At 43.2% G+C, this 57,671-nt stretch carries 49 protein-coding genes (2 of these 49 cut by a window edge); 37 read left to right on the top strand and 12 right to left on the bottom strand.

Going from position 1 to position 57,671, the window contains the following annotated elements; translation table 11 throughout:
• The 3 genes in view from ABD128_RS04235 to ABD128_RS04225 are tightly spaced (each overlapping or abutting the next) and all read right to left on the bottom strand, a layout consistent with a single transcriptional unit that may run on beyond the window.
• A protein-coding gene (locus ABD128_RS04235) for an ABC transporter permease subunit (protein WP_343987021.1) crosses the window boundary here: on the bottom strand, positions 1 to 397 show its 5' end (the start). It extends 479 nt beyond the left edge of the window; 397 of the gene's 876 nt are visible here — the first part of the coding sequence; it begins with the start codon at positions 395 to 397; its stop codon lies beyond the left edge, outside the window.
• Positions 394 to 1,353 (bottom strand): ABC transporter permease, encoded by a 960-nt coding sequence (locus ABD128_RS04230; protein ID WP_343987019.1) that lies wholly within the window; start codon positions 1,351 to 1,353, stop codon positions 394 to 396. Before ABD128_RS04230 ends, ABD128_RS04235 begins: the two co-directional genes overlap by 4 nt.
• On the bottom strand, positions 1,350 to 3,089 hold the full coding sequence (locus tag ABD128_RS04225) for an ABC transporter substrate-binding protein (RefSeq protein ID WP_343987017.1): 1,740 nt from the start codon (positions 3,087 to 3,089) through the stop codon (positions 1,350 to 1,352). The genes ABD128_RS04230 and ABD128_RS04225 overlap by 4 nt, the downstream gene beginning before the upstream one ends.
• Positions 3,090 to 3,296: 207 nt before the next feature.
• On the opposite strand from ABD128_RS04225, the gene ABD128_RS04220 reads away from it, so the two are divergent.
• From ABD128_RS04220 to ABD128_RS04170, 11 genes are all read left to right on the top strand, one after another.
• Positions 3,297 to 4,496 (top strand): hypothetical protein, encoded by a 1,200-nt coding sequence (locus ABD128_RS04220; RefSeq protein ID WP_343987015.1) that lies wholly within the window; start codon positions 3,297 to 3,299, stop codon positions 4,494 to 4,496.
• A gap of 302 nt (positions 4,497 to 4,798) precedes the next feature.
• Positions 4,799 to 5,575: a DUF3450 domain-containing protein gene (locus tag ABD128_RS04215; protein WP_343987013.1), complete on the top strand. Its 777-nt coding sequence runs from the start codon at positions 4,799 to 4,801 to the stop codon at positions 5,573 to 5,575.
• A complete protein-coding gene (locus ABD128_RS04210) occupies positions 5,572 to 6,918 on the top strand; it encodes a MotA/TolQ/ExbB proton channel family protein (protein WP_343987011.1) in 1,347 nt (448 codons plus the stop codon). The genes ABD128_RS04215 and ABD128_RS04210 overlap by 4 nt, the downstream gene beginning before the upstream one ends.
• A 9-nt stretch (positions 6,919 to 6,927) precedes the next feature.
• A complete protein-coding gene (locus ABD128_RS04205) occupies positions 6,928 to 7,440 on the top strand; it encodes a MotA/TolQ/ExbB proton channel family protein (protein WP_110199043.1) in 513 nt (170 codons plus the stop codon).
• A 17-nt stretch (positions 7,441 to 7,457) separates the two neighbouring features.
• Positions 7,458 to 7,859: an ExbD/TolR family protein gene (locus tag ABD128_RS04200; protein ID WP_343987006.1), complete on the top strand. Its 402-nt coding sequence runs from the start codon at positions 7,458 to 7,460 to the stop codon at positions 7,857 to 7,859.
• Positions 7,860 to 8,492: an energy transducer TonB gene (locus ABD128_RS04195; protein ID WP_343987003.1), complete on the top strand. Its 633-nt coding sequence runs from the start codon at positions 7,860 to 7,862 to the stop codon at positions 8,490 to 8,492.
• A gap of 18 nt (positions 8,493 to 8,510) precedes the next feature.
• A complete protein-coding gene (locus tag ABD128_RS04190; protein ID WP_343987000.1) occupies positions 8,511 to 9,848 on the top strand; it encodes a tetratricopeptide repeat protein in 1,338 nt (445 codons plus the stop codon).
• Between the two features lie 156 nt (positions 9,849 to 10,004).
• Positions 10,005 to 11,429: a YcjX family protein gene (locus tag ABD128_RS04185; RefSeq protein ID WP_343986996.1), complete on the top strand. Its 1,425-nt coding sequence runs from the start codon at positions 10,005 to 10,007 to the stop codon at positions 11,427 to 11,429.
• Complete coding sequence (locus ABD128_RS04180; protein ID WP_343986993.1) at positions 11,426 to 12,523, top strand: YcjF family protein; 1,098 nt, start codon at positions 11,426 to 11,428, stop codon at positions 12,521 to 12,523. The genes ABD128_RS04185 and ABD128_RS04180 overlap by 4 nt, the downstream gene beginning before the upstream one ends.
• A gap of 17 nt (positions 12,524 to 12,540) precedes the next feature.
• Positions 12,541 to 13,341 carry an ABC transporter ATP-binding protein gene (locus tag ABD128_RS04175; RefSeq protein ID WP_343986990.1) on the top strand — a complete coding sequence of 267 codons (801 nt, stop codon included), beginning with the start codon at positions 12,541 to 12,543 and terminating at the stop codon, positions 13,339 to 13,341.
• 1 nt (position 13,342) lies between these two features.
• Positions 13,343 to 14,539 carry an ABC transporter permease gene (locus ABD128_RS04170; protein WP_343986987.1) on the top strand — a complete coding sequence of 399 codons (1,197 nt, stop codon included), beginning with the start codon at positions 13,343 to 13,345 and terminating at the stop codon, positions 14,537 to 14,539.
• 97 nt (positions 14,540 to 14,636) lie between these two features.
• Here ABD128_RS04170 and ABD128_RS04165 read toward each other — a convergent pair whose 3' ends face one another.
• A complete protein-coding gene (locus ABD128_RS04165; protein ID WP_343986984.1) occupies positions 14,637 to 16,178 on the bottom strand; it encodes a lytic transglycosylase in 1,542 nt (513 codons plus the stop codon).
• Between the two features lie 14 nt (positions 16,179 to 16,192).
• Positions 16,193 to 16,963 (bottom strand): hydroxyacylglutathione hydrolase, encoded by a 771-nt coding sequence (gloB, locus tag ABD128_RS04160; protein WP_343986981.1) that lies wholly within the window; start codon positions 16,961 to 16,963, stop codon positions 16,193 to 16,195.
• A gap of 110 nt (positions 16,964 to 17,073) precedes the next feature.
• On the opposite strand from gloB, the gene ABD128_RS04155 reads away from it, so the two are divergent.
• The 12 genes from ABD128_RS04155 (at position 17,074) to ABD128_RS04100 (ending at position 26,904) form a co-directional block, all read left to right on the top strand.
• Complete coding sequence (locus ABD128_RS04155) at positions 17,074 to 17,763, top strand: methyltransferase domain-containing protein (RefSeq protein WP_343986978.1); 690 nt, start codon at positions 17,074 to 17,076, stop codon at positions 17,761 to 17,763.
• 52 nt (positions 17,764 to 17,815) lie between these two features.
• Positions 17,816 to 18,259, top strand: coding sequence for a ribonuclease HI (gene rnhA, locus ABD128_RS04150; RefSeq protein WP_343986974.1), 444 nt, complete (start codon positions 17,816 to 17,818; stop codon positions 18,257 to 18,259).
• A gap of 10 nt (positions 18,260 to 18,269) precedes the next feature.
• Complete coding sequence (dnaQ, locus tag ABD128_RS04145) at positions 18,270 to 18,959, top strand: DNA polymerase III subunit epsilon (protein ID WP_343986971.1); 690 nt, start codon at positions 18,270 to 18,272, stop codon at positions 18,957 to 18,959.
• Between the two features lie 399 nt (positions 18,960 to 19,358).
• Positions 19,359 to 19,847, top strand: coding sequence for a Na+/H+ antiporter subunit E (locus tag ABD128_RS04140; protein WP_343986968.1), 489 nt, complete (start codon positions 19,359 to 19,361; stop codon positions 19,845 to 19,847).
• Positions 19,847 to 20,119, top strand: a complete 273-nt coding sequence (locus ABD128_RS04135) for an MrpF/PhaF family protein (protein WP_343986965.1) — start codon at positions 19,847 to 19,849, stop codon at positions 20,117 to 20,119. The genes ABD128_RS04140 and ABD128_RS04135 overlap by 1 nt, the downstream gene beginning before the upstream one ends.
• Positions 20,116 to 20,499 (top strand): monovalent cation/H(+) antiporter subunit G, encoded by a 384-nt coding sequence (gene mnhG / locus ABD128_RS04130; protein ID WP_343986962.1) that lies wholly within the window; start codon positions 20,116 to 20,118, stop codon positions 20,497 to 20,499. Before ABD128_RS04135 ends, mnhG begins: the two co-directional genes overlap by 4 nt.
• Before the next feature lie 4 nt (positions 20,500 to 20,503).
• Complete coding sequence (locus tag ABD128_RS04125; RefSeq protein WP_343989349.1) at positions 20,504 to 21,493, top strand: DUF4040 domain-containing protein; 990 nt, start codon at positions 20,504 to 20,506, stop codon at positions 21,491 to 21,493.
• Positions 21,490 to 21,858: a cation:proton antiporter subunit C gene (locus ABD128_RS04120; protein WP_343986959.1), complete on the top strand. Its 369-nt coding sequence runs from the start codon at positions 21,490 to 21,492 to the stop codon at positions 21,856 to 21,858. Before ABD128_RS04125 ends, ABD128_RS04120 begins: the two co-directional genes overlap by 4 nt.
• A complete protein-coding gene (locus ABD128_RS04115) occupies positions 21,855 to 23,333 on the top strand; it encodes a monovalent cation/H+ antiporter subunit D family protein (RefSeq protein ID WP_343986956.1) in 1,479 nt (492 codons plus the stop codon). The genes ABD128_RS04120 and ABD128_RS04115 overlap by 4 nt, the downstream gene beginning before the upstream one ends.
• Positions 23,334 to 23,389: 56 nt before the next feature.
• Positions 23,390 to 24,880, top strand: coding sequence for a monovalent cation/H+ antiporter subunit D family protein (locus ABD128_RS04110; RefSeq protein ID WP_343989347.1), 1,491 nt, complete (start codon positions 23,390 to 23,392; stop codon positions 24,878 to 24,880).
• Entirely contained in the window at positions 24,873 to 25,226 is a 354-nt protein-coding gene (locus ABD128_RS04105) for a hypothetical protein (RefSeq protein WP_343986953.1), read from the top strand. Before ABD128_RS04110 ends, ABD128_RS04105 begins: the two co-directional genes overlap by 8 nt.
• Entirely contained in the window at positions 25,213 to 26,904 is a 1,692-nt protein-coding gene (locus tag ABD128_RS04100) for a Na(+)/H(+) antiporter subunit D (RefSeq protein WP_343986950.1), read from the top strand. Before ABD128_RS04105 ends, ABD128_RS04100 begins: the two co-directional genes overlap by 14 nt.
• Positions 26,905 to 26,982: 78 nt before the next feature.
• On the opposite strand, the gene ABD128_RS04095 is transcribed toward ABD128_RS04100, so the two are convergent.
• Positions 26,983 to 29,073: a hypothetical protein gene (locus tag ABD128_RS04095; protein WP_343986947.1), complete on the bottom strand. Its 2,091-nt coding sequence runs from the start codon at positions 29,071 to 29,073 to the stop codon at positions 26,983 to 26,985.
• 231 nt (positions 29,074 to 29,304) lie between these two features.
• Between ABD128_RS04095 and ABD128_RS04090 the strand changes: the two genes are divergently transcribed.
• A complete protein-coding gene (locus ABD128_RS04090; protein ID WP_343986944.1) occupies positions 29,305 to 31,443 on the top strand; it encodes a winged helix-turn-helix domain-containing protein in 2,139 nt (712 codons plus the stop codon).
• Positions 31,444 to 31,470: 27 nt separating this feature from the next.
• Here the strand turns inward: ABD128_RS04090 and ABD128_RS04085 are convergent, their stop codons facing one another.
• Positions 31,471 to 31,677 (bottom strand): hypothetical protein, encoded by a 207-nt coding sequence (locus ABD128_RS04085; RefSeq protein WP_343986941.1) that lies wholly within the window; start codon positions 31,675 to 31,677, stop codon positions 31,471 to 31,473.
• Between the two features lie 449 nt (positions 31,678 to 32,126).
• On the opposite strand from ABD128_RS04085, the gene fadR reads away from it, so the two are divergent.
• From fadR to ABD128_RS04060, 5 genes are all read left to right on the top strand, one after another.
• Positions 32,127 to 32,846 (top strand): fatty acid metabolism transcriptional regulator FadR, encoded by a 720-nt coding sequence (gene fadR / locus ABD128_RS04080; RefSeq protein ID WP_343986938.1) that lies wholly within the window; start codon positions 32,127 to 32,129, stop codon positions 32,844 to 32,846.
• Between the two features lie 171 nt (positions 32,847 to 33,017).
• Entirely contained in the window at positions 33,018 to 35,174 is a 2,157-nt protein-coding gene (locus tag ABD128_RS04075; protein WP_343986936.1) for a hypothetical protein, read from the top strand.
• Positions 35,175 to 35,371: 197 nt separating this feature from the next.
• The gene (sohB, locus tag ABD128_RS04070; RefSeq protein WP_343986933.1) at positions 35,372 to 36,466 is read left to right on the top strand and encodes a protease SohB; all 1,095 of its coding nucleotides are present in this window, start codon (positions 35,372 to 35,374) and stop codon (positions 36,464 to 36,466) included.
• A 16-nt stretch (positions 36,467 to 36,482) separates the two neighbouring features.
• Positions 36,483 to 37,139: a thiopurine S-methyltransferase gene (tmpT, locus tag ABD128_RS04065; RefSeq protein WP_343986931.1), complete on the top strand. Its 657-nt coding sequence runs from the start codon at positions 36,483 to 36,485 to the stop codon at positions 37,137 to 37,139.
• A gap of 6 nt (positions 37,140 to 37,145) precedes the next feature.
• Entirely contained in the window at positions 37,146 to 39,077 is a 1,932-nt protein-coding gene (locus ABD128_RS04060) for a S9 family peptidase (RefSeq protein ID WP_343986928.1), read from the top strand.
• A gap of 84 nt (positions 39,078 to 39,161) precedes the next feature.
• Here the strand turns inward: ABD128_RS04060 and ABD128_RS04055 are convergent, their stop codons facing one another.
• Positions 39,162 to 40,472, bottom strand: coding sequence for a dicarboxylate/amino acid:cation symporter (locus ABD128_RS04055; RefSeq protein WP_343986925.1), 1,311 nt, complete (start codon positions 40,470 to 40,472; stop codon positions 39,162 to 39,164).
• 256 nt (positions 40,473 to 40,728) lie between these two features.
• Here ABD128_RS04055 and ABD128_RS04050 point away from each other — a divergent pair, with 256 nt between their 5' ends.
• Entirely contained in the window at positions 40,729 to 41,151 is a 423-nt protein-coding gene (locus ABD128_RS04050; RefSeq protein ID WP_343986922.1) for a BlaI/MecI/CopY family transcriptional regulator, read from the top strand.
• Entirely contained in the window at positions 41,144 to 43,135 is a 1,992-nt protein-coding gene (locus ABD128_RS04045; RefSeq protein ID WP_343986919.1) for a TonB family protein, read from the top strand. Before ABD128_RS04050 ends, ABD128_RS04045 begins: the two co-directional genes overlap by 8 nt.
• A 59-nt stretch (positions 43,136 to 43,194) precedes the next feature.
• On the opposite strand, the gene astB is transcribed toward ABD128_RS04045, so the two are convergent.
• The 3 genes from astB to astA are packed head-to-tail and all read right to left on the bottom strand — an operon-like array spanning position 43,195 to position 47,087.
• Complete coding sequence (gene astB / locus ABD128_RS04040) at positions 43,195 to 44,556, bottom strand: N-succinylarginine dihydrolase (RefSeq protein ID WP_343986916.1); 1,362 nt, start codon at positions 44,554 to 44,556, stop codon at positions 43,195 to 43,197.
• On the bottom strand, positions 44,556 to 46,022 hold the full coding sequence (gene astD / locus ABD128_RS04035) for a succinylglutamate-semialdehyde dehydrogenase (RefSeq protein ID WP_343986913.1): 1,467 nt from the start codon (positions 46,020 to 46,022) through the stop codon (positions 44,556 to 44,558). The genes astB and astD overlap by 1 nt, the downstream gene beginning before the upstream one ends.
• Positions 46,023 to 46,037: 15 nt before the next feature.
• Positions 46,038 to 47,087 (bottom strand): arginine N-succinyltransferase, encoded by a 1,050-nt coding sequence (gene astA, locus ABD128_RS04030; protein ID WP_343986911.1) that lies wholly within the window; start codon positions 47,085 to 47,087, stop codon positions 46,038 to 46,040.
• A 232-nt stretch (positions 47,088 to 47,319) separates the two neighbouring features.
• On the opposite strand from astA, the gene ABD128_RS04025 reads away from it, so the two are divergent.
• On the top strand, positions 47,320 to 48,528 hold the full coding sequence (locus ABD128_RS04025; protein WP_343986909.1) for an aspartate aminotransferase family protein: 1,209 nt from the start codon (positions 47,320 to 47,322) through the stop codon (positions 48,526 to 48,528).
• 65 nt (positions 48,529 to 48,593) lie between these two features.
• On the opposite strand, the gene ABD128_RS04020 is transcribed toward ABD128_RS04025, so the two are convergent.
• Positions 48,594 to 49,262 (bottom strand): arylesterase, encoded by a 669-nt coding sequence (locus tag ABD128_RS04020; protein WP_343986907.1) that lies wholly within the window; start codon positions 49,260 to 49,262, stop codon positions 48,594 to 48,596.
• 65 nt (positions 49,263 to 49,327) lie between these two features.
• Here ABD128_RS04020 and ABD128_RS04015 point away from each other — a divergent pair, with 65 nt between their 5' ends.
• The 5 genes from ABD128_RS04015 to rlmKL form a co-directional block, all read left to right on the top strand.
• Positions 49,328 to 50,029: an ABC transporter ATP-binding protein gene (locus ABD128_RS04015; protein WP_343986905.1), complete on the top strand. Its 702-nt coding sequence runs from the start codon at positions 49,328 to 49,330 to the stop codon at positions 50,027 to 50,029.
• A 2-nt stretch (positions 50,030 to 50,031) separates the two neighbouring features.
• Complete coding sequence (locus ABD128_RS04010; protein WP_343986902.1) at positions 50,032 to 52,521, top strand: ABC transporter permease; 2,490 nt, start codon at positions 50,032 to 50,034, stop codon at positions 52,519 to 52,521.
• Between the two features lie 237 nt (positions 52,522 to 52,758).
• Entirely contained in the window at positions 52,759 to 55,386 is a 2,628-nt protein-coding gene (gene topA, locus ABD128_RS04005) for a type I DNA topoisomerase (protein ID WP_343986900.1), read from the top strand.
• 169 nt (positions 55,387 to 55,555) lie between these two features.
• Complete coding sequence (locus ABD128_RS04000; protein WP_343986898.1) at positions 55,556 to 56,578, top strand: quinone-dependent dihydroorotate dehydrogenase; 1,023 nt, start codon at positions 55,556 to 55,558, stop codon at positions 56,576 to 56,578.
• 27 nt (positions 56,579 to 56,605) lie between these two features.
• Positions 56,606 to 57,671 carry the 5' end (the start) of a bifunctional 23S rRNA (guanine(2069)-N(7))-methyltransferase RlmK/23S rRNA (guanine(2445)-N(2))-methyltransferase RlmL gene (gene rlmKL, locus ABD128_RS03995; protein ID WP_343986895.1) on the top strand. It continues 1,094 nt past the right edge of the window, so the window shows 1,066 of its 2,160 coding nt (coding positions 1–1,066); it begins with the start codon at positions 56,606 to 56,608; its stop codon lies off the right edge, out of view.

The raw sequence follows: 57,671 nt of genomic DNA, 5'->3' as shown, positions 1-57,671 counted from the left end.
GCAACAAGTCCATGACTCGCATTAACAACGAGCGTAGTGTTTGATTAAGGAAAGCTGCGCCAGCACCAATTAAAATTCCAGATAAAGCAGCTATTATTACTACCGTAAAGGTTAGCTGTAATGATAAACGAGCGCCATGTAATAAACGCGACAGAATATCACGCCCTAGATCGTCTGTGCCGAGGAAAAAGTTAAAGTCTCCGGCTGGATTCCAGATTGGTGGTATTAAAATTTTATTGGTAAATTGTCGGGCTGGATCATAGGGTGAAATCCAAGGGCCAATAATGGCAAGTATGAGTATAAAGATTAATACCACAGCACCAATCATGGCACCTTTGTTTTGCCTAAAAATGGCCCATGCGGCTTTATTATTAGCGGAAACCGGTAGTTTTATCATGACGGCCTCCGTAATCGTGGATTAAGGTAGATGCTCAAAAAGTCGAGCACTAGGTTAAATGCTATTACGATGATGGATAGCGCTAAAACGCCGCCTTGAATACTGGCAAAGTCGCGACGTGAAACAGCTTCTAGCAACCACTTACCAATGCCCGGCCAAGCAAAGATGTATTCGGTTATGATAACCCCAGACATGATAATGCTGATCTGAACACCACTGATGGTAAGAATGGGTTGCAAGGCGTTACGTAGCGCATGGATCCATATAATTCTTTGCTTACTGATACCTTTCGAGCGCGCTGTGCGAATGTATTCAGATTTTAATACCGCTAACAACGAGGAGCGTGTCATTCGGGCAATTATCGCCATAGGAATAGTGCTTAGAGTGACCGCAGGTAAAATTAAGTGATGTAATGCGTTAAGAAAAGCATCAAAACCATATTTGTTGTGGTGCAATAAAGTGTCAATAAGCATAAAGCGCGTGAAGGGCTCTATATCAAACTCAAAACTTATGCGGCCAGCAACAGGAGTCCAACCTAGAGTCAATGAGAATAGCAGCACAAGTAGCATCCCCCACCAAAAGATAGGCATGGAGTAGCCGATTAGTGAGGTCGTCATTAAAGTGTTATCTAGCCAGCCACCACGCCGAGTCGAGGCCAGTATCCCAAGAGCCAGCCCAGTTGTGACAGCAAGAATCATTGCAAAAACTATCAGTTCAATGGTCGCTGGAAAGTGCTGCAGAAAGTCTTTTAGAACACTGCGTTTGTGGATGCTTGACATGCCCCAGTCCCCATTAAAGAGAAACTGTATGTATTCAAAGTACTGAATAAAGGCGCTGTCACTCTGGTATTGATGAATAGGGCTGTCTGACTGTTGACTCAATATAAACGTCAAAACCGTTAAGCCGAGCAGGCTGATGAGCAAAGTGCCTAGTTGCTTAAGGATTGAGGTAATCATTGGTTGGCTACCTCATCGCTTTCTTGTTTTTGAGATCGTGGCTGCTTCTGGTCGGGCAGACCTATGGTGACACCTTCAAAATTAATATTACCAATAGGCGATATGATAAAGCCTTTTACCCGCGGTTGAACTAACACACTGTTGTTAGCATGTGCGATTGTTAACCAAGGCGCCTGTTGTTTGAAAATTTCTTGAGCTTGGTCGTAGTATTCTTTTCGTTCGCTTTGCTTGGAAGATGTTCGCCCTTTTAAAATTAGCTCATCAAAACGATTATCACACCAATTAGCGTAATTATTACCGTTGACCGAAGAGGCGCAACTTAAAAGAGGACTAAAAAAGTTGTTGGGGTCAGCATTGTCCGCATTCCAACCTAGTAGGACGCTGTGGTGCAAGCCTCTGCTGACACGTGATAGAAAAGTACCCCATTCATAGGTCACTATCCGCACATCAACATTGATATCCGCTAAGTCTTGTTGGATTATTTCTGCCATCTTACGTGCATTTGGGTTGTAAGCCCGCTGAATTGGCATGGCCCAGATATCTATCGAAAACCCGTTCTCATACCCAGCCTCTTTCAGCAGCTCTAGAGCGCGTCTTTTACTATGAGGAATTTTCTTAACGTTTTTATTGTAGGCCCATGAAGATGGCGGGATTGGATTTGTCGCTAAGGAGGCTTGTCTATCATAAACCGTTTGTAAAATTGACTCTCGATCAACTGCCATTGCCAATGCTTGTCTTACTTTTACATCGTGAAAGGGTGGTTTTTCAGTATTAAATGCCCAGTAAGCAATATTGAGGCCTGGGGTTTGCACGACTTGCAAATCATTCTTTTGCGCCACTCTTAAGTGAACTGGTAGAGGGTAACTCATAACATCACACTCGCCAGCGCTAAACCGAGCAAAGCGCATGGCGGCATCAGGTGTGATGGCATACACTAAATTTTTGACCCGTCTTTTATCACCAAAGTAATCCTCAAAACGTTTAAAGCGGATATAAGCATCAGGCTCGTAGCGTTCGAAACGAAATGGACCAGTCCCTACTGGTTTGCTATCGATCCACTCAGGGCGACGAAGTCGGTTAAGCTGCTCGGCATACTCTGCTGATAGGATCGATGCAAATGGTGTTGCTAGAATTGAGAGAAACGGACTTTCGGGTCTGGTTAATATAAATTCAACCTTATGGTCATTAACCTTGCGAATGTCTTTTATCAGTTGATCCATACTTTGCGCAGTAAAGTATGGGTATCTCCCGCCGGATATACCATGGTAGGGATGTGAGCTTAAGCGCTGACGATTAAAACTAAACAGAACATCATCGGCATTAAGGGAGCGGCTGGGTGTAAATACTTGACTTGTATGGAATGAGACGTCTTGACGCAAATTAAAGGTATAACGAAGTCCGTCATCACTAATATCCCACGAGCGCGCAAGGGAAGGAACGATTTCAGTTGTTCCTGGCTTATAAGTGACTAGCTGGTTATACAAAATATTTGCGGTAGCATCATAGGAGGTCCCTGACGTTACGAGCTGAGGGTTGAAGCTGTCTGGACTTCCCTCGGAGCAGTACACCAATAGATCTTGCGTTCGATCCTGCTCAGTAAGATCAGAGTCTTCAGGACTGCACGCAACACAGAATAAAGCTGTTAGTGAGATTAATAATTTCGCTTTTGATGCGACATCTCTGTAAACACTGCTATTAGTCATCAGGTCTTTGTTTTCGTTAGATTTCTTAATCATAACAAGCTTATAAGCCAGTGCCTAGCGTTGGTTCGCATTGACTGAGTTTCAGCAATTCGCTTGAACTTGTAACAAGCTGTGAACAGGCGCTAACTTAGCACTGTAAGAAGTTGAAAGGGATAGGGAAAGTGCTATACTAAATTCTGTAATTATAAATATAACTATGCTGGTTTTTTATAGCGATGCCAAAAGAGTCAAAGTAACTAAATGGTAAAGCTTGAGAAGAAAACTCATCGAAATAACTTGAGTGACGTGATGAAGAGTAAATACAAAATTAAAGTTGGGGCTACATTACTGTTAGCGAGTATGGGATGCGTATCCCTTGCTGATGACAGCTTGTATCAAAGTAGCAACGACTGGACTCCTTACACGTTTGATTCGGCAAGCGATGCTCTTGAAATAGCTCCTGGTACTGAAACGCTTTATTCGACCAAACATTCAAATCGAGAATTCAACAATCCTACAGATACCTTATCGTTTGGCATTGAAGACGCGACTGATGGTACTTGGAAGTTCTCATTAGATCTCAATCAACCACAAGAAGATATTTTCGGCACAGAACAATATCGAGTTCACACTGCATATAGCCCAAGTGGAGATAATTCCACCTTCTATATTAATTATGGTAACCGTAGGGTTCCAGTGTCCATTAAAGTTGAAGACCTACTGAGTTATGAACAGCCAGCTTCATCAGCACAAGGAGTGTCCTTTGGGCTTGAGCAAAATTTAAATGATAGCTGGGCTGTCAGCATTAGTTATACTAAGTCTGAGCTTGAGCAAAGGAATCATGAAAACTCATTATTTGGAGTCGACCAAAGCTCAATTACTAACCAAAAATATTGGTTTGACTTAAATCGTGACGGGCTTCCTGAGTCAGTAAGTCTTTTCTCTGAACTGGGAGCAACAGAAGATTATAACAAGGCATTTGAAGGGATAGAGATTCGTTTAAGCAGACAAATAAATGACAAGCTTTCAATAGGCGGTGCCGTTACTAAAGCCGAATCAAAACTAGAATGGCAACCGTTTCAGTTCGAAAGCTTGAGTAACGCAAATGCTGTGTTAGATGAGTCTGGGCTGTCCATCTTTAGTCAGCTAGATTTATCACCACAATGGTCGATGGATGCTCAACTGAGCCACAATTCCTACCAGAAAAACCATGCGCCAATTGTTTCACTGGCCAGTGATAGTGTTGATACGCTGAGCTTCGATAGTACAACTTTAGATATTGGAGTGCAGTACCAAGGACGCTGGGATGATGTTGGACTTGTGATACGGATAGACTTGGTGAATTTATTGGGTGGAAACACAGAACGTCAGAGCGGTTATAACTTGTATGATACTGGCTTGTCGCCTTACACCTTTGAAACACCAAAATATATAAAACTCAGTGGCAGCATTAATTTTTAACTCACATTTCTACGCCTCTATATGCGTTGTTTGTGACTCCGCATACCTCTATAAAAAAAAGTTATCTGAAACTATTTCAAATTGTAAATTAACTGTAATGTTTTGTTGACCCTTACGGCTGATCTCCTTTATAGTTGATTTCTTTCACCAGAGAAATACCAATTGGTTAAAGTTTAGGCTGAAAGAGACTCTTTTAACAGTTCCGACCTTTATTTCCTTGATTTTTAGGCTGGAAACCACTAAGTTTCTTTAGCATCGACTTTTTAATGAAACGATTTCTGAACAGAAATTTGGGTAAGTTTATGAAAAAACAAGTACTTTTTAAGAAAACGGCTGTTGCCATTCTTGCCTCTGCTGTGATGGGCAGCACGATGGCTGCTGGCGAGTTCGATTCTTCGATGAAAACTGAGAAGACAATCGATAAGAAAGCTGCGAGCACGCAAGTAACTGTAGATCGTCTAGCAGAACAAACAACGGATTTGGCTCTAGACTACAGAAATACTTTGCAACAAGTTGACAGTTTGCGTATTTATAACACTCAACTTGAAAGACAGATTGCTAATCAGGAAAAGCAAATTGCTGAAAGTAGCAAAGAAATGGAAACAATTGATGAAACAGAAAAGGGTGTTCTTCCTCTTATGGATGAAATGATTAAAACCCTTGATGAATTCGTTCAATTAGATATCCCATTCAATTTAGAGCAACGCCAAGAGCGTGTTGCGAAACTTGAAGCTTTAATGGATGACGCTAACGTCACGGTTTCTGAGAAGTACCGTAAAATCTTAGAGGCTTATCAAATTGAGATGCAATACGGTAATGCCGTTTCTGCAAGCTCTGGAAACATCGAAAAAGATGGCGAAAACCTTAGTGTAGATTTCTTGCGCGTAGGTCGTTTGTCGTATGTTTACTTAACGGTTGACGGTAAACATGGTGCATATTGGGATAAAACCTCTGATAAATGGGTCGATCTGCCAGAAAGTTATTTAGATTCTGTAGATAGCGCTATTAACATGGCGAAAGGAGTTGCAACTCAAGAACTCTTCAAAGTACCAGTCCCAGCTACGGAGGCAGCACAATGAGAAACCTTTTAGCATTATCATTAGCTGGCGTTTTCGCACTCAGTGTTTCTACTGTATCTAACGCAGCTGAGAGCATGTCACACTCAGACTTACTTAAAAAAGTAAGGGATAAAGCTCGAATCCAAGAGCAAGTTAATAACCAACGTGTTCAAACGTTCCAGAAAGAAAAAAGCCGTCAGGCAAGTCTATTAGCTGATGCTAAGGCTCGTTTAGCTGCTGAAGAAGCACGCAGTGAGCGTTTAAAAGGTCAATTTGATGAAAATGAAAAACAATTGACTCAAATTGCTGAAGACTTACGTATTAAGCAAGGTAACTTAGGTGAGCTGTTCGGCGTTGTACGTCAGGCTGCAAATAGCTTATCGGGTGATATTTCATCCTCTTTAGTAAGCGCACAGTATCCTGGTCGTGACGTTCTGCTTAATAAGTTAATTGAAGCTGAAGGTCTACCAAGAATGGATGACTTACGTGGTTTCTACGTATTAATGCTTCAAGAGTTAACAGAGCAAGGTAAAACTGCAAGCTTTGCTGCTGACGTAGTTAATGAAGAAGGCCGCACAGAGACTCAAACTGTTGAGCGTATTGGTACATTCAACTTGCTAACAGGAAAAGATTATCTAATCTATGAGCAAGGGCAAATTAAAACCCTTCAAGTTCAACCTTCTGCAGAGGTTCGTGATTTAGCCGCAGAATATGAGTCAACTGACTCAGGTTATGCTGGCTTGTTTATCGATCCAACTAAAGGCGGTATCCTTCAATTAGAAAAATTGAAAATGAGCTTGCCAGATCGTCTATGGAAGTTTAAAGGCTTTGCTGGTTCTACAGTAATGGTACTTTTAGCTATCGGTATCTTAATCGCGCTAGAGCGTTTATTCACTCTATACATGGTTACCGGCCCGAAAGTTGCTTCACAAAGAAAGTCTAGCACACCAGGTAACAACCCTCTTGGTCGTGTCATGAAAGTATACCTAGCTAACAAAGATGAAGATGTCGAAAATCTTGAGCTTAAGTTAGACGAAGCCGTTCTTAAAGAAACACCTAAGATTGAGCGTGGTATTAACTTAATCAAAGTAATTGCAGCGCTTGGCCCATTGCTTGGTCTATTAGGTACGGTTGTAGGTATGATTGAGGTATTCCAATCGATTACATTACACGGTACAGGTGACCCTCGATTAATGGCTGACGGTATTTCTCAAGCATTGGTAACAACAGTTTGGGGTCTATTAGCGGCAATTCCATTAACGTTCTTACACGCTGTTGTAGCTGGTAAAAGTAAAAACATTATTCACGTCTTGGAAGAGCAGAGCACAGGTTTGATGGCTCAACATGACGAGAATAACGCGTAGGATTTCCTTATGGAATTAATCTATACGATATTAGAGTTTATCGGTAAAGGCGGATGGGTCCTATGGTGGATAGGACTCGTTCTCTTCTTAATGTGGACCTTCTTGATCGAGCGATACTGGTACATTTATGGCCAGTATCCAAAAGAAGCTCGTTCAATAATCGCACGTTGGAATGCACGAGAAGACCAAACGTCATGGAAAGCAAAACAAATCCGTGATGCTTGGATCTCTGCAGCTCGAGAAGCTTTGAATCAAAGAATGCTTCTAATTAAAACTTTAATCGCAATTTGTCCATTACTAGGGTTACTTGGTACTGTGACAGGTATGATTGATGTATTTGATGGCATGTCAGGTCAAGGCTCGGGTAGTGCACGTCAAATGGCTGGTGGTATTTTTAAAGCCACAATTCCAACTATGGCGGGAATGGTTGCTGCATTATCTGGTATCTTTTTCAGTAGTCGTTTAGAGCAAACGACTTATGTTAAGACACACCAGTTAGCCGATAACCTTTCACACCATTAATTATTGGGTGAAACTACATGGCTATACAAGATAAAAGAAAACAAGAAGATGTAGAAATTGACATGACGCCGATGCTGGACATCGTATTTATCATGTTAATTTTCTTCATCGTGACCACGGTTTTTGTGAAACAATCAGGTGTAGAAGTTGTCAAACCTTTAGCAGAAACAGCTAAAGAGCGTAAAAATGCGTATATTTTTGTCGCTATTGACGAAAAAAACGTCATTACTATTGATAAGACAACAGTACAGCCGTCAGAAGTGAAATCAAAAATCCAATCGATGCGTACTGAAAACCTCGAAGGTGAGGTGGTCATTCAGGCTGATAAAAAAGCAAAAGCTGGGCTTGTTTTACAAGTTTTAGACTTTGCTAAGAGCTCTGGTGCTAAAGTTTCAGTTGCAACAGAAAAGGAACAGTAAATGTTAAGAGTTATTGTAAGCGCACTGTTTGCCTTCGGTATTGTGGTTGGTTTGTTCCTATTGATGAATTTTTTGATTACATCAAATGCAAAGAAAGATGAGGTCGAAAATATAAGAGTGGAAGTGGCGTTTGTTGAAGAAGACAAACAGGTTCAACGTAAAGAACGTAGACCGCCTAAAAAGCCACCACCACCTAAAGAGCCACCACCACCGCAGCAACAAGTGCAGCAAAAACAGCAAAAAGTTGTTACGGCTATCGTAGACATTAAAATTGATAATATTGATGCTTCGATGGATGGTACAGGTATTTATATCGGTGGCCTCGGCTCAGGACAAGATGATTTTTCAGGCATGGGTGATGGTGAAGCCATTCCTGTATACATGCCTCAACCAGAGTATCCTGTACAAGCGAATTTGAAAGGCATTGAAGGTTACGTTTTGTTCACTATGGATATCGGACCTGACGGGTCACCTTCAAATATATCTGTTGAAGACGAAAGTCCACGTGGTGTTTTCAGAAGAAATGCCTTGCGTGCAATCCGTAAATGGAAATTCAAACCAAGAATTGTGAACGGTCAGCCTATCCATCAACGTAACATGCGTTACAGAATGGAGTTCAAGCTTGATCAGTAACATTTAAGTGTGATTATTATGAAAAAATTACCAATTATTTTAGGCGTCACAGGTTTGTTGTTTGTTGGTAGTGCTTCGGCATTACCCCAAACAAAGTATACGTCTTCATGTAAACCTCTGTCCCCGACAGAAGGAAAGTACGAAGAAGCTCAAAATAAAGGCTCAATAACTTCACAGTCTGCTTTTAAGAAAATTACAGCTGCAAATGAAGCGTATGCTGATGGTAAGCACAATGAGTCAATAACAATTCTTAGAGATTTAATTGCTAACTCTGGGGACAAAGTTGCAGTAGGTAGAGCTTATCAGTTGTTAGGTGCGAACTACCAGGCAACTGAAAACTATAAAGCCGCAAGAGATGCTTTCAAGAAAGCTATTGACAGTGGTTATTTAAGTCAGCAGTACGTTGTTGCTATGCGCCGTATTATTGCGCAAACCTATAGTATTGAAGAAAATTACCCTGAAGCCATCAACTGGATGAAGAAGTATTTTGCTGACGCTATTAAGCCTCCTGCAAATTCTTATGCTGCTTATGCTAGTTTATTGTTCAATAGTGAAAACCATAGAGAGTCTATTTGTCCTGCTTATATAGCTTTAGAATTAGGCTCAAGTTCTAAAAAACCACTCTATGGTATGCTATTTGGTGCTCATATTAAGCTTAATGACAATGCTGGTGCAGAAGTTATTGGTGAGGAAATGGTAGAGCTTTTCCCTGCAGAAAAGTCTGTTTACAATAACTTGTTCGCTGTTTACAGCCGCAGAGGGAAGCAAGCAGATATGTTAGCTCTTGCAGAATTAGCAAGGATGAATGGTATCTGGAGAAGCGAGACTAATTACAAGCAATTATCAGCTTTATTTGCTAATAATAAAACACCAAGGCTTGCAGCCGAAAGATTAAGAGAGGGAATAGAGTCAGGAGTTGTAGAATCCAATGAAGATAATTGGAAGCGTGTTGCTGATAACTACTTCTTTGCAAGAGATCTTGAAAATGCAATTGTTGCCTATGATAAAGCATCTAGTTTTACTTCCTCTGGTAAATATGACTACAAGTTAGGCATGATGTACCAAGAAAGAGATAACTACCCTAAAGCTATCGAAAGATATCGTTCGGCAGTTAGAAAGGGTGGGTTAAAGCCAGACGAAACAGGCTATGCCTACATGAATCTTGGTGTTTCTCAGTTTAGGTTAGGACAAGAAGCAGCTGCTATTAAAACTATGCAACAAGCTGCTAAATATCCTAAAGTAGCAAAAAATGCCAATGCTTATATTAAGTATATTGGTCAATTGAAAAAAATGAAGGATGATATTGCTGCGATGAAGCTCGAAGAAGAAGCTTCTGATTCAGATAACGATTCTTAAATTTTGTAGATCAATGAAAACGCTACTCTTAGTAGCGTTTTTTTTTGCATGGAATAAAGTTTTTAGAATTTTTACAGTAATATTTTATTACTTTTACACATACATCATTCAGGCATTCTACTTTATACTTAAATCATAACTTTAATTGGATTTACTATGTCCTGGTACAAGAACGCTAAGAGTAAGGCTGAGCACTTGGTGCAGCGCGGGCTAGATAAACATGTGCGTGTAGCTGTCACAGGGCTTAGTGGTGCAGGGAAAACTGCATTTATTACTTCATTTATCAATCAGCTTCTATATGCTCCCGGTGAGGAACACTTAACATTCTTCGCACCGTGCCGTGAGGGTAGGTTGTTAGTTTCCAAGTTAGCTTTGCACGAACAGCTCCATATCCCAGCGTTTGATTATCTAGGGAGTATAAAGTCCATAACAGCTGAAGACCCCTCCTGGCCAGCTTCTACTAGAAGTACTTCACAAGCGAATATCCAATGTCGCTTCATGGTTAAAGATAAATGGTTAAGTCAGCTGACTGAAAATAGTTTTCTTACCATAGAGATTCTAGACTATCCTGGTGAGTGGTTATTGGATTTACCGCTTTTAAGCCTAAGTTTCAAAGAGTGGTCACAGCTTTGTTTGCAATATTTAGAGAGTGAAAGGCGTAAACCCTTTGTTTCAAATGTATTTGATAAGTTATCACAGCTTCAGTACAACAATGTTATAGACGAAGCAGAGCAAGGTGAGCAACTTGGCGAGTTAGCTAATGAGTATAAAAATGCTCTACATGACTACAGAAAGTCTTACAATGACTTCAGTTTAGCTCTTCCTGGTCGCTTTTTACTTCCTGGTGAACTGAAAGATAGCCCTGCACTTTCATTCTTCCCTGTGATTTCACCGGATATTCTTAATTTAGATTGGGAGCAGTTTGAAAGTCATTCTGTATTGAAAGTTCTAGAGCGTAGATATAATTATTATCAGAAACATATTATTCGACCTTTTTTTGAAGAATATTTCTCAAAAGTCGATCGACAAATCGTGCTTCTAGATACTATCGCTGTTTTGCAGTCAGATTATGACTCATACCAAGATCTAAAAGAAACGATTGAGAGACTGCTAGTGGGTTTTAGCTACGGTCGTTCTAATTGGTTAAAGCGTTTGTTCTCTCCATCCATCGACAAGCTGATGATTGCTACGACAAAAGCGGATTTAGTACCACCTGATCAACATGCATCATTAGAGTCTTTTATGCAAAAAATTGTTACCCAAATTAAAAACGAAATTGGCTATGATGGAGTTGATGTTGAGACTATGGCCATAGCCTCAGTGGCAACCTCTGTTCCTGTGACTACAGAGCACAACGGTGAACAACTACTGTGTGTAAAAGGGCTAGATGACAAGTCAGGAGAGTCTGTGATCCATTACCCAGGTAAAGTCCCGGCGAAAACTCTCAGCAGGGAAGAGTGGCGAAGGCTAACAATCGATTTCTCGCCCTTTGCACTCCCTGAGCTAAATCCCGATGACTCATTGCCTCATATTCGTATGGATAAAGTTCTTCAGTTTTTGATTGGAGATAAATTCGTATGAGCGATAAACCGGTTAAATTTTATAGCTCTGATAAAGCACATCAAAAAGCTGAAAAGCTTTTTAATCAACAGTTTGAAGATAGTCAGCCTTTAGTCAGAAATAAATCAGATTCCGCAGTGGATTTATCGGTAAGCCTAATATCAACCCAGCAGAAATCACTTCTTACTAAACTTTTTTGGCCCAGTCTTTCCGCCTTTGTTATTTTTGCTGCAGGCTACGAAGCCGCTATCTTCATAACAAGTCTTTATAACCAGCACTGGTTGCTTGGAGGTGGCATTGGCTTTTTAGGAGGTGTCATAGTCCTTAGCGGGGCTTACTCATTGTATAAAGGTTGGCGTGCAAGAAGACGGTTCAAAAAGCGTCAGCTACAAAAGGAAACAATAAGCGGTTTACTGAGGGTTAATAGTTATGGACAAGCGGATGCAGTTTTAAGAGAAGTCTCGGATGACATATCGAGTGCGGCGAATATCGATAAGTTGAAGCAAGACTATGATAATCGCAAGCAACAGATTCATAATGATCAAGAGCTGATACAAATATATTCATCGACAATTTTAAAGGGGTTGGATTCAGCCGCCATAGACATTGTTACTAAGCACGCCACAGAGGGCGCAGCTATGGTTGCATTAAGTCCATTGGCTGCAGTAGACATGGCTCTGGTGGCATGGCGGAGTAGCAAGATGATTCAGCAGCTGTCTCAACTATACGGTTGTCCACAGACAGCCTTGGGTCGATTTGAGATGACGAAGAGGGTATTTAAGAATATGATGTTGGCAGGTGCCAGCGAGCTGGTGGCCGATGCTGGCGTAGAAATGCTTGGCAAGGGCTTAACAGCAACAATATCGACAAAAGCAGCGCAAGGTATAGGTGTTGGCTTATTAATCGCTCGTATGGGCTTACAAACCATGCACCTTTGCAGGGCAGTACCTTACAATAGCGAAACTAAGCCAAAGTTAAGTCAGGTTCGTAAGTCAGTACTCAGTAAGGTTATAGGGTTGATAAAAAGTGCTTCTAGCGATAAATCTAACAAGCAGAGTGAGAAAGTGAAGCAACAGGAAGCTTTGAAGCAACATAATGGTTATGACAATAGTTAGTATTAGGGGAAAACAGAATGATAGAAATTAAAGGGTTATCTAAAAGCTTTGCTTACGATAAAAAGGAGGCAAAGAAAAAAAAGAATAAAACTGCGACAGACCCGAGAGAAGGCGAAGGGGTATTTCACGCTGTTCGTGATGTCAGCTTTCAGTGTGGCAAAGGGAAAGTTTTAGGGCTTCTTGGGCCAAACGGTGCTGGTAAAACTACAACTCTTCGTATGCTATCGACGGCTTTGGAGCCAACAGCAGGCGAAATTCTAATCAATGGACATGATGTCACTAAAGAGCCACGCTATGCGCAGAAGCTGATTGGTTTTCTATCTGGTAAAACAGGTCTTTACCATCGCTTAACGGTTCGAGAAAATGTGGAATACTTTGGTCGTATGCATGGCTTATCTAAACGTTTAATGGATGAACGTATTGATAAAATCTTCTCTATGCTTGATATGCATACATTCGCGGGTAAGCGTGCTGATGACTTATCAACGGGAATGATGCAACGTGCTTCAATCGCACGAGCAGTCATTCATGATCCAAAGGTTTTGGTCTTTGATGAGCCCACCACGGGGCTTGATGTTATTTCAGCAAAGACTGTTTTAGACTTTATTGAGAGCTATAAAGAAACTGAAATGTCGGTAATATTTTCGACGCATCACCTGCATGAGGTTGAAAGGCTTTGTGATGAAGTCTGCCTGATTGATCTCGGTGAAACAAAGTTCTATGGAAGTACACAAAACTTCGCATCACAGACGCCATCGGGTAACTTATACGATGCATTCTTAGCTAATGTGAATAACAAAGAGAAGGAGGTCGTTTAGAATGTGGTTAGTTTATAAAAAAGAATTACTAGAGATCTTGCGCGATAAGAAAACGTTAATTTTTTCGATTCTGTTACCAACAATCATTTTCCCAGTGTTGTTTTTTGGTATAGGGAAATTTACCCAAAGTAAAACGCAGGAAGCTGAAATAAAAGAACTTAAAATTGCTTTTATTAATGGCAATACCTTCGAAGGTTTACCTGACTTGTTTACTGCTGAAAAGCACTTCAAAAAGGTTGAGCTTGAATCTAGCGACTATAAGGCAGAGATTTTAAACGATAAAGTGGACTTCATCATTGAAGTGCCAGAAAACTCAGAGATGCCTTCGCAAAGTCGCAAGCAAGAATTAATTAACCTATATTATAAAGGCGCATCTAAGCTCGATAATATCTCTAACAAAAGGGTGAAGGATATTATTGAGGCCTATAATAATACAGAGCGGTTAGCATTAGGCGAGCGTTTTAACTTAACTACAGACAATGTTAAGGCGTTTAATAAGCCGATTGCCGTAGAGAATAAAAACTTCGCTTCAGAACGTGAGAGAATTGGCGAGTTTGCCGGTCCTTTGATTGCCTACATTCTGATTGCGTTAGCGGTTTCTGGCGCTATGTACCCAGCACTAGAGCTTGGTGTTGGAGAAAAAGAGCGTGGAACCTTAGAGACTTTGCTTTTAACTCCAATGACAAAAGGTAAGATCGTATTAGCTAAATTTGGAGTGATTTTTACCGCGAGCTTCTTCACGGTCATTGTGACATTGCTCAGTTATTTTGTGTGGACCTGGATTTTCACCATGGGTGGCAAAATGAGTGGGCTGGACTTCTTGTCGAATATCTCTGGGCTTGATCTGTTGCTTGTAGCTGTTTTGCTAGTGCCACTTACCAGTATTTTCGCATCGATTATGTTGAGCGCCTCGATTTACGCCAAAAACATGAAAGAGGCGCAAGCCTATATGTCACCAATCTTTATGCTTGGGTTTATGCCCGTAATAGTGGCCTTTGTTCCTGGCATGGAGTTGACGGTTAAAACGGCGATGATTCCTATAACTAACGTTGCTCTGGCAATGAAAGATTTAGTTAAAGGAACGGTAGACTACAGTATGATTATGGTTTTACTGGGGTCAACAGTCGTTATCGCTGGTGCTTTATTGTATTTCACAACTCAGTTTTTTAAGAAAGAGAAGGTGTTATTTAGAAGTTAAGCTTTGTATTCAGCTGTGTTTTATTAGTTAAATACACGGTAATAAAAAAGGGCCTTCGGGCCCTTTTTTGATGGTTAATTGTTATAAGGTAGAAAGCTTAGCGATAAATAGTTAATGTTTGTCCTGGGCGAATAATGCTTCTTTTACTCAGTCGGTTCCACTTCGTTAAATCACTAATTTTTACGTTAAACTTTCTGGCGATTGCTGAAAGTGAATCACCACTTCTCACTTTGTATGAGGTTTTAGCCGAGGCAAACTGGGAGTAACGTTTAGGCCAAACCTTTAACCGCTGACCGATTCGTAAGGTGCTGTTTTTGTTCATGTTATTCCAACGAGCAACCTGAGTTGACGTTACTCCAAAGCGCTTACCAATACTCCATAAGCTATCTCCACTTTTAACTCGGTAGGTCTGATAGCGACGACGCTGACGGTTCTTGTCCAAAGTCGCCATAAAGTTTAATTCATGCTCGGAAGCATCAGCAAACCCTGGCATTTTTAATACTTGTCCCACTTTTAAGAAGTCAGATTTGAGCTTATTGAGGTTTTTTAAGGTCGACACACTGGTGTTATTTTTCTTCGCAATTGCACTCAAGTTGTCTCCAGATTTAACCGTATAGGTTAATAGTCCAAGCTCTTTGCCTGGCTCAATGTCCATTATACCCTTTTGGAACAGTTGCACATTTTTCGTCGGTACTAAAATTTGTGCCTGACCATGTTCTTCGGGAATAAATAATTTGTTGTAAGCGGGATTGAGGCGATAGAAAACATTTTTATCTATATTAGCAATTTTAGCCAACTGCATTAGGTTGGCTGGCGCTTCGATCGCAACCTGTTTAAAGGCTGGTGTATTTTCGATGAAAGGGAGCTCTACCTCGAAGTCTTTGGCGTTGAGGAAAATGTTAGAAAGGGCAATCCACTTGGGAACGTGGCGCATGGTTTCTCTTGGTAACTTCAATGACCAGTAGTCGGTTGGGAGCCCTTTACGTTTATTACGCTTAATAGCTTTTAAGACGTTACCTTGACCTACGTTGTAAGCTGCGACTGTTAGTAACCAGTCACCATCAAACATTTTATTTAAGTACTCATAATAGTCTAAAGCAGCTTGGGTCGAGGCAACCACGTCACGGCGACCGTCGTACCACTGATCGATGGTTAAACCGAAACCGCGAGCGGTTCTAGGCATAAACTGCCACAAGCCGGCTGCTTGTACGACTGAGTGGGCCAGAGGGTCGAAATTGCTCTCCACCATTGGTGTGAAGGCCAATTCTACGGGCATGCCACGTTTTTCAAGCTCAGAAATGATGTAATAAAGATAGGGTGCAGCTTTATTGGCGCGATCAATAAGGTGGTGCTTGTGGCGCAAAAAGCGCTTTTGCTGTGATTCAACCCGAGCGTTACTGATTTGCGTTAGAGTTTGCTGCTTAGCAATTTCGTCCCACAAGTTCACTGGCAGGGCTGGTTTTAAGTCTTTAGTTATCAACTCAACCTCAGGAGATAGCTCATCCTGCTCTAAACCAGGCGCGGGTAACGGCTGGTTTGTTTTTGCTGTGGCCCCTTCCGTGGACGGTGAGTTTGTGTTTTTTTCTAAAGTACTACAAGCACTTAGTACCAGTAGAGACAAAATAGCAATGCGCTTCATAATGATTTTTGTGTTTAAAAATTATCTTTTAGTTGCCGAATTGTAGCAAAAGTTCGCACAGGATCGGAGAAAGTTTTGTGCCCGGTCGCTTGGTTCGCTGCTTGTTGCACAGAATCTTCATGGCACCTTAGGAAAGGGTTAAAGCGAAGTTCTTGGCCTATGGTGGACGGCACGGTTGGACGATTTTCGTCTCTAAGTGATTGAGAATTATTGATTTCTTGCTTAATCGCTTCATTATTAGGCTCAATCGACAAAGCAAACTTGAGGTTAGACAATGTGTACTCGTGAGCGCAGTAAACCTTTGTTTCTTTAGGAAGTTTGGCGAGTTTGCCGAGTGATTCCAAAAATACCTCAGGAGTACCCTCAAACATGCGGCCACAACCTGCCTTGAAAAGCGTGTCTCCACAAAACAGGGCATCGTGACCATAGTAGGCGATATGCCCCATGGTGTGACCTGGCACCGCTATTACCTCAAAGTGAAATTCATCATTAAGGATGGAAATCTTGTCACCTTCTACTAAATTACGATCGGTAAAAATCAGATTATCTCGTTGGGATGCGAAAACTCGGCATTGGTAGCGGTTTTTTAAGGTTGCTACGCCTCCGATATGATCATTGTGGTAATGTGTGATTAATACCGTCTCGAGCGTTAAACCATGCTTCTCTATATAGTCAATGACTGGTGCTGCATCGCCCGGATCGACCACTGCCACGGCATTGGAGTTCGAAGAATGGATGACCCAGATGTAATTATCATTAAAGGCTGGTAATGGGATGACTTTCATAGACTTATACTTTCATAATAAATTAGGTTGTGTTTGCTTGGATGCATAACTCGGGTTAGCATTGAGTACTGTACAAGACAGATCCACACCTAGCAACTAGACAGGTAGCAATGGAGCGATTATTTGAGTTAAGTTGGGCTAAAATGCCGGCGGGAAACCGTTTGAGGTACTTATGGCAAGAGTGGTTGCAGCTGCACCTTGAAGAGTACCATGGTGGTTACTTGTTAACCCTAGACAGTTTGACCCAAAGTTTAAGCCTGCCGTGTAATGTTTTTGAGTATCATGTAAGGCTTGGTGACGGCTTGTGTCATACGGTAGAGGCAAGACCGGATGAATTGCCTATTATGACCGATTCTATCCAAACGGCAGTCTTGAGCAATGCCTTTGAGTATGCAGAAAACCCAAGTGTATTGCTTGGTGAGGTACATCGGGCATTAGCACCACAAGGCGTCTTGTATGCTTTGTTATACGCGCCTTACAATCCCTGGATGCTTAAGGCTCGCGGGCGCTTGTCGCGCAATAAAAAAGAACTTCCAAGCCATTCGATCAGCATACATCGGTATCAAGAGTGGCTAAATTTATTAGGATTTAAAACACTTGAAACCGAAATTGTCGGGTGTCCGTGGTGGCGTGGCTTTAAAGAGTTTGAGGCGAAATCGTCGATGCCTAATGCGTGGCTTTCAGCTCCTATCGCCTATATGGTGAAAGCACAAAAGAAAGTCTCAACCATGACACCTCTACGCCCACTTGAAGAGGAAGCTGAGGCTCTGGCACTTGGTGGCAAGTTAGCGAATATCTAATCATTATCATAAAGAATGCTACATTCTAAACAATAAAAGGCTCTACAACAGTTTGAAAACAATAGAAATTTTTACCGATGGTGCCTGCAAGGGTAACCCAGGACCTGGAGGCTGGGGAGCGCTACTTCGTTATGGCGACCATGAAAAACGACTCTATGGCGGTGAACTAGAAACCACCAATAACCGAATGGAATTAACTGCAGCGATTGAAGCGCTAAAGGCGTTAAAACGCAGCTGCAAGGTCGAGCTCACAACTGACTCGGTGTATGTTAAGAACGGTATAAACCAATGGTTAGAAGGCTGGAAAGCTAAAGGCTGGAAAACCGCTGCGAAAAAACCTGTTAAGAATAAAGATCTGTGGCAAGCTCTAGACGAGCAGGTCTCCAAGCACCAGATTAATTGGCACTGGGTTAAAGGTCATAGTGGCCATCCGGAAAATGAAATTGCGGATGAGCTGGCAAATTTAGGCGTTGAAAAAGTATTAAACGAGAAGTAGAAGGGCGAACATGAGACAAATTGTTCTGGATACAGAAACCACAGGTTTAGAGCCATCGGATGGTCATCGAATTATTGAGATCGGTTGTGTTGAACTGGTGAACCGTAAATTAACGGGCAACCATTATCACCAGTACATAAAACCGGATCGTGAGATTGATGAAGGTGCTATAGAAGTGCATGGCATTACTAATGAGTTTCTCGAGGATAAGCCTCGGTTTGCTGATATCGCCACTCAATTTTTAGAGTTTATTGAAGGCGCGGAGCTGGTAATCCATAACGCACCTTTTGATGTGGGTTTTATTGATCATGAGCTGAAAGTATGGGATCACTCAAAAGGTAAAACAAGCGACTATTGTACGGTTCTCGATACCCTAGTTTTAGCTCGCCAGATGCATCCAGGCCAACGCAACAGTCTTGATGCCTTGTGTAAGCGTTACGAAATTGATAATAGTCACCGAGAGCTTCATGGCGCTTTGTTGGATTCGGAAATCCTAGCTGATGTTTATCTCCGAATGACCGGTGGACAGACGAATTTAACCCTTGGCCGCCAGTCAACCCCAAGCGCCGAAACTGGAGAATTGCCAGTGCGAAAAATTGCAACAAACCGTCCCAGCTTAAAAGTGATTAAAGCAAGCGATGACGAACTGAGTGCTCATGAAAAAAAATTGAAGAGTCTAAATGGGGCTATTTGGGAATAGATTCGCATTAGATCAACTAATAAGTTGTGTCAGTAAAAGTATGCCAAAACGGTAATGTTACTCAGTTTGAAATGCTTTTTTGTACAAAAAGCGTACAAATTTAAAGGGTTATTGGCGATTGTGGGGCGAGCAAAAAGTGATCGAGCTTTTCGTAGGTTTCAGGTTATTCGACTCGAAAAGTTGAAATAAAGTCGAAAAATTATGTTTTACTAACAGCTTATTTATGTAGTTATTGGCGAATCAGTTTTGCTCAATAAGTGCTCAGGGGGATGCTTGCAGGGTATTTTTGGGGTTGCTACAATCTTTTGGCTTTATTGCGATTGTTGCAATGTTTGCTAGTGATTGCTCCACTGCTTCTCGGGGCTTGTTTGGTTTTCAGATAAGGTGTGTTGAAGTTAGATGAAAAAAAATAACAGTATTCGTTACATCGTCAGCCTAATTGTTGTGTTGTCACTTATTTGGCTTGGCAACTCAGGTTTCTTCAACGGCCTACTGCTGTCCTTGGGAGCTGTATCCGTCATCTTTGTCGTTTTCATGTCGCACCGTTTAGGCATCATTGATGAAGAGTCGCAACCTCTACATATCAGTCGTCGCATTATTGTTTATTGGTTATGGCTCCTGAAAACCTTGGTCAAATCTAACATCACTGTGATTAAACGTATCTGGAAAGGTCCAAGTTCAATTAATCCTGTGGTAGCTCGAATTTCGATCAGTCAGAAAACAGAAATGGGGCAAGCGATCTACGCAAATTCAATTACCTTGACGCCAGGGACAACGACGCTGGATGTTGAAGATGACACCATGATTGTTTACGCCCTTTCGGATAATGCTATTCGCTATTTAATGACCGGCGACATGGATCGCCGTGTTTCGCGCTTGGAGGAATAATGTTTCTTGCCGCTGCTATAGCTATTTTGGTTGCCATGGCGCTTGCTTTAGTGCGGGCTTTTATGGGGCCAACACTGTATGACCGTATTTTGTCGGTCAATGTTTTCGGCACTAAAACCGTGTTGTTTATTGCTGTTTTAGGCTTCTTAATGGGCCGGCCAGAGTTTCTGGATATCGCTTTGGTGTATGCCTTGATTAACTTCATTGCCATTATTGCTGTGTTACGCTTTTTTGAGTACAAGCACCCTGACTCAAGTGAGGTTAAAGAATGAGTATTTTTATTGATAGCTTGAGTTGGGCGTTACTGCTATTAGGCGGTTTTATTTGTGTTTCAGGTGCAATAGGGATGCATCGCTTCCCTGATTTCTTTAGTCGAATGCATGCCGCCAGTGTGACAGATACACTTGGAGGAGGCTTAGTACTTGTAGGTTTAATGTTACAAGTTGAGGGCCAATACATCGTTTTAATCAAACTGATACTAATCGTACTATTTATATTCTTGACCAGCCCAACGGCAAGCCACGCGCTTGCGAAAGCCGCGCTACACGGTGGGCTGCGTCCTAAGCTGGGAAGCAATCAAGAGGAGCAGGACGAAGATGTTTTACGTAGTTTCGGTCCTGTGAAGTCCGAAGACACTAAGAATAAGGAGTAGAGTCATAGAGATTTTAATTAATGTCATCCTGTTGGCGTTTTTAGCGATTACTGCTCTGTCCCTAGCGTTTACTAAGGATTTATTCGCCTCAGTGATGTTTACGGGGATTTACAGTTTATTATCAGCAGCTTTCTTTGTCTTGATGGACGCCGTCGATGTGGCTTTTACTGAGGCGGCAGTTGGTGCGGGCATTTCTACCATCCTGATGCTAACGACCATCACCATGACCGGGCGTTACGAAAATAACAAAAAATACCACCCTAAAATCGCTCTAACCGTGGTAGTGATAACTGGCATCATGCTCATCTTCGGCACCGTGGATATGCCAGCCTTTGGATCCGATACAGCTCCAGCACAAGTGCATGTGGCGCCTTATTACATTATGCAGTCAGGCGAAGATATAGATATCCCAAATATCGTTACTTCTGTTTTAGCCAGTTATCGCGGTTTCGATACTTTTGGCGAGGTCGTGGTTGTATTCACCGCATTAGTTGGTGTGCTTGGCTTGCTTGAGTTTTCTCGCAAGGAGAGTGAGTTAGGTAATGCGCCGGCGCCGATGTCCCAACATAAAGTATTGCGGATTGTCAGTAAAATTTTAATTCCAGCTATAATGCTGTTTGCTTTATACGTTCAATTCCATGGCGAATACAGTCCTGGTGGGGGATTCCAGGCAGGTGTTATTTTTGCGTCGAGCATTATTCTCTACGCCATGCTGTTTGGTGTTGAGCAGGCAAGCAAAGCAGTCTCTATGCCAGTGACTAAAGTTTTGGCGGCGCTGGGCGTCTTAATTTATGGCTCGGTTGGTGTCGTGAGTATGTTAAACGGCGGCAATTTCTTGAACTACAGTGTTCTGGCGGAAAATGATATTACTGGACAGCATGTTGGGATTATTATCATTGAATTAGGCGTTGGGATTACCGTAGCGACCGCCATGATTCTAATCTTTTTAACGTTTGCGCGACGAATTGGCAAGAATAGTGAGGAGACCGCATGAGCTTCTTAGAACAGTACAATTACTGGGTCGTGATTTTTCTAATGATGAGTGGTTTTTATATTGTTATTGCGCACGGTAACTTGGTTAAAAAATTAATGGGCCTGACTATTTTCCAAACATCGGTCTTCATTCTTTATATCAGTATCAGTAAGGTCATTGGCGGAACGGCTCCAATCCTTGATGATAAATACAATGTGTACAGTAACCCTCTGCCACACGTTTTAATTCTTACGGCAATTGTTGTTGGCGTCGCCACAACTGCGTTAGGTCTAGCCTTAGCCGTTAGAATTAAAGAAGCGTATGGCACCATCGAAGAAGATGTGATTCAAGAAAAAGACTTACAGCAAGAGGGTTCTACAGAGTGATTCAACATTTACCCATACTGCAAGTCATCATTCCGCTACTTGCAGCACCTATCTGCTTTATTCTAAAAGAAGCCCGACTGGTTCGCTGGTTTGTACTAATTGCAAACGTCATGGCGTTTGTGGTCAGCATTATGCTATTGCAGCAGGTCAATCTCCACGGCACCTTAGTCTATTCGCTGGGTGGCTGGGAAGCACCGATTGGTATTGAATACCGCGTCGATGAGCTAAACGCCTATTTGATGATCTTGGTCACTTCCATCAGCACCATCACGATTATGGCGGCCGGTTCCAGCCTAACCAAAGAGATGGCGGAGTCGAGACAGACTTATTTTTATATCGCATACCTATTGTGTTTAACCGGTTTGCTGGGGATATTAGCTACTGGCGATGCGTTCAATGTGTTTGTTTTCCTTGAAATTTCTTCGCTAGCATCCTACACCATGATTGCCATGGGTAATGACCGCCGCTCGTTATGGGCCTCTTATCAATACCTGATTATGGGGACTATCGGTGCGACCTTTATTTTGATTGGTATTGGTCTGATGTACATGATGACCGGCACCTTGAATATGCATGACCTAGCCGAGCGTTTGCCTGAAGTTGAACAAACTAAAACTGTCTTTACAGCATTCGCCTTTTTCTTGGTAGGTGTTTGTTTAAAGCTAGCGCTATTCCCGCTACATTTATGGTTACCAAACGCTTATGCGTACGCACCTTCGATTGCGACGGTATTTTTAGCCGCAACCTCAACCAAAGTAGCGATTTATGTGCTCCTGCGCTTTATTTTCTCGGTGTTTGGCTTCGAGTTCTCCTTTACTCATATGCCGCTGACCGAGATTTTGGTGAGCTTAGGCTTGGTCGGGGTTATTGCCGCTTCGGTTGTGGCTATATACCAGACTAATATAAAACGGCTTTTCGCATACTCTAGTGTGAGCCAAATTGGTTACATGATCTTAGGGATTGGTATCGGCACCAAAACTGGTTTAACCGCAACCATGCTACATCTGTTTAACCATGCCTTGATGAAAAGTGCCGTCTTCCTTGCTTTAGCCGGCTTGGTTTATCGTGTCGGTAGCGTCAATATCAAAGCTTTCGCAGGCTTAGGTAAGCAAATGCCTTGGACCATGGCGGCAATTGTAGTTGGTGGTTTAAGTTTAATCGGAATGCCGCTGACGGTGGGCTTTATTAGTAAGTGGTACTTAATTTTAGCCTTACTTGAAAGTAACTTGTGGCCAGTTGCGGTACTCGTGCTGATTGGTTCCTTGTTGGCGATTGCTTATATTTGGCGTTTAGTCGAAGTCGCTTACTTTAAGCCAGCTTTACAAAACAATCAGTCGTATAAAGAAGCTCCTTTAGCGATTCTAATTCCTGCCTGGATTTTCGTGATAGCAAACATTTACTTCGGTATTGATACCAGCTTCACCGTTGGTTTGTCCGAAAGAACTGCTGATTTGCTGTTCGGGGTTGCAAAATGAGCGGAGCAATTAACAACGGACTTAGCAACGAGCTTAGTAGTGAGATAGCCAATCAAATGATGACTCAAGAAGCATTAATGCAGTGGATCATTCTTTTGCCATTATTGGCGATCCCTGGAATTTTACTGTTCCATAAACAACAAAACCTGCGTGAAGCGGCAACCTTAATTGTCGGCGCATTATTACTGTTCGCGGTGATAGCCTTTTATCAAAGCTTTGATGCAGGGCAGGGCGCTTACGTTCACTGGTGGGAGTTGCTACCAGGGTTAGACATCGCTTTCCGCGCGGAACCTTTAGGCGTGCTATTTAGTTTAGTAGCAGGTTCTTTATGGTTAGTCACTTCTATTTATTCCATTGGTTATATGCGTGGCCATGGCGAAGGAAACCAGACTCGGTTCTATTTTTTCTTTGCCATAGCAATCACAGGTGTTATGGGCTTAGCGTTTGCGGACAACTTATTCACCTTATTTGTTTTTTATGAAATCTTAACGCTATCGACATACCCGCTCGTAACCCATGCCGGAACTGATAAAGCGCGTCATGGCGGACGTATTTACTTATCGATATTATTGGTTACCTCGATCTTGTTCTTCCTATTCGCCGTGATTGGCACTTGGACAGAAACAGGGGATTTAACCTTTACCGCCGGTGGCGTGTTTGATGATAGCACCTCAAAAGTCGTGGCTAGCGTTCTATTAGCATTGTTCGTATTCGGAATTGGTAAGGCGGCCGTGATGCCTTTCCATCGCTGGCTACCTGCGGCTATGGTTGCGCCAACGCCAGTCAGTGCCTTGTTACACGCCGTTGCGGTGGTGAAGGCGGGCGTTTTCAGCATCATGAAGGTCTGTGTCTATATTTTTGGTATCGACTTACTGGCTGAACTGCCGATTACAGACTGGCTGCTTTATATCGCTACCGCTGGCGTTTTATTGGCGTCACTCGTCGCCATGCGCCAAGACAACCTGAAAAAGCGTCTGGCTTACTCAACGGTGAGCCAACTCGGTTACATCACCATTGGCGCCTTATTAGCGACTCAATCCGGTGTTCTTGGTGGTTCGTTCCATATCGTTGCCCATGCCTTCGGTAAAATTACACTCTTCTTCTGTGCGGGCGCTATTATGGTGGCGGCGCATAAAACCGAGATTAGTGACATGCGCGGCTTGGGTAAAACCATGCCACTGACGATGATTGCATTCTTTATCGGCAGCATGAGTATTATCGGCTTACCGCCTGCTGCTGGCATGTGGAGTAAGTGGTATTTATTGATGGGGACGTTAGAAGCTGAGCAAGTAGCAGTGATGATTGTTTTGATGATCAGCTCCTTGTTGAACATCGCCTACTTACTTCCTATTCCGCTACGTGCTTTCTTCGATGGCGAACGCAGTGTTGTTTCGATTCGCCGTGACGAGATTAAAGAAGCACCGTGGCCAAGTTTATTAGCATTGAGTATTACTGCGATTATGACCTTAGTTTTCTTTTTCTGGCCGCAACCTTTCTACGGCTTAGCACAGTCGCTTGCAACTATTGCGGGAGGTGCGCATGGCTAAGCAAAAGCAAGACAAGCAATACTTGTTTGATAATCCTAAAAACGTAAAGCGTTTGCTGTATATCGTATATGCGATTTGCTTGTTATTGGTGCTGTTGGAGTTTGTGATTCACCGACACGTTTATCATTCGTGGGAAGATATATTTGCCTTCTACCCGATTTATGGCTTCGTGGGTTGTGTAGTATTAGTTTTTGTCGCTAAGTGGATGCGAATTTTCTTGATGCGTGATGAAGACTATTACGACAAGCTAGAGAAGAAGCAGCACCCAGCGCCAGCTGAAAAAGACTCAGCAAACAAAACTGAAGAAGTAAAGCAAGCGCAAGGAGGCAACAATGTGGATGCCTGAGATGCCTGCCTTTGCACCATTTTTCATTGGCGCGCTGATTGCTTTATTCACGCAAGGTAAATTGCGCCAAGCGATATTACTGATTACGCCTGTATTGAGCGGCTTGCACTTATTGACTGTGCCAGTTGGAACGGTACTCAGTTTTGACTTTATCGGCTTCCAATTAGAAGTGTTCGAGGTTGATAAATTAAGTCTGCTGTTTGGCTATATTTTCCACATCGCAGCCTTCATCTGCATGCTGTTTGCGCTGCATGTTAAAGACACGTTACAGCAGATCAGTGGTTTGCTGTATGCCGGTAGTGCTGTTGGTGCCGTTTTCGCTGGCGACCTTATTACCTTGTTTGTGTTCTGGGAACTACTAGCCGTCACCTCAGTATTTCTAATTTGGGCGACACGTACCGAGCGTTCTTACTTAGCGGGTTTGCGTTACCTTATTATTCAGGTGTTATCAGGCGTAGTATTGCTAGTCGGAATTATCTTCTACGCCCATGAACATAACACCATTGATTTCACGAAAATTGGGTTGAGCGATACTGCTAGTTGGTTAATCTTTATTGCCTTCGGCGTTAAGTGTGCCTTCCCAATGCTTCATAACTGGGTGACCGATGCGTATCCAGAAGCGACGCCAACGGGTACTGTATTCTTGAGCGCCTTTACCACTAAAGTTGCTGTTTATGCCTTAGCTCGTGCCTATCCTGGTACTGAACTCTTGGTTTATATTGGCGTTACCATGGCCTGTTTCCCTATTTTCTTCGCCGTGATCGAAAACGATCTGCGCCGAGTGCTTTCCTACAGCATGATTAACCAGATTGGTTTCATGGTGGTGGGGATCGGGATCGGTACGACCTTAGCCATTAATGGTGCTGTATCACACGCCTTTAACGATATTTTGTTTAAAGGGTTACTCTTTATGTCAATGGGTGCCGTGTTGCACATGACGGGCAAGATTGACGGCTCACGACTTGGTGGTTTATATAAGTCTATGCCTAAAACCGCGATACTCTGTATGATCGGTGCTGCCTCGATTTCAGCCTTCCCGCTCTTTAGTGGTTTTGTCAGTAAGTCGATGGTGATGTCGGCAGCGCTCAATAATGGCTACGGCTGGGCGTGGTTGTTATTGTTATTCTCCGCGGCTGGCGTATTCCATCATGCGGGTATCAAAATTCCGTACTTTGCCTTCTTTGCGCATGACTCGGGCATTAGGACCACTGAACCTCCAAAGAATATGCTACTTGCGATGACGATTTCGGCCGTCTTGTGTATTGCGATTGGTGTCTATCCGCAGGCGTTGTATAGTTTATTGCCATATGACACAGGTTATAATCCTTATGATGCTACCCATGTGTTAACGCAAACACAGCTGTTGTTCTTCTCGGCGCTAGCCTTCGTGTGGTTAAACTTAAAGAACATGTATCCACCAGAGTTGCCGTCTGTGAACCTGGATATTGATTGGTTGTACCGTCGATTATTCCCGGCGATATTGACGCCATTCTTCAATACCTTTTGGGCGCTCGACCGAGCGATTCGTAAAAGCTTCATGCGTGGTGTTAATGGTGTGATTGGTATGGTTGCACGTCATGAGCCGGATGGTATTCTTTCTCGTACCCAACTCTCGGGAAGTATGGTTATTTGGGTCAGTATTCTATTGGCTGTGTTTTTAATACTTAGCTTTTGGTAGGTATTCAATTAAGAAAGTAATACAGCATTAAAAAAGCCGGTTAAAACCGGCTTTTTTGTTGATTGAAGAGCTCAGTTATTACTGAACAATAACAAAGTTCTCAGTTTCTGGGCACACACCTTCAAAATTAACACGATATCTCCAGTCTGCAGTTGTATCACCAAATGGAGGGTTACCAGTTTTCAAGTATGCTTCTGAGCGGACACAGTATTGTGGTGAAATACTATGACTACGACCACTACCTCTCGGGTTATCATACTCAAATGTCTCAATGTTAAAGCCCTTACCGATTCCTGCGCCAAATCCTCTGTGAGGGTTTGCAAAGCAAGATGATGCTGATAAACAGGTCTGATCATTAACTTGAATCGAGCCTGTATGAACATGGTGGTCGTAGAGTTCTGAAACGGATTCTTGGTTAAGTTTTTTTACATTGGCATTCAACCAGTTCAATAGGTTTGTGCCTGGAACAGTAATACTGACGTTGCCGGTATCATAGCTTAATGGGTGTTTACAGTTAGCCCATTCACGTGTATCACGGCAAGTTTCCATAGCAATAATAATTTCAGCTTGTGAGCTGCTACACTGAGATGGTGTTGACTGTCCATATTCACCCCAAGGGTCACAACGCTCTCTGTGTTGAACACTAATATCTGCCCAGCGTTGCATTTGAGCTAGAACTCCCTGAGTGCCTCGGTAGTCTGCAAATATTTCACTATGGGTATATCCATTATAAGTAGTTGGACGTTGGTAATTAGACGTTGAAAAGTCTACAGCCGCCCAGTTACTTTCAGACGTGTCTTGAACAAATTGGTTATACTTATCTATAACGTTTGCTGGAGTGATGCTAGCCGCTAAACCATATGGCCCACCAACTTGATCGGCATTAATAGTAACGTTTAGACTATCTAACGTCTCTTTCAGCTCCGTAGATGAGCCTGCTGCGCCATTGATAGAGAAAATATCATCAATTTTTAAGCCAAGCTCTGCTTTTTTAGACTCACGTTCTTCATAGCTGTATTTTTTAGCATCAAATGTGAACACTAGATATAGAGCCGAGCCAAGATTAGCACTATTGATGAAGTTATCACCACAGCGCTCCCTAAAGTCCGCCTTTGCTTCGTCGTCATTCGGTGAAAGAACCTGGTTGACCAATTCAGGGTAAATTGCGTCTGTTGGAGTGTTCAGCTTCCAGAACTCGCGTCGGTTTTTAACTTTTACGACAAATCGTACATGCTGTTCATCAGCCACAGATTTCACGTAACGCTCTTTTTCACCAGACAGCCCTATACTGAAGTCATCTCCTGTAAAACCAACTTTAGCTGAAGCAGATACTTCTAATAACTCTGCCAAGTGACGGTTGTCATTCACATAGTCAATACTAAAAGTACTTGGTTGTAGTGGTGGGGTTTGTGTAATTTCAAAATCAGGATGTTCCACGTTTAAGCAGGTTTCCTTTAAGGCACCGCGTACTAAGTCATAACCATCGCCAAGATAGAAACGGTCTTGATTTGAAGTTGCATTAAAAGAGCCTGATGATTGGCCAGCTTGTGTGTCACGGGATAGTACAGTTTTAAAGCTCTGGGTGTTTGATTGATATGTACTATTCTTTTGGTCTAGGGTCCCTAAGAAATTATATTTGGAATAAAGATTTGGTTTTTCCTTAAAATTAACGATCATTTTGTCGCTGTATTTATACCCGCTACAGCCCTTAGAGTTACAAGAGCGTACACGGTGACGTTTTATTTTTTTGCCTTCCGTAACAGTGAAGTATTTACTGGAGCCATAACCGTCATATACTTTAGACCAACTCCCATTATTGGTTTGTAAGTATAATTCGTTTCTTACAGAATAACCTCCACCGTATCCTGGTTGCCATGAAACGCGATAATTATCATCGTTTGTATACACAGGGGAAGTTATTGATGATGGCATTCCAGGCGGTGCATAAGGACCTGTTGAGCCACCACCACCGCCATCGCAGTCATCAATTGGTTGTATTTCGTTATTTGGTTGCTGGTTGTAATTATTGTATGGCTCAATACAAGGTTCTATTCTTTGTATTTCCATCTTTTGTGATGAAAGGCTTTGTTCTTTTGCTTTTACTTGTGAAGAGTTCGCCCACAGCAGTGGCACTAACGAGGCCATGGTGAGAAGTTTCAGTGTTTTCATAAATTGCTTTCCTATTTAACGTGTGAATAACAATTAAATAGTGGCATAATCGCCATAGCCTCATTGTATGGGGATGTTATTATTATTTAACTTTAACTTAATTTCTTTTTGATTATTGAAATTCAATAATTCAAATAATCATAATTTATATTTCATTGAGTTAGGGGTTGTGTTTCTAATTCGAGACTCTATTAAACTATGCGGAAAGTATATAAAGTCGGGAACTGGGTAGTGTTTCCGGACAATAACAAGTTACAACTAGATGATGATGAACACTATATAGAACCTCTTGCAATGGACGTGCTAACTTACTTTTGTCAGAACCCTGACAAAGTAGTAAGTAGAGATGAATTGATTGAAGCTATATGGAACGGACGTATAGTCGGCGACCATGCAGTCTATAGAATTATCAATAAATTAAGACAAACATTAGCTGTAGATAGCTCTGTTGAATATATTAAAACGATTCGAAAGAAAGGTTATCAGCTAGTCACTAGTGTTAGTGCCATTGACCTTCATGGCCAACCACAAACCACCTCTGAAAATGATACCACAAACATTGATAAATTAAGTGCTGGGGAGACTGATGCTCCCTATCATGCTCCATTAAAAGCAGCTGGTAGCAAGCAATTTGTCAGGAATCGGTTTTCTCGTTTTTTCATCAAAGAGCTTTTGATTACAGCATTACTGATAGCCTTAGCTTACTCAGTCGGAAAGTTATATTTTTATTATTCAATTGATACTTTTAATAAGTCCGTTCCGCTAGTGACGATGGAAGGACAAATAAAGGACCCTGCATTTTCACCAGATGGAAAGTACATTGCGTTCTCATATAAAGAAAACAGTAAGGATGATTGGAATCTTTACATAGAGTCTTTAGTTGACGGGCGCGTGCGGCAGCTTACCAATTTTCCGACTGATGAACTAAGCCCTGCTTGGTCTTCTGACGGCCTGCAGCTTGGCTATATACGTTATGACAACCAGAGCTGTGTGATTGAGGCTGTATCAGCCCCGCAAAATGTTACTGCCGACAAAGCGCAGGGTGAGTATATAACTGATTGCGTGGGGGTGTTGCAACAAAACGATTTAGAGTGGGGCAAAGGGGGAAAGTTTCTTTATTTTAGTCAGGCCGAAAATAAAGTTTCTCCTATACAAATTTTCAAACTCACTATCCAAACAGGAAAGGTAAAGCAACTGACTAACTATAGCCAGGGAGAGACGAGAGGAGCTTTAGGCTTTAAGGTTTCGCCTGATAATAGCAAACTCGCGATCTTAAAAGACAAAAACTGGCGTGATAGCAGTATAGAGATACTTGATTTAACGACTCATGATACGAAAAATGTTCGAAACTTAGTGGGGTGGAACCGCTTTTTTGATTGGTCAAGTGATAGCGAGTCGGTTATTTACAGTAGAAACTCAAAAGAAGTGGATGCCTACCATCTGAATTTAGGCATCGAGAAAAATATCTTAAAAAGCGTGGACGACATTAACTTTCCAATTCACTCGCCTTTGGAAACTGAGTTAGCGGTGGTCTCGGCACGAAAAGTTGTTGAAATTGTCAGTGAACCACTAGGCGGTGAGTCGACCGTAGAAGATGAGCCTTATACAGTGGTCTCCTCAAGCTCTATTGATAACTATGCGGAATACGCTAACACTTCAAACAAAATTGCTTTTATCTCTAGAAGAAGCGGTGAAGCTCAGGTCTGGGTCAAGGATATTGATGGCTCGGAAAAACAACTGACCAATTTCACTAATAATTTTGAAATACAAAGGATACGTTGGTCACCTAACGATGAACAGTTGTTATTTATTCATAATAACATGCTTAAAATGTTATCACTTAACTCGAGTGCCCCTCGAGTTTTATATAAAGCAGAAAGTGGTGAGGTGATAGAGGGGGAGTCTTGGGCAAGTAAGGAGGCTGTTCTTTTTTCATCAAATCGAGATGGTGACTGGCAGGTATATAAGTTAGAACTTGGAGAGTATGAAAGCATCCCAAAGGCCTTAACCATACACGGTGGTTACTCTGCAATTCCATCTCCAGATGGAGAGGGCATTATATATTTAAAGTATCACTCAAATGGACTTTGGTACAAGCCGTACAGTTCTGATGAGGAGCGCATGATCATTGAGAACATTGATATTTTTAGTTTTAATAGCGTGTACCTTAGGCAGGGTAGTTTATACTATCTTTCCGATAAATTTCCCAAAATGGAAATTTATCGCTACGACTTTGATAATAAAAAGCCTACTTTTGTTCAGCAATATTTTGGCTCGCCTTGGCTATTATCCATTTCTCATGATGCCCGAAGGGTTCTTTACCAGAGAAATAATCAGGCGCACTCGTCACTCATACTACTAAGGCCTTGATATGTTCAAAGCCTTAGTAGGGAATGGTTACCTAAAATTTTCTTTAGAATCCCCACAGCCTACTTGGAAGACTCGACAGTACCAAGGGCGGTCAGAAGTATCTTCACCATCGTTACCAGTACCTGGTCCATCAGCTTTAATGTGAGTTGGATTTATCACCTGATCATTGCTTTGGATTGCTATCATCGCTGCTACAAAGAAAAATGAAATGATTAGTGCTTTAACATACTTCATAAAGATCTCCAGCTATTTTTAAGTTGTTTTAATATCAAGTTGTTTTAAAACTGCAGTATATGGGTTAACGGGAAATATTCTATTATGCCCCACCATTGCTGGCTATTCCTTTAGTTAATGAATAGTTAATTATTAGTTAAGGAGAGTAAAAGTGAGTGATCTATAGGGCTTCTAAATACTCGTCATTATACTATTTTTGAAAAGCTTAGTTATCCAAACTGGCTTATTAAGCAGGGTTTATCTTTAAGGGGTTTTAGGGTATTTTACTTCGATTGATTTTTATATTGATAGCGTCACAAGCTATATATAAACAATGACCAGCTCTTATTAAAGGGTTGCAACTAATCACTGCGACTGGAAATGATTAACACTATATGCTAAAACCGAGGTCAGAGTTGACCTCTTACCAGTTATTTGACATACATTATGAAATTAAGCGGGGATAGCTGATGGCTTCTACAGCTAAAGCATTAACACCAGCGGCATTCGCTGAGCAATATATCGTTGAGTCTATCTGGAATGGCAAGTTTCCAGCTGGAACTATTTTACCAGCTGAACGCGAGCTGGCCGAGATTATCGGTGTCACCAGAACGACCTTGCGCGAAGTGTTGCAACGTCTGGCCAGAGATGGTTGGTTGACGATTCAGCATGGCAAGCCTACTAAGGTAAATGATATCTGGCACTCAGCAACCTTAAATGTGCTAGATACGCTAGTGACATTAGATGATGCGGGCTCGATGACTTTAGCTGATAACTTGCTACGTGCTAGAACGTCGATTCTAAGCATCTTTATGCGTGATGCGGTGAAGAACGAGCCTGAGATGTTGCTTGAGGTGTTGTCAGAGCTTGAAAAAGTTCCTAATACCGCCGAAGCCTACATTGACTTCGATTGGCATTTTCACCATTCGGCAACACGTGCATCAGGAAATCCAATTTATACATTGTTATTAAATGGATTCGAGTCCGTTTATTACAAAATTGGACGATTTTACTTTGGATGGGAACAAACTCGTCGCTTAGCTCATAATTATTACCGTCAATTAGAAGATGCTATTAAAGAAAAAGATGGTGAGCGCGTGCTGAAAATCCTTTGGGATTATGGTCACGAAAGCGGAGAGTTATGGCAAAAAGCTAAAGGTGAAATGACATCTTTTAGTGAGATTGGGTAAAACAAAAGACTACTATTTGATTATAAGCCTTTGTAAAGACAGTTCTATCTGGTAAGTCCACTTGCCAATGGGGTGTTGAAAAGAGTAGGATTAGGTTAATTTTTTTTATATAAACATAACTATCGGTTAAAAAACCGTAATTAAAACGTTTCACGAGAACGGGAGTTAGAGATGAAAAAATCTTTTTACGGAGTCGCGCTGATCAGCAGCCTTGTGCTGACTGCGTGTAGTGATGGGCCAGCGGAGCCAAAGATACCAGGTTCGGGTGATGGTAGTACTAAATTTATTGCTCCAGTATATGCTCCTGGGGATGGTGAAATACCAGTTCCAAATGACTTGCTATTCAGCGGCTCAGCAGATCTAACTCTTAATATCCCATCAGCTGATCCGACTGACATGTCAGATCCGCAAAACGCGATTAGCGGCCTTGATGGCTGGTCAACGCACGCACCATTCAATATTGAATTCCGCGGAGCTATTGATGCAAGCACTATTCTACCAGGTCAGACGGTACGAGTTTTTAAAGTGTCGACAGCTCGTGGTGAAGTTGCTCCAGGTATTCCTGGCCCAACCGGTCCTGTGACTGGCGTTGAGGCTGAATTAGCCGCTGGTAGTGAATTTGTAGCCGTGCCAAATGGCTCAGCCGCTATTGGTATCGTGCCGCTAGTACCATTCGATGCACAAGCAAGTTATATGGTTGTTGTGACCAATGGGGTTACAGATGTTAACGGCAATAGCGTTATCGCTGATACTCAATTTGCCATTGCAAAATCACCAGATCCAATCCCTGAAGGTTCGGCTACTTCTGCATTAGAGCCAGTTCGTCAGCTAGTTAACGCAATGCTTGGTGCGGCTGAAGGCGCGGGTGTTGCTCGAGATGATGTTGTATTAGCTTATCAATTTACAGTTCAATCAGTTGCTGATTCTATCGTTGCTTCTCAGGGTTTTTATGTCGACGGTAACTCACCGTTTAGTACCGCGGGTGCATCAAGCTTCTCAACGTTAATGACAGACACCACACCATTTACAGGTATCGGTGCTGCCAATCTTTATAAGGGTGAGTTTTCGCTTCCTTACATTTTAACTGCACCATCTATGGAAAGCCCAACGGCACCGCTTGATAAGCAGTGGGTTGGTGCTGATATGGTTCCTGACGGCCAGGGTGGCATGATGGCTAACCCGTTTGCGGGTGGTAATATCACTTATGCAAACCCATTACCTCAAAAATCGGGTGACGAGACAGTTCCATTGTTAGTGTCGCTGCCTAAAAATCCGCAGTGTCCAAAACCTTACCCAGTGATGATTTTCCAGCATGGTATTACGAGCGATCGTACAGCTATGCTAGGAATTGCAGACACTATGGCGAGTGCTTGTACAGCGGTTGTATCAATGGACCTACCATTACACGGTATCGCGGCTGATAACCAAGTTCACTTAGGCTTGCAACAAGCAAGTGGTGGTCAAATTGGTATCTTTGCAGGTTATAGTGCTGGTGCGGCTCGTGAGCGTACTTTCGGCGTAGACTATGTTGATAATGACACTTCAGCTCCAGGCCCAGATGGCATTGCAGATAGCTCGGGTGCTCATTTTATCAACTTGCAAAACCTTCTGGTATCGCGTGATAACGTGCGCCAGGGTGTTTTAGATTTGTTAGCGCTAGAAAATGAAATTCCAAATATGGACGTCGATGGCGATACTATTCCTGATTTTGATGGCGATAAAATTAGTTTTATGGGCCATTCGTTAGGCGGTATCGTTGGTTCTGATTACTTGGCGTTATCAGCTAATGTTCAGCAAGGTGTTCTAGCGACAACTTCTGGTAGCATCGCACAGCTGTTGAATGGTTCGCCAACCTTTGGCCCTGTGATTCGCGCTGGCTTATCAGCGTCTACAGGTATCCCAGAAAGTGATCCTGCGTTTGCGACTGAAGTGCTAGCTCCGTTCATGTTTGCGGCGCAAACAGTTGTTGACTCAGCAGATCCTGTAAATTACGCAAAAATGGCGGTTGCTCAAAACAAGCCAACGTTAGGCATTCAAATCCAAGGTGACACAGTTGTTACCAACCAAGTTGATGGTGCGCCATTAGCCGGTAACACGCCACATGCGGCCTTGTATGGTTTGCCGGTAGTAACAGAAACGACTAACGCTGCTCGTGGTTCGATTAAAGTTTCAATCGGTACGCACGCGACTCCGTTGACTCCAGCTGGCCCAGATAGCTCAACCCAGTTTATGGATCAAACAACCTTGATTCAGAACGCTATCGCTAAGTTTATTGGCTCTGGTGGTACTTTGATTGAAATTACTGACCCTACGCTAATTGAAGAATAAGCAAGATTTGTACAGTAATTAACAATCCATTAGGATGAAAGCCCTCGCTTGTGAGGGCTTTTTTTATGGGGGAACTGACTTGTTTCGAGGACAAGGTGAAATAGTGATCCAATTTGCAGTGATTTGCAGTAGAATCATCGTTCACACGTCAACCAGTCGAGTCATTCAACTTTGTTGGTTATTGAGATAAGGGCATTATGTTAGAGTTTTTTGCTGAATACGGTTTATTTTTATTAAAGACCGCAACCATTGTTATCGGCATTATTGTTGTGCTGGCGATGATTATCAATGCCAGTCACAGGCAACAGGCTGTCCCTAGAGGGGATATTAGAGTAACCAATCTTGGTGAAACGATCAAAGATCGAAGCCAAGCGATAAAAAATGAAGTGTTGTCAAAACACGAGTATAAGCATGCATTGAAGCAAGAAAAAGAGCAGGAGAAAGCTAAAGATAAAGAAGAAAAACAAAAGCTTAAAGCTCTAAAGAAAACAGATAAAAACGACAGTGAAGAAGCAAGCGACGATCAGGATGCAAAACCTAGAGTCTATGTGATTGATTTTGATGGTGATATCGAAGCCAGCGAAGTGGAGTCCATGCGAGAAGAAATTACCACAATTCTCGACGCGGCGAATAAAGGTGACGAGGTTATGGTTCGCCTTAAAAGCCCTGGTGGCATGGTACATTCCTACGGCTTAGCTGCTTCGCAACTACAGCGAATTCGTGATGCCGGTTATAAGTTAACCATCGTAGTAGACGAAGTTGCAGCCAGCGGTGGTTATATGATGGCTTGCGTAGCAGATACTATCACAGCCGCGCCGTTTGCGGTTATCGGCTCGATTGGTGTGGTCGCTGAGTTACCAAACTTCCACCGTTTATTGAAAAAAGCTAATGTTGACTATGAGCAGCACACAGCCGGCGATTATAAGCGTACTTTGACGATGTTTGGTGAAAACACCTCGCATGGGCGTGATAAGTTTAAAGAAGACTTAGAAGATACCCACCAGTTGTTTAAGTCGTTTATCAATCAAAATCGACCTGATTTAGATTTGGATAAAGTCGCTACGGGCGAGCATTGGTATGGAACTAAGGCCAAGGAACTTGGCCTGGTCGATGAACTTGGTACCAGTGATGACTGGATTATGAAGGCGCTTAAAGACAAAGATGTCTATGCGGTTAAATTCAGCATAAAAAAACCAATTAGTGAACGCTTGTCCGTTAGCCTGAGCCGCGGTGCTGAGAAACTACTCACTCGTTTGATTCACCGCTCTTCAAAACAAGATCTGTTTAAGTAAAATTGGAGGGCACTCCGTGGACTTTGAGTTTTGGAATAATTGCTGGGTAAAACCTACCCAGCCGTTTCATTTAACAAAACCACACCACTTCCTGACAGAGTACTTCAGCGGATACTTTGCCGATAAAAAGCGAGTATTATTGCCCTTGTGTGGCAAAACTCAGGATTTAAACTTTCTCGCAAATAATGGCATCAAGGCTGTAGGCGTTGAGTTTAATCCGCGCGCTGTTGAGTCATTCTTCGAAGATAGCCAGTTAACGCCCGAAATTACTTCTTTCGACAATAAAGCTAGATATCAAGCCACTAACATAGAAGTTTGGCTGTCTGACTTTTTTAACATTCATCAAGACGATATTGGCCAGTTTCAAGCTATCTTTGACCGTGCGGCCCTGGTCGCCTTACCGCCAGAGATGAGAAGTGAATATGCCAAGCATCTCTTGAGCTTTTTAGCGCCGCAAGGACGTTTGCTGCTGGTCACCATGGACTATAATGTTGAGCAAATGTCAGGACCTCCTTTTTATATCGATAAGACTGAAATAGCACAGCTATTCCCTAATACTCATATCAAGCAATTGGCTCGAGCTAGCATAATCCAGTCTCACCCTAGATGGCGCGAGCTTGAGCTAAGCAGGCTGGATGAAGTCTTATATGAAATTCATTTAAAAACAGTGTGATGGTGTATGTCTGAACAAAGTAAAAGTGTGAAACCTTATGGCCTATGGGACTCGCCTATTAGTGCCGAGCAATTGGCCAGCAAGTCGACGCGACTGGGGCAAATTCAAGCGACCAGTAATGCCCTGTATTGGCTTGAAGGGCGACCTGAGGAGCAGGGCAGAGGCGTAATCGTGCGTTACGCAGACGGTAAGCGCGAAGACATCACGCCTAAACCGTACAATGTTAGAACTCGTGTGCATGAATATGGCGGTGGTGATTTCTGGCTGAATGAGCAGTATTTGTTATTTGTGGATGATGAAGAACAGCGTTTATATCGCCAAGATTTAACGACTCTAGAGGTTGTAGCGTTAACACCAAAGCCTCCGGCTAAAAGAAGCTGGCGTTATAACGATGGTTGTATCGATCCAAACTCTGAGTTTACGGTGTGTGTGCGTGAGCGACATGAGCAAAACGAAGTCATTAATGAGTTGGTTAAGGTGCCGCTAGATGGAAGTCAAAACATCGAAATCGTCGCTGAAGGTTATGATTTTTACTCTAACCCGCGCATTAGCCCAAATGGACAGCGCTTGAGCTGGTTATGCTGGATTCACCCCAATATGCCGTGGGACGAAACCGAGGTTTGGACTGCGGATATTACCGATGGCGATATTAAAAATGCCAAAGCGGTTGTGCAGAAGTCTGAAGTGTCGGCGTATCAGCCAGATTGGACGCATAACAACGAGTTAGTGTACGCCGCAGACTACGACGGTTGGTGGCACTTGTATGCGCTTAACAGTGTTAAGCCGTTACACGAAATTCAAGACATCGAGTTCGCTTTGCCGCAGTGGGTTTTTGGCTGCCGCACATGGCAGGAGCTAGATGCGAATACCTTGATAGCCATTGGCACCAAGAAGGGCACACAGGCGCTATATATCATTAATCGACAGCACGGCACTATTGAAATGCTTTGCGACGACTGGACTGCTTTTAGCGGACAGATGGTGGTCACTTCGGCTCACGGTAAGGCTCAAAATGAAACCCACATTTACTGCCTAGCCGCTAGCCCGACTCAGCCTGAGTCAGTGGTTAAGTTGACCCTAAACAGTGAGTTCGAGGTGACCAGTAAACAGGTTCTTTCTGAGCTGGATGACAATACCAACGATAAGGACATTTCAGTAGGACAACATGTCAGCTTCCCGACGACGGGTGGTGATATTGCCCATGGTTTCTTTTACTCGCCAGCGAATAGTCAATTTACTGGCCCTGAAAATGAGCGCCCGCCATTAATCGTGATGAGTCATGGTGGCCCAACGGCCATGGCCGATAGTGGTTTAGACTCAAAAGTTCAGTTTTGGACAAGTCGTGGCTTTGCCGTCGCAGACGTGAATTATCGTGGCAGCACCGGTTACGGCCGAGCCTATCGCGACAAGCTAAAAGGACAGTGGGGGCTGGTTGATGTGGACGACTGCATTGCTATGGGCAACTATCTTGCTGCCGAAGGGCTCGTTGATGGCGAGCGTATGGCGATTAGAGGCGGCTCTGCGGGCGGTTACACCACTTTGTGTGCCCTAACCTTCCATAATGTATTTAAAGCCGGCATGAGCCGCTATGGAGTCGCAGATCTGGTGTCTTTATCACAAGATAGCCATAAATTCGAAATCCGCTACTTAGACAGCGTTGTAGGCCCTTATCCTGAACAAGCTGAAATTTACCAACAGCGCTCACCAGTTAATCATACTGAGCAGTTATCTTGCCCAATTCTAATCCTGCAAGGACTTGACGATAAGGTAGTGCCACCCAATCAAGCAGAGGCCATGGTTGAAGCTCTTAAAAGCAAAGGGTTACCGTACGAATACATTATTTTTGAAGGTGAAGGGCATGGCTTTAGAAAGCCTGATACGATTATTAGAGCTTTTGAAGCGGAGCTTGAGTTTTATAAGAAGTATTTATTGAACTAGGCTAATAGCTTTGCAGGAATTTTAGAAAAAAAGACACTCGATGATGAGTGTCTTTTTTAGTTGAGTCTTAGAAAAACTTGTTTATTAATCGTCGAAGTTACTTCTGTTACTGGTATCGTTGAAGGTTTCGATATCGATTTCACCTTCAGATTTAGCGACGATTGTGGTGACAGCAGCATCACCGGTTATATTAACCGCGGTTCGCGTCATATCTAATAAACGGTCAATACCTAAAATCATACCAATCGCTTCAACTGGTAAGTTAACCTGTGTTAGAACACCCGCCAAAAGAATTAAGCCAACGCTTGGCACGCCAGCCGTTCCAATTGAGGCCAGGGTCGCGGTCAATACAACGGTTAACAACTGGGCCATGCTTAAATCTACGCCGTATGCTTGTGCGATAAATAGCGTCGCGATACCTTGCATGATCGCCGTGCCATCCATGTTGATAGTAGCGCCCAGTGGTAGCGTAAAGGAGAAGGTGTTTTTGTGGACGCCTAAGTTACTTTCAGCACAGCGCATGGTCACTGGTAATGTCGCGTTACTGCTTGAAGTACCAAAAGCTGTCACCATCGCCGGCCACATGCCTTTAAAGAAATTGATAGGATTTAAACGAGCAAATATCGCAATTAAAGCGCTGTAGGTGATCAGTGCGTGAAGTATCAAGCCTACGATGACTAATATGAAATAACTTCCCAAGCCACCCAAAAGATCGGAGAAGGGGAAAGTGGCAAAGGTTTTTGCGATTAAGAAGAAAACACCGTATGGCGCGAACTTCATGACGATGTTAACCAACGCCATCACCACTTTATTCGCATCTTCGAACCAGTTACCGATGCGCTTGCCTTGCTCCCCTGATAAGGTAATTGCTAGACCAATTAATATTGCAAAAACAATGATTTGCAGCATATTGGCTTTAACCATTGCTTCGAACGGGTTGGTCGGAACAATATTAATCAGAACATCTGTAAGAGGTGGTTTACTACTTGCATCAAACGTGGCGTCGCCTACCGGCATGCCGATTCCTGGCTGGAAAATTGAAGCTAGCGTTAGCGCTAGTGTTAACGCTATCGCAGTGGTTAGCAAATAAAGGCCAATAGATTTTAGGCTTAAGCGTCCGAGCTTTGAAGGATCTGCTAAGGAACAAACGCCACAAACTAATGAAACAAGAACTAGTGGAACCATTAGCATTTTCAAGGCATTTATGAAGAGGCTACCACCAACATTGAAAAGGCCTTCTACGAAATAAGTATAGGCCCAGCTACCTTGTTGTATCGTCTGACACTCTGCCTTTGAAAGGTCGCTAGCACATTGATAGCCACCAAACTGCAAGAAAAGGACCCCCACTACGGCACCCACAAGCATAAAAATTAGGATTTTGACGCTTAAATTCATTGTTTTAATCTATTGTTTAAGAAGTAGTGAACTCTAAGTCATTGTGCCAAAAACTGCAAATTTAAGTCAGGGTTTTAGGCTATGTCTCACTCAGTATAAAGTAATGATTGTACCTATGTATTACTCAAAGGAAGTTTTCCAATCATAATAAAATGAATGAAATTTAATCTTGACGCAATAAGATTACAGGTGTAATCTAAAACTCGAGATTACATTTGTAATCAATGATGATTTATTTAACTGATATGAGTCGAGTATGACAATCAGAGTGAGTGAAGCAGAAAAAAGTGTGATGGACGTTCTGTGGCAGGAATCTCCATTATCAAGTTTAGAAGTGGTTGAAAAGCTACAATCGCAAGATTGGAGCGAGAAAACCGTTAAAACCTTTCTTAATCGTTTGGTGAAAAAGGGCGTTGTATCCTTTCAAAAAGACGGCCGTCGTTATTTGTACTCTCCCGCCATAGAGCGTGATGAGTTCCTAGCTGATGAAAGTGAAGGGTTTTTAGAAAAAGTTTTTAAAGGCAACATGAAAGAATTGTTGGCGACATTTGTTGAAAATAAACAATTATCAACTGACGAATTAGATTATTTAAAAAGCTTGTTAAACGACTCTGATAGCGATGAGTCTACGAAAAGTTCTAAAGACGGAAGGCCAGCAAAGGAGTTGAAGGATGATTGATTTACAGTTTGATGGCTGGCTGAATACTTTCTGGAACTTTAACCTGGATCTCAGTGTTATTGTTTTAACTGTTCTGTTAGTTCGATTTTTTATCCGAAAAACCACAAAAAGTTACAATTCTTATTTGTTATGGCTAGCGATCCCAGTGGGGTTTGTTTTAGCGAAAGTCATCGCTTCACTGGATTTCTCGAGCGTGGACTCGAGTTATATCGGCGAGGCGGTGAGTGCCATGATTATCAAGCCGGTAGAAACGCTACAAAATTACTGGTGGCTCGGGGCTTTGTGGCTAACGGGCACGACTTTATTACTGCTAAGACTGATTATTCAGCATATCGAATTACGCAAAGATCTAAAGAAAATCGAGCGACCTTTGTCAGAGCTCGCTGGCGCGGAGTTGTTTGAAGCGCGTCGATACCAGGTGGTTGCTGTTGATAGCAAAGAGATGTCGCCTGCTGTCTACGGGTTTATAAAGCCCAAAATATATTTTCCAATCCACGTTGCTAAACAGCTTTCCGTGCAACAGATGCAGCTTATTATTGAGCATGAAGAGCAGCACATTAAGCAAAAACATCTGTGGTTAAATTTGTTGTGGGATATCTTAGTCTGTATTGGATGGTTTAACCCGCTTATCTACATTGCTCGAAAAAATTTCCGCCATGATCAGGAGTTGTTCTGTGATTATCTGGTGCTCAATAAAACGAGTCAATCAAGAACTAAAGACTATGGTCATGCTCTGCTTTCAACAGTTTCTGCCACTCACTCTGTAAGTCTGCTTTGCTCTTGGAAGGTTTTTAACCAACTTGAGGAACGTATTATGAATATTACTAAACCCATTAATCGCAAAGGTAAGGCTGCGTTAACATTAGGCGCGGGTCTCGTGCTCAGTTGTTGCGCGGTATATGCTGCTAACAAAGAGGTTCACGACAAAACAGTTATCAAGAATGAAGAAGTTATGCTCGAGCTGGTTGATGAGGATGGTGTAACTTATATTCAAGAAAACGATAAATACTATATTGAAAAAAATGGTGAGCGTCGTGAGATGACGGCTACCGAGCGTGCTGCTTTTGAGCGTAAGCATGAAGCAACCATGAAGGAAGTCGAGCTTTCTGAGCAAGAGTTGATCATGATAGAGAAGGAAATCGAAAGCGCTCAGAAAGAGCTTGAATTCCATACTGAAGAGATTGAGTTAGCGCACAAAGAAATGGAGCATGCGCACGAAGCGATTGCTGAAGCTGAGCGTGAAATCGAACTGGAATTTAAAGAAGGTGCGCTTAGCGAGGAGCAATTAAAGCATGCCCGTAAAAGTTTAGAGCAAGCTCGCAAGCAATTCGATGGCAACAAGATGAATATCAAAGTCGATATCGAAAAAGCTAAGGAAGGGTTAGAAAAAGCTAAAGTAGAAATTAGGAAAATGCGCTTAAATAAAAAGTATGGCACGGCGGTTAGTGACGACCGTCGAATTCTAACTATAGACGAAAATCTAGTAAAAAATAGCGAAGGACATAGCAGTCACGTTATCAAACTGGTTGATAACGGGGGAAAAGTTTACCTCAAAACGGATGGTGACTATCGAATAAAAGAGAACGGCAAAGAAAGAGAGATGTCCTCTGATGAAAAAGCTTACTTTGATGAAAAGGTAAAAGCTATTCCTCAACCACCAAAGCCACCGAAACCAGTTTTGCCTGCTAAGCCAAGCAAAAGCCCGAAAGCACCATCATTGAGCATTTTAGACCAACCTGCTGCGGTATACCCTAAAGCTGCATTAGAGCAAGGTATCGAAGGGTATGTTGACCTAACATTTGATATTAATGACCAAGGTAAGGCGACCAACATTCGTGTGGTAGAATCGAGTGATAACGGCTTATTCAATAAGGATGCAATAGAAGCGGTTAAAAAGTGGAAGTTTGATGAAAAAGACTATGGCAAAACGAACATGAAATACAAAATGAAGTTTGCCCTAGACTCAGAAGATATCTCAGGATAAAGATCGCTCCACAAAAAAGCCCGCTTTATTGCGGGCTTTCTTATACAAAGATTAAAAGTTTAATCCAGCTGGAAAGGATATACAGAACCTAGGTTTAAAATCTGAGTAAGCTCATCTAAAGCAGTGCGCGACTCAGTCAGTAAGCTTGGATCGGCCAGATCGTCTTCTTCCAGAGTGTCACGATAATGTTTATCAACCCAGGTGTTGAGCTCTGCGAATAACTCGTCAGACATTAACACGTTCTGGTTCATCGCTGAAATCTCAGTTTCATTAAGCACAACTCGTTGACGCAAGCACGCTGGACCGCCGCCGTTTTGCATTGATTGTTTAACGTCGAAGATTTTCACTTCTTTAATCGGCGTATCTTGCTCAACTAACCAATCGAGGTATTCTTTGACAGAAGGAATTGTTTCACACTCGCCTGGAGCGATAATTGCCATATCACCATTGTCTTTAGTGATCAGCTGGCTATTAAATAAGTAAGATTTAACCGCGTCTTCAATCGATACATCGCCAGCTCCAACTTCAACCACGTGGAACTCTTCGCCGTCAAAAGCTTGCTCAAGATCGGTATAAACCTGCATTTGATTCAAGAAAGCTTTTTGGTGAGCGAATAGTACGTTGCCGTTACCAACAGCGATGACGTCGTTATGAAAAACGCCTTTATCAATGACATGAGGGTTTTGCTGGGCAAAAACTGTGTTATCCATATCAAGCTGGTGCAAGCGTGAAATCGCTTGGGAAGCTTCAAAGCTTTGACGGGCAGGGTATTTGTGTGGCGCAGGTTTAGTGTTATCGAAGGCATGCTTGCCGTAGACGAAAAAGTGTAAGCCTTTCTTGCCATAACCCTTCTCGGCGTTGATGTCGACAAAACGAGTATGATTAGCCGCACCTTCGTCACCAAAATGATCGCCCATAGGCAAAGCAGGGTGGTGGACAAAGTGTTTTTCTTCTTTGAACATAGCCTGCAAAATACGACCTGTTGTGGCGTGTTCAATCGAGCGGTGGAACTTGTTGGCTAGGTTGGCAGGTGTGAAGTGAGCTTTACCGTCGCTAGTATCGCTCGATGGCGCCATAGTGCAAGCGTTTGCAGTCCACATGCTAGACGCTGAACTACAAGCCGCAAGGACTTTAGGAGCTTGCTTTGAGGCTTTGATAATAACTTGTGCATCGCTACCGGTAAAACCTAGTTTACGCAACGTATGGACGTCAGGACGCTCCATAGGCGCTAAAACGCCTTGCTTTAGCCCCATGTCATGCAAGGCTTTCATTTTAGCGAGACCTTGCTTGGCGGCTTCTTTAGGTTTTGCGACTAAGTTTGCGTTGGACGTTGAAGCAACGTTACCGTGAGACAAACCTGCATAATTATGCGTTGGCCCTACGAGGCCATCAAAGTTAAACTCAAAAGCCTTACTGCTCATTAAAGTTTTACTCCAGGTGTTAGGTTTTCAGGTAAAGAACATGCATTGTTCTCGATGGATGCAACCGGATACGCACAGTAGTCTGCTGCGTAATAAGCACTTGGCTTATGGTTGCCTGAATTACCTACCCCGCCAAACGGTGCAGTGCCGGCGGCACCTGTCGTTTGGTTATTCCAATTTACGATGCCCGCGCGAATTTTCGTATAGAATTCGTCGAATTGGGCTCTGTTATCGCTTAGTAAACCTGCTGATAAACCAAAGCGAGTATTGTTACCTTCAACAATCGCGTCTTCAAATTCATCATAACGGATCACTTGTAGCAGTGGGCCGAAGTATTCTTCGTCCTCAAGCTCAACACCTGTAACGTCTAGAATTGCAGGGTTCACAAAACCAGTGCCTTTTTCTAAGTGTTCCATTTTGACCAGTGCTTTTGCACCTTTAGCTAGAAGCTTGTCTTGGGCTGCTATTAAATCTAGCGCGGCTTTTTCTGAAACCACTGGCCCCATGAATGGTTGGTTATCGTCGTTATAATGGCTAACGCGGATATTGGCTGTCGCTTCAGTCAGCTTTTCTAGGAAGATATCGCCTTCGCTAGTTTTAGGGATAAACAAGCGACGTGCGCACGTACAACGCTGCCCCGCTGAGATAAATGCTGATTGGATGGTGTGGTAAACAGCACCGTTTACATCGTTAATCTCGCCTACGATTAATGGGTTATTACCGCCCATTTCTAGCGCTAAGACTTTACCTGGCTCGCCGCCAAGCTGTCTGTGTAATATCTTACCAACAGTCTCACTACCAGTGAACAGAATCCCGTCAACTTGTGGGTGGTTGGCTAGGGCGATGCCTGTTTCAACTTCACCTTGTACAAGGTTGATGACGCCTTCTGGTAATCCGGCAGCTTCCCACAAGCGAATGGTGAGCTCAGCTACCGCTGGAGTCAGTTCGCTTGGTTTAAAGACGATAGTATTACCTGCAATTAGCGCTGGAACGATATGGCCATTCGGCAGGTGCGCTGGGAAGTTGTATGGTCCAAATACAGCTAAAACACCGTGTGGCTTATGGCGCACAGCGGTTTGCCCTGACGCGGTTTCAGTCTCTTTGATGCCCGTACGCTCATGGTAGGCTTTAATTGAAATATCAATTTTACCCGCCATCGCGCCTGCTTCGGTTAAGGTTTCCCAAAACGGTTTACCCGTTTCTTGAGAAATCAATTCGGCAATCTTTTCTTTATTGTCTCTGACAAGCTGCTCAAACTTCTTGATGATTGCAATACGGTCATCAAGACTGTACTGGCTCCATTCCCAGCCCGCTTTTTGCGCGGCCATGATGGCGTCGTTGACCTGCTCAGCTGTCGCGCTAGTCGACTCCCAAACAGTGCTGCCATCAGCAGGGTTAATGGATTTGAATGTCTCGCCTTCACCAGCAAGCCATTGATTATTGATGAATAAGTTTTTATGCAACATATAATAAACCTGAATTTATTGAGTTTTGTTCGAGCGTAGCGACCTGCGTTTATCAAATAGCTCTACAGCTCTGACTGTGTCACCGGCGCTTAAACCAAGCGCGTCAATCGAGGACTGAGGAATCATTAATTGCTCACCCTCTAGGCGACTTTGCGCCACGATGCATCGATAGTCTTTTAATTTACGGTTGCTGATCATAATTGGCAAGGTGTTGCCACTGAGTTCACCAGCAACCAGCTCAACAATGTGACTATGAGCTACAGTTCTGATGGCATTTCTCTGAACTTCAACCGTTGGGCCACCATCAAAGATGTCTACGTAGTTTTGATGTGTAAAGCCTTCTCTCTTTAAAAGTGACAATGCTGGAGCTGTATCTGGGTGTACTCGGCCGATCACTGCACGTGCTTCTTCTGGCAACATATCGACGTAAATAGGGTATTTCGGCATTAGCTCTGAAATAAAGGTAGTACTTCCTAAGCCACGAACCGCGTCGGCTTTAGCAAAATCCATCTTAAAGAAGCGCTTACCAAGGGCTTCCCAAAACGGCGAGTAACCATGATCGTCTGAATATCCACGCATCTCAGCAATAACCTTTTCTGAGAAACGCTCAGGGTGATCTGCTAAGAATAAAAAGCGTGACTTGGAGAGTAAGTGGCCATTGTGTCCACCGCGATGCCCTTCTGCTAAAAACAGCGTGGCAATCTCGGTCGCGCCGGTGTAATCGTTACCTAAGGTAAGAATTTTGTGGTGATTATAGACACCAAGGTCGGGGCTCACGCTAACTTGCGTGCCAAGCTTGTAACTAAAGAAAGCATCGTCCAGTCCCACGGCCGAAACTAGGGCGCTCGTACCGATAACTTTTCTTTCTTCACTGTCTTCTAGCACAAAGAAATAATAATCAGAACCTGGCTGCTTTACGTCTTGCGAAAGCGCCTTCCGAGAATTGTCGATTTTTTTCGAAATCGTATCAGGGTTATTTGGTAGAGTTGTCAGCCCGGTGCCAGCGCTGGCGGCTAACTCTAAAATGTCTTCTAAATCAGTGCTTTGTGCTGGGCGAATTACCATAACAGTGCGGCCTAAATCCTTATATTAGTACTATATCATTTAGTATTTGAAAATAGAGAATGCGGATGATAGACGAAAAGCTCACCCGAGTAAAAGAGCTATTTTGAAGGAATTGGCATGATTTTTCCAGCAAAGGCTGGAATTTTGACTTTAAAAAAGGGATCATGTCCGCCTTAACTTTGATGAATATGTAAAGCTGAAATTGACAGCTTAGACAAATAAAGGGGTTTTTATGTCCGACAACTATACTAGAGCGACCTTCGATGAGGTCATGGTTCCAAACTATAATCCTTCAGAAATTCTACCTGAGCGTGGAGAAGGTTCGCGAGTATGGGATCAGAACGGCAATGAATACGTAGATTTCGCTGGCGGTATCGCGGTAAGCATCCTTGGTCATAACCACCCAGGAATGGTTAAAGCGCTTAAAGACCAAGCTGACAAAATCTGGCACTTAAGTAACGTATTCACTAACAAACCAGCGCTAAAGCTAGCCGACGAACTGACTAAAGCGACTTTCGCCGACAAAGTATTCTTCGCTAACTCTGGTGGTGAAGCGAACGAAGCAGCCTTTAAGCTTGCTCGTCGTTATGCCCACGATAACTATGGTGCAGAGAAAAGCGACATCATCTCTTTTGCTAAATCCTTCCATGGTCGTACATTATTCACGGTTTGTGTCGGTGGTCAGCCAAAATACACAGAAGGCTTCGAGCCATTACCAGGTGGTATTCTACACGCTGAATATAACAACATTGAATCGTTCAAAGCACTAATTTCTGACAAAACGTGTGCCGTAGTGATGGAGCCGATTCAAGGTGAAGGCGGTATCATTCCAGCCGACCCAGAATTCGTCAAAGAAGTTCGTGAGCTATGCGACAAGCACAATGCATTGTTAGTATTCGATGAAGTTCAAACGGGCTTTGGTCGTACGGGCGATTTGTATGCCTACATGAGCATGGGCGTTACTCCAGACATCTTAACTACAGCTAAGTCTATGGGCGGTGGTTTCCCAATCGGCGCTATGCTAACCACGACTAAAATTGCTGCGAGCTTAGTACCAGGTACTCACGGTAGCACTTACGGCGGTAACCCATTAGGTTGTGCGGTATCGCTAGCGGTACTAGAAGCGATTAACACGCCTGAAATGATGACTCAAGTTAAAGAGCAAAGCGCTAAGATTAAGAGTGGTCTTGAAGCGATTGGTGAGAAATACGGCGTATTCTCAGAAGTTCGTGGTAAAGGCATGTTGTTAGGCGCGGTACTATCTGACGAGTGGAAAGGAAAAGCACGTAAATTCCTAGAAGCTGGTTGGGCGAACGGCGTTATGTGCCTTGTAGCTGGCGCGGACGTTGTACGTTTTGCACCTGCGGCAAACATTACTGATGCTGATATCGAAGAAGGTCTAGCACGTTTTGAAAAAGGTATTGCAGAGTTGGTAGGTTAACTCTTGTAATCCAAAGTGATCTAAAAAAGGCTCCTTTGTGGAGCCTTTTTTGTAAGTGAGTTCTTTTATGGCTCGACTGAACTGTCAACTGGAAATTCCAACACTTCCCGCACTTTCGGCCAGACGTTCTCTAAAAGAATCGGTTGTGCTTTTTCATTGGGGTGAATGCCGTCATCTTGCATCAGTTCGTCTTTACCCCCGACGTTTTCTAGAAAGAAGGGCACGAGGGCAATCTGGCTAACGTCGGCTATCTGCTGATAGTTATTAAAGAATGCTTGGGCGTATTTTTGGCCATAATTGGGCGGGATCTGAATGCCCAATAATAAAACGTCAGCATTAGCTTGTTGCGATAGGGTGACTAGCTTGTTGAGGTTCTGTTTGATGGTGTTCGGCGGAAAGCCTCGAAGGCCATCGTTACCACCAAGCTCGATGATTACAACGTCAGGTTGATGAACCTCGAGTAATTTGGGCAGTCGTTGTAAGCCTTGAGTCGTCGTATCGCCGCTGATGCTACTATTAATGACTTGGTAATTGATGTTTTCTTCACTAAGCTTGGTATCTAATAAAGCTACCCATGTTCTATCAGGGCTAAAGTTATAGCCAGAACTTAGGCTGTCGCCTAAGACAAGAATCTTACCCTTCTCAGTCGTCTCCGCGTGAGCGGGAAGTGCCAACATCAAAGTCAGGGCTGAAACAACTGGAAACAAAAATTGGGCAAAAAGTTTCTGAAACATGGTAAGTTTGCTGTTAATTTTAAGACTCATTATCGAAATCATTATCTCAAGGTTTATCGAACATTATGCTACGAACAAAAGAATTAACAAAAACTGTTAACTCACAAGGTCAAGGTTTGACCATTCTATCTGACGTTAGTTTAACCGTAAATGAACAAGATACTGTCGCGATTGTTGGGGTGTCGGGTTCCGGCAAGTCAACTTTGTTGTCGTTACTAGCAGGATTGGACCTACCAACAAGTGGCGAAGTTCACTTGGCACAAGAGCCCCTGCATCAACTAGATGAAGACCAGCGGGCAGCCGTTCGTGCGCAACACGTGGGTTTTGTCTTTCAGTCATTTCATTTACTTCCAGGTTTGAGTGCTCTAGAAAATGTGATGCTGCCGATTGAGCTTAAGGAACAGAATCGTGCAAAAGAGCGCGCCACCGAGTTATTGGAGAAGGTTGGCTTAATAGAGCGCTTGCACCATTATCCAAATCAGCTTTCTGGTGGTGAACAGCAACGTGTTGCCATTGCGAGAGCTTTTGCAAGTGAGCCAAAAATTCTCTTTGCCGATGAGCCGACGGGTAACCTTGATAGTGAGAATGGCGATAAGATTAGTGATTTATTGTTTGATTTAAATAAGCAGCTAGGTACAACTCTAGTGCTCGTGACCCATGATAATCGTCTTGCTGAGCGCTGCCAAAGAATAGTGCGCCTTGAGGGCGGTAAAGTAGTGGCTGATGAAGCTTCCAATGCTGCTTTAGACAAAACTGCGGAGCTGTAATTATGTTGCGAATGGCGTTTAGAACGTTCCGCCGCGACTGGAATGCTGGCGAAGTTAAGGTTTTGTTATTCGCCTTGACTATTGCCGTGATGGCGATGGTAGCAATTGGTTCGATTACCGATCGTGTGCACCGAGCCATGGGCGAGCAAAGCAGCGAGTTTTTAGGAGCGGACTATACTTTTGAATCACCAAGACCGGTTGAATCTGAGTGGATTGAGCGAGGCTTAAGCGATGGGTTGGATATCACGCGCTCACAATCTTTCGCCACTGTGTTGTCGAGCGGCGATAACTTTCAACTCGTTAGCGTTAGGGCTTTAGGCGGTAAGTTCCCATTAAAGGGCACTATCGAAATTGCGGAAAAACCTTTTACTCAAGGTGTGGTGCAACAAGCACAACCGAAGGCTGGAACTATCTGGCTTGAACCCAGAATATTAGGTGTTTTGGGGGTAGAAGTTGGCGATAAAGTTGATTTCGGTTCGATTCAGCTAACTGTTGATGGCGTTATAGTTGCAGCGCCAGGACAAGCCAGCGAAGTGTTTAATATTGCGCCTAAAGTTTTGATCAATCAAGAAGACGTAGCGAAAGCGAATATTGTTCAAGAAGGCAGTCGCCTCAGTTATACACTCTTTATAGCTGGTGAGCCTGCTGTTCGCGAACCCTATATTCAATGGTTAAAAGAACAAAAGAACTCGACCCAAAGGATCACCGGCGGAAAAGAAGGCACGCCTGCACTAAAGGCTGCGCTTGAACGTGCGGAGACTTTCTTGCGTTTAGCGAGCTTAATTTCAGTGGTGCTAGCGGGTGTGGCGATTGCGGTGGCTGCTGGTCGTTATAGCCAACGGCACTTTGATTATTCGGCGATTTATCGCTGTTTAGGGATGCAAATTCGCCAAGTCCATAAACTTTATTTGTGGCAACTACTGATGATAGGTGTGATAGGTTCAGGGCTAGGCCTAGCATTAGGACTTGGCTTACAGTCGTTAGTTATCAATCAGTTTTCCGATGTATTGCCAAAGCCTATGGTGGGGATCAGCTTAACGCCAGTAGTAACTGGTTCCTTAAGTGGTCTGGTCGTTTTATTGGGTTTTGCCTTACCGGCGTTTTTGCAAATTGCTAAAGTGCCACCATTGAGGGTTTTGCGCAAAGAATTACTCCCTCGTGCCATGTCGAGCTGGATTATTTACTTGCTTTCTATCGGCGTGATGGCGCTTTTGATGTGGTGGCAAAGTAATTCACTACTGCTTGTCGGTATTTTGTTGGCTGTGGCGGTGGTGACGTATTTATTAATTCGTTTAATCGCTTGGTTTATATTCAAAATTGGCGTGTGGCTCGGTAAGCGAGGCTCATTAGCGGTACGCTTTGGCGTTGGCCAATTGAAACAGTATCCTGCATTTACCATCAGTCAGATCAGTGCATTTGGCTTAGCTTTTATTATCATGCTATCCACGGTACTGTTACGCAGTGAATTGCTCAGCGAATGGCAAAGTCAGCTTCCCGACAATGCTCCGAATCACTTTTTGATTAATGTCCAAGAGCAAGAAGTCGAGCCTTTAGAAAGCTTACTCAAGCAAAATAATGTCAGCACAGAAGGGATTTATCCAATGGTGCGTGGACGAGTGGTTGGCTTGAATGATATGACGCTAGAAGAGGCGCTGGATGAAAACCAGCGTCGCACTGGAGCAGTTAGGCGCGAGCTAAATTTAACCTGGACTGCGGATGTCCCAGAAGCGAATGAAGTGACCAAAGGGCGGTGGTGGTCTGAAACCAGCGCAAACGATGGTCGAACTGAGCTTTCTGTCGGTGAAGAGCTCGCTGAGCGTTTGGGTTTAGAGTTAGGCGATGTTTTAACCTTTTCTATTGGTGGTTTAGAAATCAAGGGTGAGATCACCAACCTTCGTTCAATCCAATGGGACTCGTTTCAACCAAACTTCTTTATTATTTTTGAACCCGGCACTTTAGACGACTTCCCAGCGAGCTATATCACTAGCTTTTATTTACCGCTTGAAGATAAGAAAGTTCTTAATCAGATCTTGAAAGCCATGCCGACGGTCACCATTATCGAGCTCGACGCAATCATGGCGCAGGTCCAGTCCATTCTGGATCAAGTCACCATGGCGGTAGAGTTTATTATGCTGTTCGTGCTACTCGCTGGGGTTGCTGTGTTATACGCTGTGTTACAGGTTAGTCGTGAAGAGCGCTTACTGTCGGCCACACTGCTAAAAGCATTAGGCGCGAGGAAGAAGTTTATCCGAGCGAGTATTCTGGCTGAGCTTGCGCTACTTGGACTCTTCTCTGGCTTGCTAGGCGTTATCGGTGGTGAAGTGCTCGTGAATATATTGTATTCACAAGCATTTAATATCGAACTCGTACTCCACCCTTGGTATTGGCTAGGCGTCCCATTAATCAGCGTGAGTTTTATAGGAATTGTTGGATGGCTTGGCTTAAGACACCTATTAAACCAACCTGCTCATCAGGTATTGCGAGAACTCTAAAATTTGATATTTGGCCTGCTTTAGGTGCCGTGGGCAGGCCAACAAAAAGACGCCTAAAGAAAAATAAAGGTAGACATTGACCATCTTTGGTTGTTATTAATAAAAAAGGATAGACAGGCCAGCCCATTGAAGTTGCCCTGTTTTTTTGCATATTTACTACCTGGTTATCTTGGTTATCAATAACTTTATGTTAACTGGCTTTGTATAACTTATTGATTATAAGTAGAAAATTTGATTATGGGTAAATCCTTAGTGATAGTGGAGTCGCCAGCAAAGGCGAAAACCATTAATAAATATCTTGGTAATGATTTCGTGGTTAAGTCCAGTGTTGGTCATATCCGTGATTTGCCGACTGGTGGAAAAAAGAAACCTGTCGATGCAAAAGAGCGTGCCCGAAAAGCAGCTGAGACGCGAAAACTATCGCCTGAAGAAAAGATTAAACATAAAGCTCGAAAAGAGAAAAAAGCTTTGTTTGATCGCATGGGGATTAATCCAGAAGCGGGTTGGGATGCAACCTATGAAGTGCTTCCAGGTAAAGAGAAAGTACTTAACGAATTAAAAAAGTTAGCTAAAGATGCTGACGAAATCTATCTCGCGACGGATTTGGATAGAGAAGGAGAGGCCATTGCTTGGCACCTTCGTGAATCCTTAGGTGGCGACGATAGTCGCTTCAAACGCGTTATCTTCAACGAAATTACCAAAAAAGCGATTCAAGAAGCTTTTAAAAAGCCGGGCATATTGGATATGAATTACGTTCATGCTCAGCAGGCGCGTCGATTCCTTGACCGCGTGGTTGGCTTTATGGTGTCGCCGTTGTTGTGGCGTAAAATATCTCGTGGTTTATCCGCGGGACGTGTGCAGTCAGTCGCGGTTCGCTTATTGGTCGAGCGCGAACGTGAGATTCGAGCCTTCATCCCTGAGGAATATTGGGATGTGCATGCAGATACGTTAACGCAGAGTGATAATGAGCTGCGCTTAATGGTGAGCAAGCACCAGGGTAAAACGTTTAAACCCACTAATGAAGCAGACACAAACGCAGCATTAGCAGAGCTTAAAAAGCACAAATACAGCGTATCCTCGCGAGAAGATAAGCCACAAAAAAGCAAAGCGCCAAAGCCTTTTATTACGTCTACATTGCAACAAGCAGCGAGCACGCGTTTAGGTTATGGCGTTAAGAAAACCATGATGATGGCACAGCGTTTGTACGAAGCGGGTTACATTACCTACATGCGTACCGACTCCATGAACTTAAGCGCCGATGCCGTTTCAGCTTGCCGTGATCATATTAATGACAACTATGGTGCGAAATACCTTCCTAAAGATCCGAATGTTTATTCAAGCAAGGAAGGCGCACAAGAAGCGCACGAAGCTATCCGTCCGTCAGATGTTAATGTTCGTGTGACACAACTGAAGAACATGGAAAAAGACGCTGAGCGTCTATATGAACTAATTTGGCGCCAGTTCGTTGCCTGCCAAATGATGCCAGCAGAGTTCGATGTAACGAGCCTTAAAATCACTGCAGGTGATTATGAGCTTAGAGCTCGTGGTCGTGTTATGAGGTTTGATGGTTGGACAAAAGTGCAGCCAATGCAAAGCCGTAGCAAAGAAGATCAAGAGTTACCAAACGTCACAGAAGGCGAAGAGCTTAAATTACAAAAGCTCGATCCTAAGCAACACTTCACTAAACCGCCTGCGCGTTTCTCAGAAGCTGCCTTGGTTAAAGAGTTGGAAAAACGCGGTATCGGACGACCTTCGACTTATGCGTCGATTATCTCGACGATTCAAGATCGCGGCTATGTACGCTTAGAAAACAAGCGCTTCTATGCCCAGAAGATGGGTGAGATCGTTACCGATCGTTTAGTAGAGAGCTTTGACGATTTATTGGATTACTCCTTTACTGCGACCATGGAAAAGCATCTTGATGAGATTGCCAAGGGGCGTGCTGATTGGCGAATTACCCTCGATGAGTTTTATCAAGAATTCTCTGAGCAATTAGCAAAAGCCGACCAGTCGCAAGACGAAGGTGGTATGCGTCGCAATGAAGCTGTGGAAACAGAGATACAATGTGGAAAATGTGGCGAGCATAATCTTGCTATTCGAAATGCTAGCACTGGCGTATTCTTAGGGTGTACCGGGTATTCACTGCCTCCTAAGGAGCGTTGTAAGCATACGGTCAACCTTATTCCAGGCGAAGAGTTTGTGGCTGCTGACGAGGACGAAGAGGCGCGTTACCTGCATAGTCGTAAGCGTTGTCCGAAATGCAATTCAACCATGGATGATTATTTGGTGGATGAACAAACCAAGCTATTTATTTGTGGTAACAACCCAGACTGTGACGGATACGAAGTCGAGAAAGGCGAGTATAAAATCAAAGGTTACGATGGTCCTGTCTTAGACTGTGATAAGTGCGGTAGTGAAATGCAACTTAAAACAGGGCGTTTTGGTAAGTACTTTGGCTGTACTAACGAAGATTGTAAGAATACACGCAAACTTTTGAAGAATGGCGAACCTGCGCCACCGAAGGCCGATCCCATTCCAATGCCTGATTTAAAATGTGAAAAAGTAGACGATCACTATGTCTTGCGCGATGGTGCTGCCGGAATCTTCCTAGCAGCGAGCAAGTTCCCTAAAAATCGTGAAACTCGAGCTCCTGCGGTTGATGAGGTTAAGTTAGTCGCCGATCAGCTTGATCCTAAATACAAGTTTTTAGCAAAAGCGCCAACCGAAGATCCTGATGGTAACCGCACATTCGTTAAATTCAGCCGTAAGACTAAAGAGCAGTATGTGGCTGGAGTTAAGGAAGACGGCAAAGCGAGTGGTTGGGCTGCTTTTTATAAGAATGGTAAGTGGCAGGAAAAAGAATAACTGGTTATATCTACTGCGCTCAGCCATACTTTGTTCAAATCCACTTTATAATTACTCGATTACTAGTGTAAACTCCGTATTATAAAGTGGATTTCGCCGCGTCTTGCTATCGCTCGTGACGATATAACGGCAATCCTTTCTGTAATTGACAGTCATTCCTAGGTAAAAAATGTATTCGTTACTTCGTTCTATTCTATTCCAGCTCGACGCTGAGCGCTCGCACCATTTGTCATTAAACTCTTTAAACTTAGCCAACAAGCTAAAACTAAGCGGATTGTTGGCTAAGCCGATGGTTAGCGATCCGGCTGAAGTGATGGGGATTAAGTTTCCTAACCGTGTGGGCTTAGCAGCAGGTTTAGACAAGAACGGTGAATATGTTGATGCTTTAGGTAGTCTCGGCTTTGGTTTTGTAGAAGTTGGTACAGTCACACCAAGACCTCAGCCCGGAAACCCGAAGCCACGATTGTTTCGTATCAAAGAAGCTGAGGCGATTGTCAACCGCATGGGCTTTAACAACGATGGCGTTGAACAGTTATTGGAGAACGTTAATCAGGCTGCATACAACGGTGTCTTAGGGATAAACATTGGCAAGAACTTTGATACTCCGGTCGAGAAGGCGGTTGATGATTACTTAATTGGCATGGAAAAAATTTATGCCAAAGCCGATTATATGGTGGTAAATATCTCCTCGCCAAATACACCAGGCTTACGCGACTTGCAGTTTGGTGAGACTTTAAAGGCTCTGCTTGGAAGTTTAAAAGAAAAACAGGTGCAGTTAAGCCAAGAGTATGGAGTCTACAAGCCATTAGCGATTAAGATTGCTCCTGACTTATCGAGTGATAATATACAGGAATTGGCTGAAACCTTTACCCAGTTTGAGTTGGATGGTGTTATTGCCACCAATACGACATTTGATCGGAGCCAAGTCGAAGGCATGCAAAATGCCGATGAGCAGGGCGGCTTAAGTGGTAAACCATTGACAACTCAATCGACCAAAGTGATTAAAAGCTTAGTCGAAGCCATGAATCACAAAATACCCGTTATCGGCGTCGGTGGGATTCACAACGCCGAAACCGCTGTGGAAAAAATAGAAGCCGGTGCGAGTTTAGTACAAGTATATTCTGGCTTTATTTATGAAGGCCCAAAATTAATTCATGATGCCGCTTTAGGCATTAAAAAGAGCGCTAGCTGAGAAGCTACTGTGATATAGAGAATCATTATGCAATTTTACGCAATTTGTCCGAAAGGCGTCGAGCCGTTATTAGCGACTGAGCTTGCTACTTTCGGTGCCAGCGAGATTAAAGAACATCCAACCCATGTTTCCTTTGAGGGAGACCTTGCGGTCGCCTACAAGGCATGTCTACGCTCGCGTTTAGCCAACCGAGTCTACCTCTGCTTGTTAGAGGACAACTTCGAGTTGGTTGATGAGATGTATGAAAAGATTAATCGCATCGAGTGGAGCTGGCACTTTGATCTCAATCAAACTTTTGTCGTAAGTTGCGTTGCACGTAAGAATAAACATATCCGTCACTCGGGGTTCGGTGGTCAAAAGACCAAAGACGCCATTGTAGATTATTACAATGAACGCTACGAAAAGCGTCCGTCGATTGATAAAGAAAATCCAGATTATCGTGTTCATGTGGTGGTTAATGGCAGCCAGCTTAAGGTCGGTATCGACCTTTGTGGGCATGGTTTAAACCAGCGTGGTTACAGAGAAGAGGGTGGTCGCGCACCGATTAAAGAAAATTTAGCCGCAGCACTACTCATTCGTGCCGGTTGGCCTGAGTTATCGCAGCAGGGTTACGACTTTCACGACCCGATGTGTGGTAGTGGCACCTTGCTGATTGAAGCAGCTATGATGGCGGCAAACATTGCCCCAGGATTGCTTAATCACGATTTCGCGTTTTTAGGCTGGAAGCAGCACGATGAAGCCTTATGGCAAGACATATTAAGTGAAGCTAAGGCAGAGGCTGAACAAGGGCGTCAAAAGCTCACAAATCGCTTTTATGGCAGTGATAGCTACCGTCGAAGCTTACCCTTAGCGGAAGAAAATTGCCGTGCGAGTGGCTTAGCTGAATTTATTGAGATTGAAGAGCAGGATATTCGCCAGCCTAAAGCTGAGAATATCAGTGAAAAAGGATTGCTACTTTCAAATCCCCCTTATGCAGAGCGATTGGGTGAGGAGGAAGAAGTTACTCAACTTTATCGTGACTTTGGCGACTACATGAAGAAGCGCTGTGACGGTTGGCATGCGGCATTTATTACGACTGAAGACCAGTTTGCGA

The sequence above is a fragment of the Kangiella japonica genome, from assembly GCF_039523535.1.
Lineage (GTDB): Bacteria > Pseudomonadota > Gammaproteobacteria > Enterobacterales > Kangiellaceae > Kangiella > Kangiella japonica.
The sequence above is the reverse complement of the archived record's forward strand: the minus strand, read 5'-3'. Positions and strand labels throughout refer to the sequence as shown.

Bases quoted from the DNA above. Each gene is read 5' to 3' on its own strand.
- ABD128_RS04230 (WP_343987019.1), bottom strand. From the start codon at position 1,353: ATGATTACCTCAATCCTTAAGCAACTAGGCACTTTGCTCATCAGCCTG.
- ABD128_RS04225 (WP_343987017.1), bottom strand. From the start codon at position 3,089: ATGATTAAGAAATCTAACGAAAACAAAGACCTGATGACTAATAGCAGT.
- ABD128_RS04220 (WP_343987015.1), top strand. From the start codon at position 3,297: ATGGTAAAGCTTGAGAAGAAAACTCATCGAAATAACTTGAGTGACGTG.
- ABD128_RS04215 (WP_343987013.1), top strand. From the start codon at position 4,799: ATGAAAAAACAAGTACTTTTTAAGAAAACGGCTGTTGCCATTCTTGCC.
- ABD128_RS04210 (WP_343987011.1), top strand. From the start codon at position 5,572: ATGAGAAACCTTTTAGCATTATCATTAGCTGGCGTTTTCGCACTCAGT.
- ABD128_RS04205 (WP_110199043.1), top strand. From the start codon at position 6,928: ATGGAATTAATCTATACGATATTAGAGTTTATCGGTAAAGGCGGATGG.
- ABD128_RS04200 (WP_343987006.1), top strand. From the start codon at position 7,458: ATGGCTATACAAGATAAAAGAAAACAAGAAGATGTAGAAATTGACATG.
- ABD128_RS04195 (WP_343987003.1), top strand. From the start codon at position 7,860: ATGTTAAGAGTTATTGTAAGCGCACTGTTTGCCTTCGGTATTGTGGTT.
- ABD128_RS04190 (WP_343987000.1), top strand. From the start codon at position 8,511: ATGAAAAAATTACCAATTATTTTAGGCGTCACAGGTTTGTTGTTTGTT.
- ABD128_RS04185 (WP_343986996.1), top strand. From the start codon at position 10,005: ATGTCCTGGTACAAGAACGCTAAGAGTAAGGCTGAGCACTTGGTGCAG.
- ABD128_RS04180 (WP_343986993.1), top strand. From the start codon at position 11,426: ATGAGCGATAAACCGGTTAAATTTTATAGCTCTGATAAAGCACATCAA.
- ABD128_RS04175 (WP_343986990.1), top strand. From the start codon at position 12,541: ATGATAGAAATTAAAGGGTTATCTAAAAGCTTTGCTTACGATAAAAAG.
- ABD128_RS04170 (WP_343986987.1), top strand. From the start codon at position 13,343: ATGTGGTTAGTTTATAAAAAAGAATTACTAGAGATCTTGCGCGATAAG.
- ABD128_RS04165 (WP_343986984.1), bottom strand. From the start codon at position 16,178: ATGAAGCGCATTGCTATTTTGTCTCTACTGGTACTAAGTGCTTGTAGT.
- gloB (WP_343986981.1), bottom strand. From the start codon at position 16,963: ATGAAAGTCATCCCATTACCAGCCTTTAATGATAATTACATCTGGGTC.
- ABD128_RS04155 (WP_343986978.1), top strand. From the start codon at position 17,074: ATGGAGCGATTATTTGAGTTAAGTTGGGCTAAAATGCCGGCGGGAAAC.
- dnaQ (WP_343986971.1), top strand. From the start codon at position 18,270: ATGAGACAAATTGTTCTGGATACAGAAACCACAGGTTTAGAGCCATCG.
- ABD128_RS04140 (WP_343986968.1), top strand. From the start codon at position 19,359: ATGAAAAAAAATAACAGTATTCGTTACATCGTCAGCCTAATTGTTGTG.
- ABD128_RS04135 (WP_343986965.1), top strand. From the start codon at position 19,847: ATGTTTCTTGCCGCTGCTATAGCTATTTTGGTTGCCATGGCGCTTGCT.
- mnhG (WP_343986962.1), top strand. From the start codon at position 20,116: ATGAGTATTTTTATTGATAGCTTGAGTTGGGCGTTACTGCTATTAGGC.
- ABD128_RS04120 (WP_343986959.1), top strand. From the start codon at position 21,490: ATGAGCTTCTTAGAACAGTACAATTACTGGGTCGTGATTTTTCTAATG.
- ABD128_RS04110 (WP_343989347.1), top strand. From the start codon at position 23,390: ATGATGACTCAAGAAGCATTAATGCAGTGGATCATTCTTTTGCCATTA.
- ABD128_RS04105 (WP_343986953.1), top strand. From the start codon at position 24,873: ATGGCTAAGCAAAAGCAAGACAAGCAATACTTGTTTGATAATCCTAAA.
- ABD128_RS04100 (WP_343986950.1), top strand. From the start codon at position 25,213: ATGTGGATGCCTGAGATGCCTGCCTTTGCACCATTTTTCATTGGCGCG.
- ABD128_RS04095 (WP_343986947.1), bottom strand. From the start codon at position 29,073: ATGAAAACACTGAAACTTCTCACCATGGCCTCGTTAGTGCCACTGCTG.
- ABD128_RS04085 (WP_343986941.1), bottom strand. From the start codon at position 31,677: ATGAAGTATGTTAAAGCACTAATCATTTCATTTTTCTTTGTAGCAGCG.
- fadR (WP_343986938.1), top strand. From the start codon at position 32,127: ATGGCTTCTACAGCTAAAGCATTAACACCAGCGGCATTCGCTGAGCAA.
- ABD128_RS04075 (WP_343986936.1), top strand. From the start codon at position 33,018: ATGAAAAAATCTTTTTACGGAGTCGCGCTGATCAGCAGCCTTGTGCTG.
- sohB (WP_343986933.1), top strand. From the start codon at position 35,372: ATGTTAGAGTTTTTTGCTGAATACGGTTTATTTTTATTAAAGACCGCA.
- ABD128_RS04060 (WP_343986928.1), top strand. From the start codon at position 37,146: ATGTCTGAACAAAGTAAAAGTGTGAAACCTTATGGCCTATGGGACTCG.
- ABD128_RS04055 (WP_343986925.1), bottom strand. From the start codon at position 40,472: ATGAATTTAAGCGTCAAAATCCTAATTTTTATGCTTGTGGGTGCCGTA.
- ABD128_RS04050 (WP_343986922.1), top strand. From the start codon at position 40,729: ATGACAATCAGAGTGAGTGAAGCAGAAAAAAGTGTGATGGACGTTCTG.
- ABD128_RS04045 (WP_343986919.1), top strand. From the start codon at position 41,144: ATGATTGATTTACAGTTTGATGGCTGGCTGAATACTTTCTGGAACTTT.
- astB (WP_343986916.1), bottom strand. From the start codon at position 44,556: ATGAGCAGTAAGGCTTTTGAGTTTAACTTTGATGGCCTCGTAGGGCCA.
- astD (WP_343986913.1), bottom strand. From the start codon at position 46,022: ATGTTGCATAAAAACTTATTCATCAATAATCAATGGCTTGCTGGTGAA.
- astA (WP_343986911.1), bottom strand. From the start codon at position 47,087: ATGGTAATTCGCCCAGCACAAAGCACTGATTTAGAAGACATTTTAGAG.
- ABD128_RS04025 (WP_343986909.1), top strand. From the start codon at position 47,320: ATGTCCGACAACTATACTAGAGCGACCTTCGATGAGGTCATGGTTCCA.
- ABD128_RS04020 (WP_343986907.1), bottom strand. From the start codon at position 49,262: ATGTTTCAGAAACTTTTTGCCCAATTTTTGTTTCCAGTTGTTTCAGCC.
- ABD128_RS04015 (WP_343986905.1), top strand. From the start codon at position 49,328: ATGCTACGAACAAAAGAATTAACAAAAACTGTTAACTCACAAGGTCAA.
- ABD128_RS04010 (WP_343986902.1), top strand. From the start codon at position 50,032: ATGTTGCGAATGGCGTTTAGAACGTTCCGCCGCGACTGGAATGCTGGC.
- topA (WP_343986900.1), top strand. From the start codon at position 52,759: ATGGGTAAATCCTTAGTGATAGTGGAGTCGCCAGCAAAGGCGAAAACC.
- ABD128_RS04000 (WP_343986898.1), top strand. From the start codon at position 55,556: ATGTATTCGTTACTTCGTTCTATTCTATTCCAGCTCGACGCTGAGCGC.